This window comes from Streptomyces sp. NPDC001502, assembly GCF_042894785.1.
Classification (GTDB): Bacteria; Actinomycetota; Actinomycetes; order Streptomycetales; family Streptomycetaceae; genus Streptomyces; species Streptomyces kutzneri.
In genome coordinates, this window is the sequence record NZ_JBIAVW010000022.1 from 53617 (window position 1) to 110720 (window position 57104).

Below are 57104 nucleotides of genomic sequence, written 5' to 3' on the forward strand. Positions count from 1 at the left end.
CACCGTACCGATCTACCCCACCTCCTCCGCCCTCCAGGCACGCTGGATCATCCAGGACTCCGGGGCCGTGGCCTGCGCCGTCGAGGACACCGCGCAGGCCCGGCTCCTCAGCGCCGAACGCGGCAACCTGCCCTGGCTGACCCACCTGTGGGAATTCGACACCGGCGCCGTGGCCCGGCTGGTCAAGGCCGGGGAACGCATCCCGGACGCCGTGGTCCACAACCGGCGGGCCGCCCGCACCCCGGACTCCGTCGCCACCCTCATCTACACCTCCGGCACCACCGGGCAGCCCAAGGGATGCGTGATCACCCACGCCAACTTCTTCGCCCAGGTGGACAATGCGGTGGAGCTGCTGCACCCCGTGTTCAAGTCCGTCAGCAAGGACCCCGCCTCCACCCTGCTGTTCCTGCCGCTCAGCCACGTCTTCGGGCGGATGGTCGCCGTCGGCTGCATGCGGGCCCGCGTCAAGCTCGGCCACGCGCCCAGCATCCGTACCGAGGACCTCCTCGCCGACCTCGCCGGCTTCCGGCCCACCTTCCTCCTGGCCATCCCCTACGTACTGGAGAAGGTCTACAACACCGCCCGGGCCACCGCCGAGAAGATGGGCCGGGCCTCCTCCTTCGACCGGGCCGCCCGCATCGCGCAGCGCTTCGCCGAGATCGCCGAGGCCAGGAACCCCGGGCTCGTGCTGCGCCTCGCCCGGTCCGTCTACGACCCGCTCGTCTACCGGCGCGTCCGGGCCGCGCTCGGCGGCCGCGTCCGCTACGTCCTGAGCGGCGGATCACCGCTGGGCCGACGGCTCGCCGCCTTCTACACCGGCGCCGGCATCGAGGTCTTCGAGGGCTACGGGCTGACGGAGACCACCGGCGCGAGCACCGTGACCCCGCCGCTGCGGCCCCGCCTGGGCACGGTCGGCTGGCCGCTGCCGGGCACGGCCGTACGGATCGCGGACGACGGGGAGGTGCTGCTGGGCGGCCGCCACGTCTTCGCCGGCTACTGGAACGCCGCGCACGCGGCCCCGTACGGGAGCTGGCTGGCCACCGGCGACATCGGCGAGCTCGACGCCGACGGGTACCTCACCATCACCGGCCGCAAGAAGGACCTGATCATCACCTCCGGCGGCAAGAACGTGGCCCCGGCGCCGCTGGAGGACTGGCTGCGGGCCCATCCGCTGGTCGGCCAGTGCATGGTGATCGGCGACAACCGGCCCTACATCACCGCGCTGATCACCCTGGAACCCGACGGCCTGCAGCACTGGCGCCAGATGCACAAGAAGCAGAACATGCCGATGCGCGAGCTGGTGCGGGACGAGGAACTGCGGGCGGACCTCCAGCGGGCGGTGGACGAGGCGAACCAGCTGGTCTCACGGGCCGAGTCGATCCGCCGCTTCGCCGTCCTGCCCGGCGATTTCACCGAGGCGCGCGGCCACCTGACCCCGTCCCTGAAGCTCCGGCGGGGCGCGATCGCCCGGGACTACACGGACCGGATCCAGGAGCTGTACCGGGGCCCCCGGCAGGCCTGAGCGGCAAGCTTGAGCGGCGGGCCTGAGCGGCGGGCCTGAGCGGCGGGCCTGAGCGGCGGGCCGCGGCGCCCCCGCCCGCGCCGGGCGGCGGGGACCGGGGAGCCGGTCTATGGTGGGCAGATGGGTCCGGGGGGCCGCCCGAGGAGGGCGCAGTGCACCGTTCCCGAGTCCGTAGGGTCATAGCCGCGGGCGTGGCCGCCGGAGCGATGCTCCTGGCCTCGCTGGGTGCGGTTCCGGCGCCCACACCGGCGCCCACGCCCACCTCTGCGCCCACCGGGGGCGACGATCCCCTGGCGCGGTTCCACGCCCAGCACGTCCGCTGGGGCGACTGCCCCGAGAAGCCCGTCCCCGCCGAGATGCGGTGCGCCGTCGTGGAGGTGCCGCTCGACTACGCGGCCCCGGGCAAGGGCACGGTCAAGGTGGCCCTGGGCCGGATCCCGGCCACCGACCCGGACCGGCGCATCGGCTCGCTCCTGATCAACTTCGGCGGCCCCGGCGCCTCCGGCATGGCCGGCCTCGCCGCCGATCCCAAGCTGTTCGCCGACCTCGGCGAACGCTACGACCTGATCGGCTTCGACCCCCGCGGCGTGGGCCACAGCGACCCGGTCTCCTGCGGCGGCGCCCAGCAGGCCGAAGAAGCCCCGAACGCCGACATGGCCGCGGCACTGGCCACCCTGCGGGCCGAGGTCAAGCGCTGCGAGGCCAACTCCGGCCCCGTCCTCGCACACATGGGAACCGTCGAGGTCGCCCGCGACATGGACGTGATGCGCCGCGTCCTCGGGGACGAGAAGCTCAACTTCCTCGGCTTCTCCTACGGGAGCCGGCTCGGCGCCGTGTACGCCGCGCTGTTCCCGCGTACCACCGGCCGCATGGTCCTGGACGGCGTCGACACCCTCACCGAATCGCTGACCGAGCAGGCGCTCGTATCGGCCCGCGGCCAGCAGCAGGCCCTCGACAACTTCCTGACCTGGTGCGCCCACCAGACCGGCTGCGTCTACGGGACGAACACCCGTACCGCCAAGGAGAAGGTGGCCGCCCTGGTGGAGCGGCTCGACACGGAGCCGCTGGTCGGCCACGACGGCATACCGGTGAGCGGCCTGGTCGCCACCCTCGCGATCGGGCAGGCCCTGTACTCACAGAGCACGTGGCCCGCACTCGCCAAGGCGCTGGCGCAGGCCGAGCGCAAGCACGATCCGGCCGGGCTGCTGGCCCTGATCGGCCTGACGGAGTCGCCGCAGCCGACGGACCCGCCGGAGCCGAGCGACCCGCCGGACCCGGCGCAGGCCGACGGATCCGATCCGGTGCCCGCCGACAACCTTGCCGCCGCCCTCGCCGCCGTGACCTGCGCCGACGACCCGGACCGGTCGATCGACAAGGCCACCCCGGCCGCGCTGGAGAAGGAGATCAACGCACTGGCGGAGGAGTTCCTCCAGGTCTCGAAGGTGTTCGGGGTGGCGCAGCTGCTGTCCGTGCTCACCTGCTACGGACGGCCCCCCGGCACCGACTTCATCCGGAAGATCGACCACCCGGGGGCGCCGCCGATGCTGCTGGTCGGCACCCGCGGCGACCCGGCGACGCCGTACGAGTGGACGGAGGAGACGGCCGAGAGGCTGGGCTCGGCGGTGATCGTGGACCACAAGGGCGACGGGCACACCGGCTACGCGAGCTCGCGCTGCGTGGGGCAGTACGTCGACGACTTCCTCCTGTACGGGCGGCTGCCTTCCGGCACGCGGTCCTGCCCCGCCGGAGAGTGAACCGGCCGGGACGGACCGGACCGAACCGGACCGACCGGACCGGCGGGCCGGCCCCGGTGGCAACCCGGCCCGCCCGCCGTTCAGCAGTTGGCGTGCGTCGGACGCCCCGCGAAGCGGTCCGCCAGCCAGTTCCCGGCCGCCAGGGAGTGCGTGATCACGCCGCTGACGTGCTCACCGACCCACACGGTGTCGAACTCGACGTTCGCGCCCCGCGCGCACCAGTCGGAGCGCAGCCGGCGCCCCACCCCGTACGGGATCAACTCGTCGGCGAGCGCGTGGTACTGGTACACCGGCGCGGCCGGGGCCGTCCCCCCGAGCCGGCTGCGGTTCAGCGCGGCCTGCCAGTCCGCCTGGGCCAGCGGGTCGCGCGTGGTGAGGTCGGAGATCCGCTTGAAGGAGCCGGCGATGGAGTTGATCGCCACGCAGTTCTCCTTCATCCCGGCGACCAGGGCCTTGCCCGCCGGGTTGAGGTAGGAGTCCAGGTCCAGCTCCGGGAAGGCCGCGTCCTGGCCGGCGGCCGCCATGAAGATGAGCCCGGACCCGTAGGAGCCGTTGTTGAACTCGGCCACCTTCAGCAGGTCCCCGGGGACACCGCCGGTCGCCGTCCCCTTGACCTGGAGCTCAGGGGCGTACGAGCCCTGCAGCTCGGCGGCCCAGCTGCCGGCCTGGCCGCCCTGGGAGTAGCCCATGATGCCGACCGGGCCGCCGGCCGGCAGCCCCGCCTCGGGCAGCCGCTGGGCGGCGCGCGCCGCGTCGAGGACGGCGTGCCCGGCGGAAGGACCGACGGTGTAGGTGTGGACGCCCGGGGTGCCGAGCCCCTCGTAGTCGGTGACCACCACGGCCCAGCCGCGCAGGGTGAGCTGCTGGATGAGGTTGGCCTCCATGGCGGTGCCGTGAGGGAGGTTGTTGCTCGGCGCGCACGAGTCGCCCATCCCGACCGTGCCGACGGCGTACGTGATCAGCGGGCGCGGCCCGGTGCGGCCGTCCTGCGGGACGATGACGGTGCCCGAGACGATGTTCGGGGCCCCGTCGGCGGCGGTCGAGCGGTAGTGGATCTTCCAGGCCTTGGTGCCGGTGGGCTGGCCGGGCAGCGGGTGGAAGGCGGAGGGGGCGCTGCTGACCACATCGCCCGGGGCGGCGGCGGCGGAGGTGGTGGCGTCGGCGGCGGCCGCGGCGCTCGCGGTGGCCGTGGGGATCGCGGCGGAGGCGGCCAGGGCGGCCAGGGCGGTCACGGTGGCGAGGGGGGTGCTTCGGAAACGCATGGGCGGCTCTCCCAGGGGGATCGTTCCGTGCGGGGGCAGGTGAGGCGAAGGTAGTGACCGACCGGTAGGAAGGTCGCTGACCGTGCAGCTCAGCTTTCCTGACCCGGCCTCACACGCCCGGTCGCCACGGGCGCCGGATGCGGTCCCGACGCGATCCGGTAGGCCCCCGGCGTCGTACCCGTCCAGCGGCGGAAGGCGCGGTGGAAGGCCGTGTCCTCCGAGAACCCCAGCCGCGCCGCGAGATCCGCGATCGGTTCACCGCTCTCCGCCAGGCCCGCGATGGCCGCGTCCCGCCGCACATGGTCCTTCAGCTGCTGGAAGGACGTCCCCTCCTCCTGGAGCCGGCGCCGCAGCGTCGCCGGGGACACCGCGAGGCCCGCCGCCACCTCACCGAGCGCGGGCAGCCGCGGTGACGTGCGCAGCCGCTGCGTCAGGGTGCGGCGTACCTGCTCCGCGACCGTGGTCCCGTACTCCGGACGCGACAGCAGGTCGAAGGGGGCGCGGCGGAGCATCGCGTCGAGCGCGCCCTCGTCCCGCACGAGCGGAGCGGTCAGCCAGCGCGCGTCGAAGGCCGCGCCCGTACGGTCCTGCCCGAAGCGCACCGGACAGTCGAAGAGCATCTCGTACTCCTCCCTGTGCGCCGGCGGGGGATAGCGGAAGGCGGCGTGGGCGAGCGGGATCCGCCGACCCACCAGCCAGCTGCTCAGCCGGTGCCAGATCGCGAGCACGCACTCGGTGAGGAACCGGTCCTCGTCCCGGGCGAAGTCGTTGCGGACGGTGAACCGGGCCTCCGGGCCCACGACTTCGAGCGCCAGCTCCGGCCCGCCGGGGAAGAGCCCGTAGAAGGCGGCGGCGCGCTCCATGGCCGCGCCCAGATCGTGGCAGCCGAGCGAGGCGTGACACATCATCGCGAAGGTGCCGGGGCGGCTCGGGACCTGGCTCAGGGCGAGGAACTCGTCCTGCGTGGTCCGGTACAGCGCCCGGAAGAGCCGGGCGAACTGGGCGGGCGTGATGCGCGCCCGGTCGTCGCCCAGCAGCAGCGGCGGGATCTGCGCCTCCTGCAGCAGAGGCACGGTGTCGATGCCGCTGCGGCGGGCCCCCGCGAGCAGGGCACGTACGTGGTGCACGGTGACCGTCCGCCTTGCCATGGATCCGACGGTAGCCCGGATGGGCTCCGGATGGACCCCGGATGAGCGCTCGGGTCAGCGGGGGTGACGCTTCCGGTCATGCCGCGGCGGCGGTCCGGCTGCCTAGCGTCGGAGGGGTTGGAGGTCACCAACCCGCGGGAGGGCATGCGATGGACGGTCGGCCGAGCACGCTGGCGGTGTTCACCCAGTGGACCGAGGAGCGGTACGGGCCGGAACCCGCCCTGCGGTTCCGGTCACCGGAGGGCGGATGGCGTACCCGCACGTACGCGGAACTCGGCACGGAGGTACGGGCCGTGGGCTGCGCCCTGCTCGGCCTGGGCGTGGCTGCCGGAGAACGGGTCGCCGTACTGGCGGAGACCCGGCCCCGGTGGACGTACACGCACCTCGGGCTGCTGGCGGCGGGTGCGGTCCTCGTACCCGTGTACCCGACGGCGGGGGAGGAGGAGCTCTCCTGGGTCCTGGCGGACTCGGAGGCGGTGGTCGTGGTCTGCGACGACGGGCGGCAGGCGGCCCGCGTCGAGGAGCTGCGGCCGAAGCTGCCCGCGCTGCGGGCGGTGGTGCTGATGGACGAACTGCCGGCCCTGCCCGGCGCGGCGGCGGAGGCCGAACTGCTGGCCCGGGCCGCGGCCGTGACCCCCGGAGCGGACGCGTCGATCGTCTACACCTCGGGCACGACCGGCCCGCCGAAGGGCTGCCGCCTCACCCACGGGAACCTGGGCGCGATCCAGGACGCCACCCTCCCGCTGATCAAGGGCGGCCCGGGCGACTCGACATACCTGTACCTCCCGCTCGCACACATGCTGGCCCAGCTGATCCAGTACACGACCCTCACCGAGGGCGGAGAGCTGTGCTACTTCGGCGGCCGGATCGAGAACGTACTCGCGGAGCTGGCCGAGGTCGCCCCGACCCATCTGCCGTCCGTACCAAGGCTGTTCGAGAAGCTGCACTCGGTGGTGCTCTCGCTAGCGGAGTCGCAGGAGGGCGGCCGGGAACGCTTCGAGGCGGCGGTACGGGTGGGCGTGCTGGCGGCGGACGGACGGCTGCCGGAGGAACTCCGGACGGAACACGAGGCGGCCGAGAAGTCGCTGTACTCCCCGGTCCGGACCGCCTTCGGCGGCCGGCTCCGGTGGGCCCTCACCGGCGGCGCCCCGATCGCCCCGGCGACGCTGGACTTCCTGCGCGCCTGCGGGATCTCCGTGTACGAGGGGTACGGGATGACGGAGTCGGGCGGCGTCATCTCCGTCAACCATCCGGCGGCGGTGCGCCACGGGACCGTGGGCCGCCCGATCGCGGGCTGCGAGGTGCGGATCGCGGAGGACGGGGAGGTGCTGGCGCGCGGGGCGATGGTGTTCCCGGGCTACCACGCGAACGAGACCGCGACCGCCGAGGCGCTGGACCCCGAGGGCTGGCTCCACACCGGTGACCTGGGCGAACTGGACGAGGACGGCTACCTCCGCATCACCGGCCGCAAGAAGGAGCTGATCATCACCTCGGCCGGGAAGAACATCACCCCGACAGAGGTCGAATTCGCCGTCCAGCGCTCCCGCTACGTCTCCCGCGCGGTCCTGATCGGAGACCGCCGCCCGCACGCGGTCGCCCTGATCACCCTGGACGCGGAGGAGATCGCGGCCTGGGCGGCACGCGAGACCCTCGACCTGGGCCCGACCCCCACCACGCACCCGGCGGTCCACGCCCTCGTCGAGGCGGCGGTCACGGAGGCCAACACCACGGTCTCCCGCCCGTCCCGCATCCGCGCCTTCCACATCCTCCCGGAGGACTTCACCCCCCAGGCGGGCACCCTGACGCCGTCCCTGAAACTCCGCCGGGGCGTGGTGGCGGAACGCTACGCGCGGGAGATCGCGGGGCTGTACGGGGAATGAGACGGGGGCGGGGAAGTGCGGCGGGGCTTCGGTGGGCGGGATCTGCTCGGGCGGAATCAGAGTGGCGTATGGGGGTTTCCCGTCAGTCCCATCGTCCCTCCGTGTCGGGCCGGTCCCTCAAGGGCGCTCCTTCGTCGCGTCGCTTCGCGATGTCGCTGCGCTCCACCCTTGACCGACCGTCCCGCCCCGGAGAAACGAAAGACTGCCGGGAAACCCCCAAAGGAACGGGCCGGGAGTTCAAGGATGAGGACGGGGCGGTCAGAGATGTGCTGCCCTGTCGGGCGTGAGGCACGACCAAGAGGCGGGGCCCATCACAGACCAGGGCCCGTGTCGGGGGAAGCGCGTCCAATCGCTACGCGCTCCCCATCTCTCAGCGTCCACAGACCGTCCTGGGCTGGACATAGGCCGCCCACGACCCGCAGGTGCTTCTCCCGGGAGGCGTCTGACGGCCGACTGGGGTGAAGAAGGCCGGGACAGCGGCTATGTCGTCGTGGGTGCGGGTCAGCGCACGGGGGCGGGCGGAAGGGTTGACGGTTTGCACCAATTACCCCTGTTTGGGCGTGAGGTTGTGGGGTGCTGCCCGCGTTGACCCGGTTCTACGACGGAATAGCCGAGCTGCCGGCCGTCCGCCCCTCTCAGCGGCTCTCATCAACCCCTGCCGGCCGTCGGTCGCGGTCGTGGAGAAGCGCGTAGCGATCTGGGGCGGCCTATGTCCAGCCCCAGACGGCCGTCGGACGCTGAGAGATGAGGAGCGCGTAGCGATTGGACGCGCTTCCCCCGACCCGGCGATCGGTCCGAATGGGCCCCGCCTCGGGAGCATGCCCCTACGCCCGACCAGGTCGCGGATCCCTGATGTCCCCGTCCCTGAAAGTATCGACCGGCCCGTTCCTTTGGGGGTTTCCCGGCAGTCTTCGTATGTCCGGGGCGGGACGGTCGGTCAAGGGTGGCCGAAGGCCATCGCGAAGCAACGCGACGAAGGAGCGCCCTTGAGGGACCGGCCCGAACCGGAGAGACGATGAGACTGACGGGAAACCCCCATACGCCTCCCTGATTCCGATCAAGCGGCTCCCGCACGACCCGAAGCCACCCCGCCACCATCCGACCCCGCCGCACCGCACCACCCCGACCCCGTCCGACCCCGTCCGACCCCGCCCCCCCCGCGTCGCCCCCCGCCCCCGTGGGTATTCGCCACCCAAGGGACCGAGGGGGCGGGGCGTGTGCGTGGTGGTGGGCGGGTGTTGGGGCGGGGGGTTGCCGGGGTCGGGGTGGTGGTGACCCTGGCTTTCGCCGGGTGGCTGACGTGGCTGCTGCCCGGGCCGCAGATGGCCGCCGTGCTCGGGTTCGGGCCCGTCGACGGGGTCGTCTCCATCCAGGAGTGCCACGAGGCGAGCGACGCCGAGGGCTATGCGACGGGTACCGACTGCGCCGGCCGGTACACCCCCCGGCGGTCGGACGGGCCGCCCCGCGACATCGTCCTGGACACGGCCGCCGACGACTACCGGCCCGGTACCCAGGTGGAGGTCAGGACGGCGCGGGGACGGGCGTACGAACTGTCGGGCGGCGCGGTGTTCCGCTTCGGCACCGTCATCGGCCTGCTGCTCCTGCCGTTCCTGGTCCTGGCGGCCTGGCTGTTCGCCTGCGCGCGCCAGGGCAGGGTGGCGGACGGCGAGGGCTACGTCTTCGTGGCCCTGGCGGGCCTGGTCATCGCCATCGTGCCGGCCGCCGTCGCCGGAATCCTGGTCGAGATCGGCATGCTGATCTTCTGACCGCCGTTTCTGCGCCCTTTCGCCGGGGGAGGGGGCGGTCGTCGAACCGTTCTCGTCGCCCGGGGGATCAACGGGGGTGACGGGCCTCGGTCCGGCGCCGTATCAGTTCGAGAAGACAGGGGAGATCTTCTTGTTACCCGTGGTTCTTTCCGCGATGTTGTCCGTGGCGGTGGTGCCGCCCGCGTCCGGCGCCGGTGCCGATGCGATGTACGAACTGCCCCTTCTGCCGGGCCATACCACCAGCTCCGCCGAGGCGATGAACGAGAGCGGGGACGTCGTCGGGTTCTCGCTCGACGCGAACGGCGACGGCTTCCTCGTCCGGTGGGGAGCCGACGGCTCCCTCACCCCTCTGCAGGCCGTCGGCGGCGGTACGGGGGGCCATGCCGTCAAGATCGCCGACGACGGCACGGTGGCCGGTTTCACCGACACGCCGGACGGCGTACGGCACGCCGCCCGCTGGAACGCGGCCGGCGTCCTCACCCGGCTGGAGGAACCGCCGGGCTATGTCCAGGGCGAGGCCCAGGACATCAACAACGCACGCGTCGCCGTGGGGCAGCTCTCGACGGACACCGCCACGATCCCGGTCCGCTGGGGTCCCGACGGCCGGGCGACCGCACTGCGCCTGCCCCCGCAGGCGCACGGGGGCACAGCCACCGCGATCAACGAGCGCGGCGAGATCGCCGGCTACGTGTCCGTGCCCGGCGAGAAGACCCGGGCCGTGCGCTGGGACATCGCGGGCCGTGTCCACGACCTGGGCTCCCTCGGCGGCTCGGACAGCCAGCCGTCCGCGATCAACGAACGCGGCACCGTGGCCGGCCGGGCGACCGATGCGGGCGGGACGTGGAAGGCCGTCCTCGCGCCGCTCGGGAAGAAGGTCAAGGCCCTGCCCTCCCAGGATCCGGGCGCCCGCTCCGTGAGCGTCAACAACGCGGACGTCGTCGTCGCGAACGTCAAGGACCGTTCCCTGCGCTGGAGCGGAACCGGCACCGGCGTCGGCACGACCGAGCTCCAGGTGCTGCGCGGCACGGGCAGCACCTTCGTCCGGGGGATCAACGACGCCGGAACCAGCGTGGGCACCTCCGGCGAGTTCGCCGTGACCTGGGACGCGCAGGGCCGGGTGAGCGCGCTTCCCGTCCCCGCCGGCGTCGACACGGCCGACCCGATCGCGATCGACGCGACCGGTCGCGTGGCCGGGAACGTGGGCTCCTCCCGGGCCTGGCCGGTCCGGTGGCGGGCCGCCGTCTGGCGCTGACGGCCGCCGGCCCGCGCCGCGCCCCGAGCCCCGCCCCCGCCCGGTCGCTAGCTCTTGGCGGCCGGGCGGTAGGTGCACACGTGCACACCGGCCGGGCTGATCGCGGTGGAGACCAGTTCGAGCGTGCGCAGCCCGCCGTCGGCAGGGAAGACCGACTTGCCGCCGCCGAGCAGCACCGGCATGACCATCAGCCGGAGTTCGTCGACCAGGCCCTCGCTCAGCAGGGTGCGTACGAGGGTGGGGCTGCCCATGACCACGAGGTCGCCGCCCTCGGTCTCGTGCAGCTCCCGGATCCGGGCGGCGGCCTCGTCGCCGGGGATGCGCGTGGTGTTGTTCCACGACAGATCGGCCTCGCCCAGGGTCCGGGACACCACGTACTTGGGGATGGAGTTCATCCGGTCGGCGAACGGGTCGCCCGCCCGCCCGGGCCACGCGGCGGCCATCGTCTGCCACGTTCGGCGCCCGAACAGCAGGGCCTGCGCATTCTCCATCGCCTCGGTGAAGGAGCCGCCCACCACCTCCGGGTCGAAGAACGGGTGCGACCAGCCGCCGTGGGCGAAGCCGCCGTCGTCGTCCTCGCCCTGACCGCCCGGGGCCTGTACGACGCCGTCCAGGCTGATGAATTCGGTGATGACGATGCGCATGGGGGTCGTTCCTCCGCCTCGGTCCGGTGTGTACGCAGGGGAGACCGCCGCGCTCTCCGGAACTCATCGCACCCGGCCGGACTTTGCCGAGTGACCTGGGTCACATCATCGGCGGCTCCCGGGGCACCGTACCCGGCCATGGCGGATTCCGTGGCCGCCTTCCGTCTCCGGCCCGGCCGGCGAGAGGTGGTAGAAATGGGCTGTCATGGGGGTGATTCGGGCGAGAGGTTCGGGCGTCTGTCCAATCGGCCATGAGACCCGGGTGAAGCCGAGACGAATGGTGCGTCACATCTCCCGGAGGGACGGCGAGTCGGCGGCGAATACCTGATAGACAGTGGATATTCACGGCTCGACCAGCCGTATACATTTGACGGCTCCTTGGGGGGATCGCCGCACTGTGAAGCCGCTTCACCGCCACCTCGTCAACACCTCGCGCAAGGTCCTGTGCACGGCCGCGCTCGCGGCCAGCCTGACCACCGCCGCGGTCGTGACCAGTCCGTCGACCGCCGACGCGGGAGAGTCCGAGCCCACGCCGGACAGTCCGCAGGCCGCCGACCGCGGTGACGCCCGGCTGGATCTGCCCGACATCGTCGCCGACCCGCCGCCCGCCGGGGTGGGCGCGCCGGAGGCGGCCAGCGGGATACCCGCGACCGCCCTCGACGCCTATCACCGTGCCGAGTTGTCGGTGGGTGCCGCGCTCCCCGGCTGCAAGCTGCCCTGGCAGCTGCTCGCGGGCATCGGCCGGGTGGAGTCCGTCCACGCCTCGGGCTACGGGCTCAAGGCGGACGGCTACACCGAGAAGCCCATCCGCGGCCCCCGCCTCGACGGCAACGGCTTCGCCGAGATCCGCGACACTGACAAGGGCGAGTGGGACGCGGACGCGGTGTACGACCGGGCCGTCGGCCCGATGCAGTTCATCCCGTCCACCTGGCGCACCTGGGGCGCCGACGGCAACGGCGACTCCAAGCGCGACCCGAACAACATCTACGACGCGGCCCTGGGTGCGGGTCTCTACCTGTGCGCCGGCGACCGCGACCTGTCGAACGCGGCCAAGCTCGACCAGGCGATCCTCAGCTACAACAACTCCCGCGAGTACGTGAACACCGTGCTCGGCTACATGCGCCAGTACCAGGCCGGTGGCGTCGGCGAGGTGCCGAACCCGCCGGTCGGGGACTACCCGACGCAGCCGCCGGGCACCCTGCCCACCCCGCGCGTGCCGGTCACGCCGTCGACTCCGGTGACGCCCACGCCGACCCCGACTCCGACTCCGACCCCCACGCCCAAGCCGACCCCCACTCCGACTCCGACTCCGACGCCGGAGCAGCCGAAGCCGGCCACCCCGCGCCTGGCGGAGCTGACGGTCCTCGGCGGTCCCGGCCTCACGGCCGAGGCCGGTGCGGCCTTCGAGGAGGTCCCGAAGGTCAAGGTGCTCCTCAGCGACGGCAAGCCCGCCGTCAACCAGGAGGTCGTCTTCGCGGTCGAGGGGGACACCACCGGCGGGACCCTGTTCGGGACGGCGGACTCCCTGGTGGTCAAGGCGGGCGCCGACGGCATCGCCGCCGCGCCCGGGCTGAAGGCGGGCCTCAAGGCGGGCACCTTCACGCTGCGGGCCTCGGCCTACGACCCGCAGGGCCGGTTCACCGTGAAGTTCGAGGGCAAGGTCACGGTGGCGGTCGCGGACCGGCTGGCCCGTGCGGGTGACGCGAAGCCGCTGGAGGCGGTCGCCGGCAAGAGCTTCACCGGCGTGGAGGTCTTCGCCACCGCCGCCGGGAAGGCCGTCGCGGGTACGGAGACCGTGGCCGACCTGGTCGTGAAGGACGCGGACGGCAAGTGGGTCCCGGCGGACCCGGAGACCGCGAAGGGCCCGTTCTTCAAGGACGAGGCCGGCAAGCCGGTCCTCGGCCGGCTGCTGGCCAAGACGGGCGCCGACGGCAAGATCGTCCTGCCGGAGCTGTTCACCACGGACGTGGCCCCGGGCACCTACTTCGTGCGCCTGACGACCAAGGAGAAGGTGACCCTGGTCCTGGAGCTCAAGATCACGGTTCCGGCCACGACCCCGACTCCGACTCCGGACCCGGCCCCGGTTCCCGCGAAGGAGCCGGCCCGCCCCTGAGGCAGTACGCCAGTGGCCCCCGGCGCCGTTTCCACGGTGCCGGGGGCCACTGCGTCGCTCCCCCCGCCCCGACGGGGGGAGGGGGGAAAGGCAGGAGCCCTGCCGGATCTGCTCGCGCAGAGGGGACAGGGCTCCTTGGGTACTGCTTTTCCAACCCGCGATTTAGGTTGGCCCAGGCGACTAGGCCGGGGTGACGTTCTCCGCCTGCGGGCCCTTCGGACCCTGCGTGACGTCGAAGTTCACCGTCTGGTTCTCCTCAAGGGAGCGGAAGCCAGAGGCGTTGATCGCGGAGTAGTGGACGAAGACATCCGGGCCGCCGCCGTCCTGGGCGATGAAGCCGAAGCCCTTTTCAGCGTTGAACCACTTCACGGTTCCGGTAGCCATGAGCCCTCCTATGGGCCAAAGGGTCGCCCTGCTCCAGAACCTGCTAAGAAGTCTGAAAACTACAAAAGCCTGCGGGTCGCATTCTCCGCAGGCCTCGTACTGCAAGGGAAACCAAACTGCAACTTGCGTCGAGCCTAGCACGCACCCTGCGGCCGAGACCAGAGGGAAAGATCACGTCACCCGGACGTTTGAGACCCGCCGCAAGGCTGACGCAGACCCGGGGGCTAGTCTCGCGATGTGGACGTCTATCGCAGCCGGCCCCGCGTCGGCCACATTCAGTTCCTGAACTGCCTGCCCCTCTACTGGGGGCTGGCCAGAACCGGCACTCTGCTGGACCTGGAGCTGACCAAGGACTCCCCCGAGAAACTCAGTGAGCGCCTCGTCCAGGGGGACCTGGACATCGCCCCGATCACCCTCGTGGAGTTCCTCCGCAACGCCGACCAGCTCGTCGCCTTCCCCGACATCGCCGTCGGCTGCGACGGTCCGGTGATGTCCTGCGTGATCGTCTCGCAGGTCCCCCTGGAGCAGCTCGACGGAGCCCGCGTCGCACTCGGCTCCACCTCCCGTACGTCCGTACGCCTCGCCCAGCTGCTGCTTTCCGAGCAGTACGGCGTACGGCCCGACTACTACACCTGCCCGCCCGACCTGAGCGTGATGATGCAGGAGGCGGACGCGGCCGTACTGATCGGGGACGCCGCGCTGCGGGCCTCCCTGCACGACGCGCCCCGGCTCGGGCTGACCGTGCACGACCTCGGGCACATGTGGAAGGAGTGGACCGGGCTGCCGTTCGTCTTCGCCGTCTGGGCCGCCCGCAAGGACTACCTCGCCCGCGAGCCCGCCGTCGTGCGGGAGGTCCACGAGGCCTTCCTCTCCTCCCGGGACGTCTCCCTGGAAGAGGTCACCAAGGTCGCCGAACAGGCGGCCCGCTGGGAGGCCTTCGACGCGGAGCTGCTGGAGCGGTACTTCACGACGCTCGACTTCCGCTTCGGTCCCGAGCAGCTGGCCGGCGTACGTGAATTCGCACGCCGTACGGGATCGACGACCGGGTATCCCGCGGATGTCTCCGTGGAGCTGCTGAGCACGGTGGTCCAGGAGTGCTGACCGGGTTTACCCGGCGGTAGTCCAAAGGGTGAACGGGCGCATGTGAGGTTTACCGGGAATTCCCGCCCTTTTTGCATTTCTCGCCCTGGGGCGGAAATGCAAAAGGGTGACTGCGCTCCTTCCCCCGCCCCGGCACCGCCTAGGCTGCTGCTCGGCCGGGCGGCACAAGGCGCCCGGGATCACGGGGAATTGGGGGACGCGATGCAGCCGCTCGAAGCCGGTGAGCCGCGGACCATCGGCGCCTACCGGCTGCTCGGCCGGCTCGGCGCGGGTGGCATGGGCCGGGTCTACCTGGGGCGCAGCGCGGGCGGCCGGACCGTTGCCGTCAAGATCGTGCACCCGCATTTCGCCTCCGACGAGGAGTTCCGGGCCCGGTTCCGCCGCGAGGTGGAGGCGGCCCGCCGGGTGGGCGGCGAGTGGACCGCGCCGGTGCTGGACGCGGACCCCGAGGCCCCGGTGCCCTGGGTGGCCACCGGGTACGTGGCCGGGCCCTCCCTGGACCGGGCGCTGGCCGGGCACGGCCCGCTCCCCGAGGCCTCGGTACGGGCCATCGGCGCGGGCCTGGCCCGCGCCCTGGTGGCCGTGCACGGCCTGGGCCTCGTACACCGGGACGTGAAGCCGTCGAACGTGATGCTCACCCTCGACGGGCCGCGGCTGATCGACTTCGGGATCGCACGGGCCACGGACGGCACCGCCTCGCTGACCTCCACCGGGGTCTCCGTCGGCTCGCCCGGCTACATGTCGCCCGAGCAGATCCTCGGCAAGGGGATCACCGGGGCGGCCGACGTGTTCTCGCTCGGCGCGGTCATGGCCTTCGCGGCGACCGGGCGGCCGCCCTTCACCGGGGACAACTCGGCCACCCTCCTCTACAAGGTGGTCCACGAGCCGCCCGAACTGGGCGCGGTCCCGGCCGGGGAACTGCGCGACCTGATCGAGGCCTGCCTGGCCAAGACGGCCGCGGAGCGGCCGGCCCCCGAGGCGGTCGCGGCGGCCCTCGGCGGGGCGCTGGGCGCCCCCGGCTGGCTGCCCGGGCCGCTGGTCGAGGAGGCCAGCCGGGCCGCCGTGGCCCTGCTGGACCTGGACGCGGACACCTCCGGGGGCGGGTCCGACGCGTCGGCGGGCCGGGGCTTCGGGGCGCCGTACTCGCCGTACGCGGACGGCCCGTCGGGGCCGGTGCCGTTCACGGCCGCCTCGTACGCAGGCCCGGCCGGGGCGGGGAGCTTCGGGCCGCCCGGCCCCGCGTACGGGGGGCCGGGCGCCGGCTCGCCGTACGGCTCCGGCTCCGCCGGTACGGGCGGCGGCGGGACGGCCGGCTCGCCGACCGCGACCACGGACTCACCCGGTGGCTCGGGTCCGTACGCGACCCCCGGCCCGGGAACCGGCGGCGGGGGGCTGCCGGGGCAGCGGACCGGCGCGGAGGATCCGGGGCGGCAGGTCACCGTCAGGGCGGCCGGGCGCCGGTTCAGCTGCACCGTGGTCCTGGCCGCGGCTGCCGTGCTGGCGGTGCTGTCCGGCGGGCTGTACTGGCTGGACGTCCTGCCGGGCCAGGGCGGCGGGCAGCGGGACCTGGCCGGCGACACCCGGCCCTCCGGTCCGGCTCCGGCCGCGTCGAGCGTCGCCCCGGGCGCCACCCCCGACGGCACCCCGACCCCGGGCGGGAGCGCCGCCGCGCCCAAGGGGACCCGCCAGGACGTCCCCAAGGAGCTCGTCGGCACCTGGAAGGGCACCGTCACCACCGCCCGCCTCGGCCTTCCGTCGGAGTTCGAGATCACCATCAAGGGCGGCAAGGTCGGTGAGGCCGTCGCCCGGGACAAGTCGGTCCTGGCCGCCCTGGGCACCGACTGCAGCGGCGACTGGAAGCTCTCCTCGGCCACCGACCGCTCGCTGGTCCTGGACACCGCGGGCAACCCCAACCCGGCCCCCGGCATCTGCTCCAACGGCTCGGCCGACGAGCGTTTCACGCTCAACGCGGACGGGACACTCCACTACAAGTCGGGCGACACCCCGGCCGGAAACCCCGAAGGCGATCTCAGGCGCAGCCCCTGAATGGCGTCGCCACACCCTGGCGTAGGCTGGATCGGTCCGGACCTTGACACAGACACACCGCCGAAAGGTGACTCACCGGTGACCGACCAGGCCGTTCTCCAGTCTGTCCTCGACCGCGCCGCCGCGGGGGGCCGGATCACCAAGGAAGAGGCGCTCGACCTCTACCGCCACGCGCCGCTGCACGCGCTGGGCCAGGCGGCCGACGCCGTGCGCCGGCGCCGCTACGCCGGTACCGAGCACATCGCGACGTACATCATCGAGCGGAACATCAACTACACCAACGTGTGCGTCACGGCGTGCAAGTTCTGCGCCTTCTACGCGGCCCCCAAGGACGCGAAGAAGGGCTGGTCCCGCGACCTCGACGACATCCTGCGCCGCTGCGCGGAGACCGTCGAGCTCGGCGGCACCCAGATCATGTTCCAGGGCGGGCACCACCCGGACTACGGCGTCGAGTACTACGAGCACCACTTCTCCGCCATCAAGAAGGACTTCCCGCAGCTGGTCATCCACTCCCTCGGCGCGTCCGAGGTCGAGCACATGGCCCGCATCTCGGGCGTCTCGGCGGAGGAGGCCATCCAGCGCATCCACGCGGCCGGCCTCGACTCCTTCGCGGGCGCCGGCGCCGAACTGCTGCCGGAGCGGCCGCGCACGGCGATCGCGCCGCTCAAGGAGTCCGGCGAGCGCTGGCTGGAGATCATGGAGATCGCCCACAAGCTGGGCGTGGAGTCCACCTCCACCATGCTGATGGGCACCGGCGAGACCAACGCCGAGCGCATCGAGCACATCGCGATGATCCGGGACACGCAGGACCGTACGGGCGGCTTCCGCGCCTTCATCCCGTACACCTACCAGCCCGAGAACAACCGCCTCAAGGGCCGCACCCAGGCGACGATCTTCGAGTACCTGCGCATGATCGCGATCGCGCGGCTGTTCCTCGACAACATCGCCCACATCCAGGGCTCCTGGCTGACCGTCGGCAAGGAGGCGGGCCAGCTCTCGCTGCACTACGGCGCCGACGACCTCGGCTCGATCATGCTGGAGGAGAACGTCGTCTCCTCGGCCGGTGCCAAGCACCGCTCCAACCGCCAGGAGATCATCGACCTGATCCGCAAGGCGGGCCGCACCCCGGCGCAGCGCGCGACGACGTACGAGCACCTGCTCGTGCACGACGACCCGGCGAACGACCCGGTCGACGAGCGCGTGGTCTCGCACATCTCCTCCACCGCCATCGAAGGCGGAACGGCGCACCCCGAGCTGAAGCTCATCTCCACGAACTGACGACGCCCGCCGACCGATGCTGACGCTGCACACCGCCGAACTCCTGGTCCCCGGGCCGGGATCCGCGCCGCTGCCCGGCGGTGCGGTCCTCGTCGACGGCGACCGGATCGCCCGCGTGGGGCCGTACGAGGAGGTCGCCGCGGCCCACCCGCACGCCCGGACCCGCCGCTGGCCCGGGGTGATCACCCCGGGGCTGGTGGTGCGCGGGGCGGACGAGCTGCTGGAGCGCACGTACTACCCGGACGACCCGTACGAGGTCACCGAGCTCGGCGCCGACCCGATCCGGGGGGCGGCCGCGCTGGAGGCGCTGAAGATGACCGAGCCGCGGTGGGGCCACAGCGCCCGGCGCGGTACGCAGCGGCTGCTGGCCCGTGGGGTGGTGGCGGTCTGCGGCCGCTTCACGATCCCGGCGGTGCGCACGGCGGTGTCGCGGTCCGGGCTGACGATCCTGCCGCCCGCCGCCTACGAGGGGCTGCCCGCGCTGGATCCGTTCGCAGGGCGGGGTGCTGCGGCGGAGGCCTTCCACGGGATCCTGGAGGCGGGGGTTCCGGCGCGCTTCGCGGTCTTCGCGGTGGCGGACGAGGCCGAGTTGCTGGAGCAGGGTGCGACCACGTGCGTGGCCACGGTCATCGGCGGGCGGCTGCTGCACCGTCGTCGCTGAGCCCGTTCTCCCCGCCGCGGCGGGCGGTGTCCCCGGCGCGCCGGGTGTCCTCCCGGGCGAGGGCGGCGAGCAGGCAGGCCTGCAGGCGGCTGATGCCGCCCAGCTTGGCCCGTATGTTGACCACGTGGAACTTGACCGTGCTGACGGAGAGTTGGAGCTCGGCGGCGAGTTCCCGGTTGGAGGCGCCGGTGGCCAGGCACAGGAACACCGCCGATTCCTGCTCGGTCAGCTGGGCGTCGGCGGGCCGGTCCCCGTCGGGCGCGGAGCCGCCCGGCACGTCCTCGCACGGCGCCTGCTCCTCCGCGCCCGGCTCCTCGTACGAGGGGAACCACGCCGGGACGCTGAAGCTGACGACGCGCACGTTTTCTCCTTGCCCCCCGGCCGGTCCGTCCTGTGGCCGGCTCTCCCCCCTATAGGACGTGTGGACCGGACAGGTAGGTTCCATCGGAGTCGTACGGCCAGGCGTTGGACTTGCAGCCCTGCAGTCCCTTGATCTGCTGCATCATCGCCGGAGCGGGCTTGCCGGCGCCCGGGCAGCCCTCGTGTCCGCGGCCGAGCTCGTGCCCGACCTCGTGGTTGATGATCAGGGCCCGGTACTCCTCGGGGGTGCCGTTGAACTGCGGCGAACCCTCCTGCCAGCGCTTGAGGTTGACCACGACGGTGTGCCCCGTGCTGCAGTTGGTCTCGCCGATGAGCTCGGGCGTGACCACCTCGCACAGGCGGTCGGTGGTCTTGGGCGTGGCGATCTTGATGGTGAAATCGACCGGCTGGCCCGCCCCGACGAGCTGGAAGCCGTACTTCGGGTCCTGGGTCCAGCCGCGCCGGTCCCCGAGGATCGCCTCGACCGAGCGGGCGGCCGACTCCGGGTCGACCCCGCTGCCCTCCTCGACCTCGATCCGCCAGCGGCGCGCGGCCCCCTTGCCCTGCGCCTTGCCGGCGGTGGCGGAGGCCTTGAAGGCGCCCGGCTGGGTGGGTTTCGCAGCGTCGGGCGACGGCGTCGGCGAGGCCGGGGGAGATGCCGCGGGTGAGGCGGACGGCTGCGGGGAGGGGGACTGCTGGCCGCCCTGCGGGACGGCGTTCGCGGAGCCGTCGCCGGATTCCCCGGCCGTCGGGTCGGGCTTGGCCGCGGCCCGGCCCGCGGCGGCCTTCGCGTCGTCGTCCTGGGGCAGCAGTGTGTACGCGGTCGCCGAGACCACGGCGAGGGCCGCCGAGCCGAGGAGGATCGTGCGCCGCAGCCGCTTGCGCCGCTCGGCCCGGCGCTGGGCGCGCGGGCTGCTGCGGCGGGAGCGACCGCTGGAATGGCCTGCCGGCATCGTGAAGCTTCCTGTTCGCGGCGGCCACTGCCGGACCGGCCACGATTCGGTCACCGATCCAGTGGGTGACCCTCACCGGGCCGCACCGTGTCAGTCAACGTGTCCGCCGGGGCGTGGCGTAACTGTCCTTCGGAACAGTTTCCGACACCTGTCCGGTGGGTAAGGCGGGCGGGGGTGTCGGAGCCCCCGCGGCTCGCGGGGGGCGCGGCCTGAGAGGATGGGTGCGTACCCGCCGATCCGCATCGCACACCGAGGGGCGAACGCCAGTGACAAGGGCTTCCCTGGACAAGCAGCCGCACGAAGTCGCCTCCATGTTCGACGGCATCGCGGCGAAATACGACCTCACCAACGACGTCATCTCGCTGGGCCAGGCCCGGCTGTGGCGCAAGGAGGTCGCCAAGGCGGTCGGCGCGCGACCCGGGCACGTGGTCCTCGACCTGGCCGCCGGAACCGCCACCTCCTCGCTGCCCTTCGCCGCCACCGGGGCGTACGTCGTCCCCTGCGACTTCTCCCTGGGCATGCTCATGGAGGGCAAGAAGAGGCACTCCTGGCTGCCGCTGACCGCCGGTGACGCGACGAAGCTGCCGTTCAAGGACGACGTCTTCGACACCGTGACGATCTCCTTCGGGCTGCGCAACGTCCAGGACACCGACGCCGCCCTGCGCGAGCTGTACCGGGTGACGAAGCCCGGCGGGCAGGTCGTCATCTGCGAGTTCTCGCAGCCCACCTGGGCGCCGTTCCGCACGGTCTACATGGAGTACCTGATGCGGGCGCTGCCGCCGGTGGCCCGCACGGTGGTGTCCGACCCCGACCCGTACGTGTACCTCGCCGAGTCCATCCGCGAATGGCCCGACCAGCCGGCGCTGGCGGCCCTGCTGCAGAAGGCCGGCTGGTCCAAGGTCGCCTGGCGCAACCTCAGCGGCGGCATCGTCGCGCTGCACCGGGGCATCAAGGACTGACCGCCGTGCCAGACGCCCCGCCCATGGACTACGGGCCCCTGCTGGAGCGGATCGCCGCCGACATCGCCCCGCTGATCGGCAGCGGCACTCCGGCCGAGTACATCCCGGCGCTGGCCTGCGTGGACCGGCGGCAGTTCGGGATGGCCATCGCCGACCTCGACGGCAACGTCTTCGGGGTGGGGGACTGGCGGGTCCCCTTCTCCGCGCAGTCGATCACCAAGGTCTTCGCGCTCGCCCTGGCCCTGGCGGAGGGCGGCGACAGCCTGTGGGAGCGGGTCGGCCGGGAGCCCTCCGGCAACCCGTTCAACTCGCTCGTCCAGCTGGAGTACGAAAACGGCATTCCGCGCAATCCGTTCATCAACGCGGGCGCCCTCGTGGTCACCGACCGGCTCCAGACCCTGACGGGCGACGCGAGCAGCGAGCTGCTGGAGTTCCTGCGGCTGGAGAGCCAGAACCCGGACATCGGCTTCGACGCCGAGGTCGCGGCCTCCGAGCAGGAGCACGGCGACCGCAACGCGGCCGTCGCCCACTTCATGGCCTCGTACGGGAACATCGACAACCCGGTCCCCGCGCTGCTGGAGCACTACTTCTGGCAGTGCTCCATCGAGATGAGCTGCGCCGACCTGGCCCGCGCCGGGCGCTTCCTGGCCCGGCACGGGCTCCGCGCGGACGGCACGCGACTGCTGACGCGCAGCGAGGCCAAGCAGATCAACGCGGTGATGCTGACCTGCGGGACGTACGACGCGGCGGGCGAGTTCGCCTACCGCGTCGGGCTGCCCGGCAAGAGCGGGGTGGGCGGCGGCATCGTCGCCGTCGTCCCCGGGCAGTGCACCCTCGCGGTGTGGAGCCCGGGCCTGGACGCCCGGGGCAACTCGGTGGCGGGCGTGGCCGCCCTCGACCGCTTCACGACCTTGACGGGCCTGTCCGTCTTCTGAAGCACGGCTCCCGGTTACTCGTCCCGCAAGGACAGGACGTAGCGACGGGCCGGGTTGCCGGCCGGCGTGGTGAACTCCTCCTCCAGGGCCATGCCCAGACGCTCCGCCACCGCCACCGAACGCGCGTTGCGGGCGTCGATCATCGCCACCACGTGCGGGACACCGGCCGCGCGGACCCGCTCCAGCGTGGCCAGCGCGGCGGCGTACGCGTAGCCCTGGCCCCACGCGGAGCGGCCCAGCCGCCAGCCGATCTCGATCTCCCCGACCGGTCCCCACCCCTTCTCCCGGGGCCACGGCTGGGCGCCGGTGAAGCCGATCACCGCGCCCTCCGCGTCCAGCAGGGTCCACAGGCAGTAGCCCAGCTGGGCGTCGTGCATGCGCTGGCGCGCGGACAGCTCCTCGTACGCGGACAGTTCCGCGGGACCTCCCAGGAACGCCATGACGTCGGGGTCGGCGAAGGCCGCATGCCAGGCGCGCGCGTCCTCGTCGGTGGGAACGCGGAGCTGTACGGCGGGAAGCGGCCGGGTCGGCGAGGTGGTCATCGGAGGCACCCTTCGGTTCGCGATCTCTCTCGCTGCATAGACTGCACATGTCCGGTGCCGCCTGGCACCCTATATCGAGCCTTCGGGAGATCCCGCAGTGACCGAGCTCCTCTCCGAACACTCCGCGGACGTGATCGTCGTCGGGGCCGGGCCCGCCGGCTCGACCACCGCCTACTACCTCGCCAAGGCCGGATTGGACGTCCTGCTCCTGGAGAAGACGGCGTTCCCGCGCGAGAAGGTCTGCGGCGACGGCCTGACCCCGCGCGCCACCAAGCAGCTGGTGGCGATGGGCATCGACATCTCCGAAGAGGCCGGCTGGCTGCGGAACAAGGGCCTGCGGATCATCGGCGGCGGCCAGCGGCTCCAGCTGGACTGGCCGGAACTCGCCTCCTACCCGGACTACGGACTCGTCCGCAAGCGTGACGACTTCGACGAGACCCTGGCCCGCCAGGCGCAGAAGGCCGGCGCCCGGCTGTACGAGCGCTGCACCGTCGGCGAGCCGGTGCGCGACGCGCGCACCGGTCACATCACGGGCGTGCAGGCGAAGCTGGGCGAGGAGAAGACCCCGGTCACCTTCCACGCCCCGCTGGTCGTCGCCGCCGACGGCAACTCCTCCCGGCTGTCCCTGGCGATGGGCCTGCACCGGCGCGAGGACCGCCCGATGGGGGTGGCCGTGCGGACGTACTTCACCTCGCCGCGGCACGACGACGACTACCTGGAGTCCTGGCTGGAGCTGTGGGACCGGCGCGGGGCGCAGGACCGGCTGCTGCCCGGCTACGGCTGGATCTTCGGCATGGGCGACGGCACCTCCAACGTCGGCCTCGGCATCCTCAACTCCTCCTCCGCCTTCAAGGAGCTGGACTGGCGCGAGGTCCTCAAGGCCTGGTGCGCCTCCATGCCGGAGGACTGGGGCTACACCCCCGAGAACATGACGCAGCCGATCCGCGGCGCGGCCCTGCCGATGGCCTTCAACCGGCAGCCGCACTACACCAAGGGCCTGTTGCTGGTCGGTGACGCGGGCGGGCTCGTCAACCCGTTCAACGGCGAGGGCATCGCGTACGCCATGGAGTCGGGCCAGATCGCGGCCGACGTCATCGTGCAGGCCCAGGCCCGGGCCACCCCGGCCCAGCGCGAGCTGGCGCTGCACAACTACCCGAAGGTGCTCAAGGAGACCTACGGCGGCTACTACACCCTGGGCCGCGCCTTCGTGAAGCTGATCGGCAACCCGAAGGTCATGAAGATCGCCGCCCAGCGCGGTCTGACCCACCCGGTGCTGATGCGGTTCACCCTGAAGATGCTCGCCAACCTGACCGACCCGACGGGCGGCGACGCGATGGACCGCATCATCAACGGCCTCTCGAAGGTGGCCCCGAAGGCCTGAGCCGACCGCTCAGCCGTCCGTGCCCGTGCCCGTGCCCGCTTCGGTGGGTGCGGGCACGTCCGCGCCCGGGGCCCGGCCCGGGTCCGGGCGGCCGTGGACGGTACGCACGCACCTGGCCAGCAGGACCAGCCCGCACACCAGCAGTGCCCCCGAGGCCGTCCAGCCGAGGCCCAGCACGAGCGGGTGGCCGGGCTTCTGCCAGGGGCGGGCGGTGGTCAGCAGCCAGCCGCCCACCGCGAGCAGGCCGAGCCCGAGCGCGGCCGGGACCGCACCGGGGTCGCCGGCGCCGTGGGATGCGTACGTCTTCGGGTTCACGGGACCACCACCTCCAGGGGCGGGTCGGGGCGGCCCTGACGGCCGGGCGCGCTCCCGCTATCTTCGCAGGGCCTCGGCCGGTTCCACACGGGCCGCCCGCCAGGCGGGATAGAGCCCGGCAAGCAGCCCGGTGACCAGGCCGGCGAGCGGGGCCGCGGCGACGGTGGCCGGATGGATCACCGGGGTCCAGTCCCGGGCGAGGGCGACGGCGACCACGGTCAGCTCGCCCAGCGAGGTCCCGACCAGGCCGCCGAGAGCCCCCAGGGCCGCGGACTCGGTGAGGAACTGGGCCGAGATGTGCCGCCCCCGGGCGCCGAGCGCCCGGCGCAGCCCGATCTCCCCGGTCCGCTCCAGCACGGCGACCAGGGTGGTGTTGGCGATCCCGACCGCGCCGATGACCAGGCAGATCCCGGCGAGCAGCAGGAAGAGCGCGCTCAGGTCGGCGGTGACACCGGAGCGCAGCATCCGAGGATCGGGCGGTGGGACGGCCTTGAGGTACTCGGGGTGGTCGGGCCGCAGCGCGAGCGGGGCGAGGCCGGCGACCTGGCGGGCGGCGCCGAGTTCGGTGGAGATCAGCATGGTCGCGCCGCCGGGCGAGGGCGGCCCCCAGAGCTGCTCGGCGGTGGTGCGCGGGACGAGCACCGACATCAGGTGTTCGGGCCGGCGCCGGAGGTCCGCGACGATGCCCGCCACGGTGAAGGGCTCCTGGCCGATGTAGAGGGCGGGCCGGGTGGCCAGGGTGGTGATGCCGAGGCGGGCGGCGAGCCCGCTGCCGATGACGACGACGCGCTCGTGGCCGCGCTCGGCGAAGTCGTCGTAGAGCCGGCCCTGCTGGAGGGTCGGTACGAGGGCGGCGACGGCGCCGGGGGAGGCGGCGACGACGGCCGCGCCGGTGGTCGGGTCGCCGGCGCCGGACGGCAGGGGGCCGACGGCGGTGCGCGAGTCGAGCCGCACCGTCCACATCACCCCGGCGTGCTCGATGCCCGCGACGGCGCGCAGCCGCTGCTCGGCGTCGGCGGGGAAGCCGGTGCCGGCGAACTCGTTCTGCCGGGCGGCGACGTCCTCGATGCTGACCTCGGTGGCGGTCAGGACGTTGAACCGGGCGTCGATCTGCGAGGAGATGGTGGCGGTGAGGCCGAGCACGGCCACGAAGCTGCCCACGCCGAGGACGGTGCCGAGGGAGGTGAGCACGGCCCGCCCGGGGCGCCGCAGCATTCCGGCGACGGCCTCGGCCAGGGCGTCGCGCACGGACAGCCGGGTGGGGGCGACGGCGCTCAAGGATCCAGCCGCCCGTCGCGGATGGTGACGGTCCGGGTGCCGCGCCGGGCCACCTCGGGGTCGTGCGTGATGACGAGGACGGTCATCCCGGCTCCGTGCAGTTCGTCCAGCAGCCCGAGGACGGACGCGGCGTTCACGGAGTCGAGATTGCCGGTCGGCTCGTCGCACAGCAGGAGCGAGGGGCGCCCGACCAGGGCGCGGGCGATCGCCACCCGCTGGCGCTCGCCGCCCGACAGCCGGCCGGGCACGGCGCCGGCCCGGTGCCCGAGACCGACCTGGCCGAGGGCCTCGCGGGCCCGTACGAGGCGCTGGGCGCGCGGGATCTGGGTGTAGAGCATGGCGAGGGTGACGTTCTCCAGGGCGGACCGGTGGGGGAGGAGGTGGAAGGACTGGAAGACGAAACCGATCCGGCGGCCGCGCAGGGCGGTGCGCTCCCGGTCGGGGAGCGCGGCGGTGTCGATCCCGTCGAGCAGGTACCGGCCGCTGGTGGGGGAGTCGAGGAGCCCGGCGACGTTGAGGAAGGTGGACTTCCCGGAGCCGGAGGGGCCGACGACGGTGATGAACTCGCCGCGCCGGACGGTCAGGTCGCAGGGGTGCAGGGCCGCGACGGGCGGCGGCCCGGGGTAGATGAGGCCGACCCCGCGGAGTTCGATCACGGGGCTTTCGCCTTCGCCGCCTTCGCCGCCCGTGCCGCCGGAGGATTGCCGGGACTGGCGCGACTGCCGGGGCAGGAGCCTCACTTGGTCTTCCCCCGGGTCTCGCGGGGCGCGACCCCGATCACCACCTTGGTCCCGGCCGCGAGGGCGCCGGCCTGGGCCGGGGTGACGGCCACGAAGCCGTCGCCGGTGGTGCCGGTCCGCACCTCGATGCGCCGCTGGGTGCCTTCGGCGGACACGGCGGTGACGACCGTACGTCCGTCCGTGCCCGCCGAGACGGCGGTGACCGGGACGACGAGCGCCTCGCCGTCGGTGGCGGCGGACTCGATGGTCAGCCGGACGTCCTGCCCGGCGAAGCCCGCGGGCAGCGGCTGGTCGGCGCTGACCACCATCCGGTAGCCGAGGTCGGCGCCCCCGCCGCCCGTGCCGCCGCTCCCGCCGCCCTTGGGGTTCTGGCCGGGGTCCTGCTGCGGTTGCGCTCCGGCGGGCTGCGCGGCGGACCGCTCGGTGGCGACGACCGCCACCTTGCCGCGGACATCGGTGCCGGAGAGCTCGGAGGAGATCACCACGGTCATCCCGGCACGCAGCAGCTGCCTCTTGTCGTCCTTGAGGTAGGCCTCGACGACGAGCTCCCCGCCGGAGAGCGTGAGCACCGGCCCGGCCACGGGGGAGCCCGCGCGGGCCCCGACGGAGCTGACGCGGGCCGGGAAGGAACCCAGGAAGACGGTCTCGGCGGTGGGCAGCATCGGCCCGTCGGCGGCCTCGGCGGCGGCGAGCGCCGCCCGGGCCTCGCCGAGGGACTGCCGCGCCCGCGCGAGCTCCCGGCCGGAGCCGGCAATGGCACCGGGGCCGGGGCCGGAGCCGACGCCGGGGCTCGCTGTCGCGCCGGGGCCCGGCGTGGCCCCGCCCTTGCCGGAGCCGCCCTCCGCGGGCGCGCCCGCCGGGCCGGTGGGGCTGCTCGCGTCCTCCACGGCCCACGTCGCGGACCGCACGGCCTCCCGCGCCGACTTCAGGGCCGCACCCCCGTCGGCGACCGCGGGCAGCGGCTCGTACCCGATGGCCCGGTAGCGGGCGGCGAGCGCGGCCTTCGTGCCGGCCCCGAAGACGCCCTTCGCGTCGCCGCCGGTGCCGTGCCCGAGCTCGCGCAGCGCCTGCTGCAGCTGCGCGACGTCGTCGCCGGTGGCCCCGGGCTTGAGGTCGCGGTACATCGGCTGCGCGCCGTGCAGGGTGAACACCGGCCGCCCGGACACCTCGGCGATCAGCTGCCCCGCCGTGACCGGGTCCCCGGCCTTCAGCGGCAGTTTGGTCACCAGGGCCGCGCCCGCCCCCTCGCCGGAGCGCACCCCCTGCGGGGACACGGCGACGCTCTGGTCGGCGACCACCGTCCCGCGCATGACCACGGTCTGCGCGAGCACCCGCCACTCGACGTCCGCGGTCAGGGCCCCCTGCGCGGGCGGGCCGGTCTCCGCGGCCACCTGCGCGGGGGACTTCACCAGCGTGGTCGCCAGCAGCCCGCCGACCGCCATCAGCGCGGCCCCGCCGACGACCGCGAGCACCACGCGCCGCCCGCGCGCGAGTCCGCCGCGGTCGTCCCCGGGGGCCGCCGGGGCCTCGGTGCGCTCCACGACCTGCTCCGCTTCGCTCATCTCTCCGGCCGGCACTTCTTCAACGCGTCGAGGTGGTCGCGCTTGAGCGAGCTCCACTGTTCGGGAGTGCCCTTGCGATCGTCGATCTGGGCGGTGACCGGGTCCGGGTCCGGGTACCAGGAGATGCCCTCGGCCCGCAGGCACGCGGACTCCTTCTGCGCGGCGGCGATCCGGGCGGGATCGGCCGGCTGGGGCTTCGGCGGGGGCGGCAGCATCGGTGCGCAGGTCTTGTGCGCCTCGTCGTTCCAGGGCTTCGACTTGTCCTCGCGCGGAGCGCCGTAGTCCGTATAAACGATCGCCACGCCCTGCTTCTTCAGGCAGTCGTAGTAGGCGATTTCCTCCGCGGTGGGAGGCGGGCTGTCGCTTGCCACAGGTTCTTTGTCGCCGCCACCGCATGCCGTCAGTGAAATGCACAGAAGAAGGAGCGGGGTCACATATCTCGCGTGCACGACGGGCTTCCCTTGCGGCGGTTGGAGTGGATTATGCGCATCCGTTTGACGGGTGGGGGGAGGGCGCGCGCCAGATAGTAGATACGTGGGACCGTTCGCCACAAGTTACCTATCAGACAACAGAAATGACTGTCCATCAGCTGAGAAGAAGCTTGAATCGGCACGAGGTTCGATGTTGAATCCCCGCCGGGCGGAAACGCTTGAACCCGGTCCGCCCCGAACACCCCGATTTTCACCCGACGAGTGAGGTAAGCGTGATGGACAACGCAATGCGCAAGCTGACGGCCGGCTGTGTCGCCGCCGTTTCGGCCGGTGCCATTCTGCTGGGGACCGCGGGTCCGGCGGGCGCCTGGGGGCGCGACGGAAATCTGGAGAACCAGGAGTTCGGACTTTTCTACTGGCAGAACCAGTCCGGTTGTGTCTTCGACCTGGTGACGAATGACGTGAACTTCAGCGACGACAAGTACCAGGGCTCCTGCTCGGCCAGCGGGAACTGGATCAACGACACCACCGAGTCCTACCGGAACCGGGACGTCTACGCCTGGAAGGTCGGCACCGACAAGGACCTGGGCGGCAACGTCGGAGAGATCCCGTCGAACTACGCGGGCAACGCCTCGGCCAACTTCAAGAACAAGATCAGCTCGGCCAAGTACACCCTCCACCCGTAATCCGGATCCGGCAGAAGGAGTTCCACGCGATGAACACCTCCCGGCGCCGCCGGTCAGCCGCCCCGGCCGCCATCCCGGCCGCCGTCCTGCTGGCGGCCGCCCTCCTGGCCGGCTGCGCCGGGACCGGCGGCTCCGGGGGCGGTGAACCGGAGCTCGGTCCCGTCGAGGTGAACCCCGCGACGGCCACGCTGTCCCTGCCGATGGACGCGTACACGGACACCGGGGCCGAACGGATCCGGATGGGCCAGGTCCAGCAGGCCCTGGTCTCCCGGTGCATGGCCCGCTACGGGTTCACCTACGAGGGCGTGCGCTCGGCCGAGGCCGCCGGAGCCGGGGCCGAGGACCGGCACGAGTACCTCTTCGGCCTCGCCGATCCGGCGTACGCGGCGGCCCACGGGTACGACAAGTCCGCGGGGGAGGGGAGCCCGGCGAAGCCCGCTCCGCCGCCGCTGAGCGACAGCGCGTACGTCGTGATGAACGGCGAGCAGCCCGGGGCGCAGGGCGGCAAGGCTCCCGACGCGAACACCGAGGAGGAGGCCGCGCTGGTGGACAGCGGCCTGACGGCGGCCGGGCAGAAGGTGCCGGCCGGCGGCTGCGGGCGCGAGGGCTACCGCAAGCTGTACGCCCCGACCAAGGACAGCGTGGACCTGCTGTTCACGTTCGGGCTGGCCTCGGAGGCGCACGACCGCTCCGGGCAGGACTCCCGGGTCCTCGACGCCCTCAAGAAGTGGTCGTCATGCATGGACAAGTCGGGATACGCCGGGATCGAATCGCCGTACGACGTCGTGGAGAAGCTCGGCCTGCAGGACGACAAGGGCGGTCCGAAGGCCGTGACGGCGGCCAAGGCCGACGTCGCGTGCAAGCGCGAGGTGAACCTCGTCGGCATCTGGGGCGCGGTCGAGAAGGCGTACCAGGAGCGGCTCGTCGAGGAGCACGCCGAGACGCTCGCGCTCTACAAGAAGCAGCGGGAGGCCCGCTTCAAGCTGGCGGCCTCGCTGGCCTGAGAAGGGCCCCGGGGGCCCGGGGACAGCCCCGGCGGTCCTGGAAACGCCAAGAACGGCCCCAGGGCCGGTACTCCACCCCCGAGCGGGGGAGTACCGGCCCACAGGGCGTGTCTCGGCCGGGCCAGGCGCGTCGGTCTGAGCGGTGCTCAGAGGACGCGGACGGCGCCCGTCGGCTTGTCGTAGCTGAGGTTGCGCTCGACGATGCCCGTGCTGGGGTTCTGCGCGCCGACGAACTTGCCGCCGCCGACGTAGATGGCGACGTGGTACGCGCTGCCCTTGGAGCCCCAGTACAGGATGTCGCCCGGCTGCAGGGCGCTCAGCGACACCGAGGTGCCGGCCGAGGACTGCGCCTGGGACATGCGCGGCAGGCTGATGCCGGCCTGGCGGTACGCGGCCTGGACGAGACCGGAGCAGTCGAAGGAGGACGGGCCGGTGCCGCCCATCACGTACGCCTTGCCGACCTGCGCGCGGGCGAAGTTGACGATGGCCGCGGCGGAGCCGGTGGCCGGGGCGGAGACGGTGCCGGTGCCCTGCGGGGCGGCGGTGCTCTTGAGCGTCGTGCGCTCGGAGCCGGAACCGGAGCCGGAGCTGCGGCTGGAACGCTCGGCCTCGGCCTTGCGGACGGCTTCTTCCTTCGCCGTCTTCTCGGCCTTCTCGGCGTCGGCCTTCTTCTGGGCCTCTTCCTTGGCCTGCTTCGCCTCGGCGGCGGCGCCGGTACGGGCGCTCTCCTCCTGGGCGGTCAGTTCGCCCTCGACGGCGGCGAGACGGGTGTTCTCGGCGGCCACGGTGACGGCGGAGGAGACGTCGGCGCCCAGGTCCAGGTTGAGGACCGGCATTTCGAGCGTCGTCTCGGCCACGGGCTCGGCGGACGGGGACGCGCTCGCGGTGCCGGCCATGGCCAGGGTGCTGAGGACGCCACCGGCAACTCCGGCGCGGACCGCGAGCTTCGAGGCGCTTCGGCGGGGCTTCCGGTGGCTGGGTATGTGAGCGGTGTGGGACATGAGGACAACCGCTATCAGGGTGCCCGGGTTCCCTTCAAGAAACGTGGCTTGCGCCACAGTTGCGCGAGAAAGGCGCGAACCGGGCGCGCTCGGCTTCTTATTGACGCCGTAACGGGCGAATCGGACAGGCTCCCACAAGGCTGTGATCATGGGGTTTCGGAATTAAGTCCCGAATTGATCCGTGACCTACCATCACTCCGCACAGATGGCCAAGCCCTCTTTCGGAAGGCTTGATTCAGAGTGGCGCAGGTCACAGCAACGTCACGCCATGCGGACGCTGTGCCCCTCCCGTGACCTTCCTGTGAACGTGCCGAGAGGTTCGTGAACGGATGCGCGCGCTCGTGCGGCCCCCGGTGCCGCCGGCGGTGCGGGCATCGATGTGCCCCTCGGGCGGTCCCGCGCCCCTCGCGGTCGCTCCCGCCCGCCCTCCATCCACCCCCGCGTCTGCCCCGCGTCCACCTCCGTACGCATGGGCTCCCCCGCCCGGGGGATGCCGATTCCCTTATCAGCTCGACACCCCTCTTGCTAATTTGCTTGCACCGGGCATCGTTTGATAGGGCAAGCCGCCTTCTACCTGCGGTAACGGGCTTGGATGTCACCTTTGGTGATCATGTGGATGCTTCGCGTATATAGATCACCACTCATCGGACTTCATGATCGTTCGCCAGGTGGTGGAGATCACAAACTCGGTGTTGCAACCCGTGTCGCAGATCACAGACGAGCAGGCATAAGATGCGCACCAGTCCGGCTTGTGAACTGCCTCACATGCAAGCGCTTGATCGAAAGCGTGATCTTCGCGAGGCGGGGCACGCGGCGGCGGTCCAACGGTCAAGGACGACTGGAAGGAGCGAGGAGCGTGAATGCGTACGCGCCCATCCTCGTGCTCGGCGCCCTCGGCGCAGGGTTTGCGATCTTCTCCGTGGTCATGGCCACGCTGATCGGCCCAAAACGGTACAACCGGGCAAAGCTTGAAGCCTACGAGTGCGGCATCGAGCCGACGCCGATGCCGGCCGGCGGTGGCCGCTTCCCCATCAAGTACTACCTGACGGCGATGCTCTTCATCGTCTTCGACATCGAGGTTGTCTTCCTCTACCCCTGGGCCGTCACCTTCGACTCCCTGGGGATCTTCGGGCTCGTCGAGATGCTGCTCTTCGTGCTCACCGTCTTCGTCGCCTACGCCTACGTGTGGCGCCGCGGCGGCCTGGAATGGGACTGAGGGGCTGAATTTTCCATGGGACTGGAAGAGAAGCTGCCGAGCGGCTTTCTGCTGACCACCGTCGAACAGGCCGCGGGATGGGTGCGCAAGTCGTCCGTCTTCCCGGCGACCTTCGGACTGGCCTGCTGCGCCATCGAGATGATGACCACCGGAGCGGGCCGGTACGACCTGGCCCGCTTCGGCATGGAGGTCTTCCGCGGCTCCCCGCGCCAGGCCGATCTGATGATCGTGGCCGGGCGGGTCAGCCAGAAGATGGCGCCGGTGCTGCGGCAGGTGTACGACCAGATGCCCGCTCCCAAATGGGTCATCTCCATGGGGGTTTGTGCATCTTCGGGCGGAATGTTCAACAACTACGCGATCGTCCAGGGCGTCGACCACATCGTCCCGGTGGACATCTATCTGCCCGGCTGCCCGCCGCGCCCCGAGATGCTGATGGACGCGATCCTCAAGCTCCACCAGAAGATCCAGGGCTCCAAGCTCGGCGTGAACCGGGAAGAAGCGGCCCGTGAGGCGGAGGAGGCGGCCCTCAAGGCCCTCCCCACCATCGAGATGAAGGGGCTGCTCCGGTGAGCGAGACCCAAGAGCCGGAGAACGGCAGCAACGTCCCCGCGCCGCGCGCCCAGGGCCCCGAGGTCATCGGCGTCCGCAAGGGCATGTTCGGTGCCGCGGGCGGCGGCGACACCAGCGGCTACGGCGGCCTCGTGCGGACCGTGGCCATGCCGGGCGCGACGAGCCGACCGTACGGCTCCTACTTCGACGAGGTGGCCGACGAGCTCGAAGGCGCCCTGGAGGAGCAGGACCTGGTCCCCGCGAACGCCATCGAGAAGACGGTCGTCGACCGGGGCGAGCTCACCTTCCACATCGCCCGCGAACACCTCGTGCGGGTCGCGCGCACCCTGCGTGACGACCCGGCCCTGCGCTTCGAGCTCTGCACCGGCGTCTCCGGCGTGCACTTCCCCGGGGACAAGGGCCGCGAGCTGCACGCCGTCTACCACCTGCGCTCGCTCACGCACGGCCGGATCCTGCGGCTGGAGGTGTCCGTCCCGGACAGCGACCCGCACGTCCCCTCGCTCGTCGCCGTCTACCCGACCAACGACTGGCACGAGCGCGAGACGTACGACTTCTTCGGCCTGATCTTCGACGGGCACCCGGCCCTCACCCGGATCATGATGCCGGACGACTGGCAGGGCTTCCCGCAGCGCAAGGACTACCCGCTCGGCGGCATCCCCGTCGAGTACAAGGGCGCCCAGATCCCGGCTCCCGACCAGCGGAGGTCGTACAGCTGATGTCCACGTCAAACCATGCCTCCGCTCGCGAGACGACCGAGGGCACCGTCTACACCGTCACCGGCGGCGACTGGGACGAGATCGTCCAGTCCGCGGCCAAGGCCGACGACGAGCGGATCGTCGTCAACATGGGTCCGCAGCACCCGTCCACCCACGGAGTGCTGCGCCTGATCCTGGAGATCGACGGCGAAACGGTCACCGAGGCCCGCTGCGGCATCGGCTACCTGCACACCGGCATCGAGAAGAACCTCGAATTCCGGAACTGGACGCAGGGCACCACTTTCGTGACGCGCATGGACTACCTGACGCCGTTCTTCAACGAGACGGCGTACTGCCTCGGCGTCGAGAAGCTGCTCGGCATCACCGACCAGGTCCCGGACCGCGCCACCGTCATCCGCGTCCTGCTGATGGAGCTCAACCGGCTCTCCTCCCACCTGGTGTGCATCGCCACCGGCGGCATGGAGCTGGGCGCGACCACGATCATGATCTACGGCTTCCGCGACCGCGAGCTGATCCTCGACATCTTCGAGCTGATCACCGGACTGCGCATGAACCACGCGTTCGTCCGCCCCGGCGGCCTCGCCCAGGACCTGCCCCCGGGCGCCGTCGACCAGCTCCGCGAGTTCATCAAGACCATGAAGAAGAACCTGCCGGAGTACGACAAGCTCGCCACCGGCAACCCCATCTTCAAGGCCCGCATGCAGGACGTCGGCTACCTCGACCTCACCGGCTGCATGGCGCTCGGCGCCACCGGCCCGATCCTGCGCTCCGCCGGCCTGCCGCACGACCTGCGCAAGTCGGACCCGTACTGCGGCTACGAGAACTACGAGTTCGACGTGCCGACCACCGAGAGCTGCGACTCCTACGGGCGGTTCCTGATCCGCCTGGAGGAGATGCGCCAGTCGCTGCGGATCGTCGAGCAGTGCCTGGAGCGACTGGAGCCGGGACCGGTGATGGTCGCCGACAAGAAGATCGCCTGGCCGGCGCAGCTCGCGATGGGCCCGGACGGTCTCGGCAACTCCCTCGACCACATCAGGAACATCATGGGCACCTCCATGGAGGCCCTCATCCACCACTTCAAGCTGGTGACGGAGGGCTTCCGGGTACCGGCCGGCCAGGCGTACGCGGCCGTCGAGTCGCCCAAGGGCGAGCTCGGCGTGCACGTCGTCTCCGACGGCGGGACCCGCCCCTACCGGGTCCACTTCCGCGACCCGTCCTTCACCAACCTGCAGGCCATGGCCGCGATGTGCGAGGGCGGCCAGGTCGCCGACGTCATCGTCGCCGTCGCCTCCATCGACCCCGTGATGGGAGGCGTCGACCGATGACCGCCAGTCCTTCGAACCAAGGGGTCTCGCTGGGCATGCCCCAGCTGCCGGCCCCCGACTTTCCGGCGGAGGTACGCGAGCGCCTCGAAGCCGACGCCAGGGAAGTCATCGCCCGCTACCCCGACAGCCGCTCCGCGCTGCTGCCGCTGCTGCACCTGACCCAGTCCGAGGAGGGCTACGTCTCGCGCACCGGCATCCGCTTCTGCGCCGAGGTACTGGGCCTGACCACCGCAGAGGTCACCGCCGTGTCGACCTTCTACACGATGTACCGGCGGGGGCCCTCCGGCGACTACCAGGTCGGCGTCTGCACGAACACCCTGTGCGCGGTGATGGGCGGCGACGCCATCTTCGAGGAGCTCAAGGAGCACCTCGGGGTCGGCAACAACGAGACCACCCCCGACGGCAAGGTCACCCTCGAACACATCGAGTGCAACGCGGCCTGCGACTACGCCCCCGTGGTGATGGTCAACTGGGAGTTCTTCGACAACCAGACCCCCCAGTCCGCCAAGGCCATGGTCGACGACCTGCTGGCCGGCCGCGAGGTCTCGCCGACCCGGGGCGCGCCGCTGTGCACGTACAAGGAGACCGCCCGGATCCTGGCCGGCTTCCCGGACGAGCGCGAGGGCGCGGTCGAGGCGACCGGCGGCGCCGGCCCCGCCTCCCTGATCGGGCTGCGCATCGCGCGCGGCGAGTCCGCGCACACCCCGATCGTCCACCCGCGCGGCGAGTCCACCACCGAGGGAGGGGAGTGATGTCGGTGTCTTCCGAACTGAGCAACGGGGGCAATGGGGGCACCTCCCACCCGGAGACCGGCGGAGGGACCAGCCCGGAGAAGCTCCTCGCCCCCGTGCTGTCCTCCTTCTGGGACGAGCCACGGTCGTGGACGCTGGAGACCTACCGGCGCCACGACGGGTACGAGGGCCTGCGCAAGGCGCTCGCGATGACCCCGGACGACCTCATCGCCTACGTGAAGGACTCGGGTCTGCGCGGACGCGGCGGCGCGGGCTTCCCCACCGGAATGAAGTGGCAGTTCATCCCGCAGGGCGACGGAAAGCCGCACTACCTCGTCGTGAACGCGGACGAGTCGGAGCCGGGAACCTGCAAGGACATCCCCCTCCTCTTCGCCAACCCGCACTCCCTCATCGAGGGAATGATCATCGCCTGCTACGCGATCCGCTCGGAGCACGCCTTCATCTACCTGCGCGGGGAGACGGTGCCCGTACTGCGGCGCCTGCACGAGGCCGTACGCGAGGCGTACGCGGCCGGATACCTCGGCAAGGACATCGACGGCACCGGGCGCAACCTCGACATCACGGTGCACGCGGGCGCGGGCGCGTACATCTGCGGCGAGGAGACGGCGCTGCTCGACTCCCTCGAAGGCCGGCGCGGCCAGCCCCGGCTGCGTCCCCCCTTCCCCGCGGTCGAGGGGCTCTACGCGTGCCCCACCGTCGTCAACAACGTGGAGTCGATCGCCTCCGTTCCCGCGATCCTCAACAAGGGCAAGGACTGGTTCAAGTCGATGGGGACCGAGAAGTCCCCCGGCTTCACGCTGTACTCGCTCTCCGGGCACGTCGTCGGCCCCGGCCAGTACGAGGCCCCGCTCGGCATCACCCTGCGCCAGCTCCTCGACATGAGCGGCGGCATGCGCCCCGGGCACCGGCTGAAGTTCTGGACCCCGGGCGGCTCCTCCACCCCGATGTTCACCGACGAGCACCTCGACGTCCCGCTCGACTACGAGGGCGTGGGCGCCGCCGGCTCGATGCTCGGCACCAAGGCACTGCAGTGCTTCGACGAGACGACCTGCGTGGTGCGGGCCGTGACCCGGTGGACCGAGTTCTACGCCCACGAGTCCTGCGGCAAGTGCACACCGTGCCGCGAAGGCACGTACTGGCTGGTCCAGCTGCTCCGCGACATCGAGGCCGGCCGGGGCGTCATGTCCGACCTCGACAAGCTGAACGACATCGCCGACAACATCAACGGCAAGTCCTTCTGCGCGCTCGGCGACGGCGCGGCCAGCCCGATCTTCTCCTCGCTCAAGTACTTCCGCGAGGAGTACGAGCAGCACATCACGGGCAAGGGCTGCCCCTTCGACCCCAGGAAGTCGACCCTCTGGGCCGACACGGAGGTGAACGCATGACCGTCACCACTCCAGCGGCCTCCGGGGGCGGAGCGGCGGTTCCACCGGAGAACACCGTCTCGCTGACCATCGACGGGGTCGAACTGTCCGTGCCCAAGGGCACCCTCGTCATCCGGGCCGCCGAGCAGCTCGGCATCGAGATCCCCCGGTTCTGCGACCACCCCCTCCTCTCCCCGGCCGGCGCCTGCCGCCAGTGCATCGTCGAGGTCGAGGGCCAGCGCAAGCCGATGGCCTCCTGCACCATCACCTGCACCGACGGCATGGTCGTCAAGACCCAGCTGACCTCCGAGGTCGCCGACAAGTCCCAGCGCGGGGTGATGGAGCTGCTGCTCATCAACCATCCGCTGGACTGCCCGGTCTGCGACAAGGGCGGCGAGTGCCCGCTGCAGAACCAGGCGATGTCCCACGGCAACGCCGAATCGCGGTTCGAGGGCAAGAAGCGCACCTACGAGAAGCCGGTCCCGATCTCCACCCAGGTGCTGCTGGACCGCGAGCGGTGCGTGCTGTGCGCGCGCTGCACCCGCTTCTCCAACGAGATCGCCGGCGACCCGATGATCGAGCTGCTGGAACGCGGCGCGCTCCAGCAGGTCGGCACCGGCGAGGGCGACCCCTTCGAGTCGTACTTCTCCGGCAACACCATCCAGATCTGTCCGGTCGGCGCCCTCACCTCGGCCGCCTACCGGTTCCGCTCCCGCCCCTTCGACCTCGTCTCCTCCCCGAGCGTGTGCGAGCACTGCGCGGGCGGCTGCGCGACCCGCACCGACCACCGCCGCGGCAAGGTGCTGCGCCGCCTCGCCGCCGAGGACCCCGAGGTCAACGAGGAGTGGATCTGCGACAAGGGCCGCTTCGGGTTCCGCTACGCGCAGCGCCCGGACCGGCTGACCACCCCGCTGGTGCGCAGCGCCGCCGGGGTGCTGGAGCCGGCGAGCTGGCCCGAGGCCCTGGAAGCCGCGGCGAACGGACTGGCCGCCGCGCGCGGCCGGGCCGGGGTGCTGACCGGCGGCCGGCTCACCGTCGAGGACGCCTACGCGTACGCCAAGTTCGCACGGGTGGTGCTCGACACCAACGACATCGACTTCCGGGCCCGCGTGCACAGCGCCGAGGAGGCCGAGTTCCTGGCCTCGGAGGTCGCCGGGTACGGGGTCGACCTCGGCGGGCAGTGGCTCTCGTACACCGCCCTGGAGGCGGCCCCGGCCGTGCTGCTCGTCGGCATCGAGGCGGAGGAGGAGGCCCCCGGCGTCTTCCTGCGGCTGCGCAAGGCCCACCGCAAGCGGGGGCAGCGGACCTTCTCCGTCGCCCCCTTCGCCACCCGCGGCCTGGACAAGGCCGGCGGCACCCTGCTGGCCGCCGCCCCCGGCACCGAGCCCGAGTGGCTCGACGCGCTGGCCTCCCGGACGGGCCTGGAGACCGGCGGCGCCGAAGCCGCCGGGGCACTGCGGCTGCCCGGCGCGGTCATCCTCGTCGGGGAGCGCCTCGCCGGGGTACCGGGCGCGCTGACCGCCGCCGTACGGGCCGCCGGGGTCACCGGGGCCACCCTGGTGTGGATCCCGCGCCGGGCCGGTGAGCGGGCCGCCATCGAGGCGGGCGCGCTGCCGTCCCTGCTGCCGGGCGGCCGCCCCGCCACCGACCCGCGGGCCCGTGACGAGGTCGCCACCGCCTGGGGCCTGGACGAACTCCCGCACCGCTACGGCCGCGACACCGGCCAGATCGTCGAGGCCGCGGCGACCGGGGAGCTCTCGGCCCTGCTGATCGCGGGCGTGGAGGTCGCCGACCTGCCGGACCCGGCCCGCGCGCGGACCGCCCTCCAGGAGGCCTTCGTGGTCTCCCTGGAACTGCGGCCCAGCGAGGTCACCGACCACGCGGACGTGGTCCTCCCGGTCGCCGCGGTGGCCGAGAAGGCGGGCGCGTTCATCAACTGGGAGGGCCGGGTCAGGCCGTTCGAGGCCGCGCTCAAGCCCGACCAGATGACCCGCCGGCTCGCCCCGGCCGACGCCCGCGTGCTGCACATGCTGGCCGACGCCGCCGACCGGCCGATCGCACTGCCCGACGTACACGCCGTACGGCGGGAGATCGACGGGCTCGGCCCGTGGGCCGGGGAGCGGGCCGCCGAGCAGAGCGCGGACACGGCGGTGCTGCCCCGCCCGGGCGCCGGCGAGGCGGTCCTCGCGGGCCACCGGCTCCTCCTGGACCTCGGCCGGCTGCAGGAGGGCGACGACGCCCTGGCCGGCACCCGGCACGAGGCGAGCGCCCGGCTCTCGGCCGCCACGGCCGCCGAGACCGGCGTCAAGAACGGCGACGTCCTCGCGGTCACCGGCCCGGCCGGCTCCGTGGAACTCCCGCTCCGGATCACCGAGATGCCCGACCGCGTGGTCTGGCTCCCGCTGAACTCCACCGGCTCCGGCGTCCTCGCCGACGCCGGCGCCCGCCCGGGCACCCTCGTACGCATCGGCCCGGCGACCCCGGCCGGCGCAGGCGACACCACTGCGGAGGTGGGCGCGTGAACACCGTTCAACTCGCTGCCGAGGACCTGTCCCTGTTCGGCCGGGACGTCTGGTGGCTCGTGGTCGTCAAGGCGGTGTTCTGCTTCGCCTTCCTGATGGTGACGGTGCTGTTCTCCATCGTGTGGGAGCGCAAGGTCGTCGCCTGGATGCAGCTGCGCATCGGCCCGAACCGGCACGGCCCCTGGGGCATGCTCCAGTCGCTCGCCGACGGCGTGAAGCTGATGCTCAAGGAAGACCTGATCGTCAAGCGGGCCGACAAGGTCATCTACGTCCTGGCCCCGATCATCGCGGCGATCCCGGCCTTCATGGCCATCGCGGTGATCCCCTTCGGGCCGCCCGGCGACGAGGTCTCCATCTTCGGCCAGCGCACCACGATGCAGCTGACCGACCTGCCCATCGCGATGCTCTACATCCTCGCGGTGGCCTCGGTCGGCATCTACGGCATCGTGCTGGCGGGCTGGTCCTCCGGCTCGACCTACCCGCTCCTCGGCGGCCTGCGCTCCTGCGCGCAGATGATCTCCTACGAGATCGCGATGGGCGCGGCCTTCGCCTCGGTCTTCCTCTACTCCGGGTCGATGTCGACCTCGGCGATCGTCGAGGCCCAGGCCGACCGCTGGTTCATCGTCCTGCTGCCGGTGTCCTTCATCATCTACGTCGTCACGATGGTCGGCGAGACGAACCGCGCCCCCTTCGACATGCCCGAGTCCGAGGGCGACCTGGTCGGCGGCTTCAACACCGAGTACTCGTCCATCAAGTTCGCGCTGTTCATGCTGGCCGAGTACGTCAACATGGTCACCGTCTCGGCGGTCTCGGTCACCCTCTTCCTGGGCGGCTGGCGGGCCCCGTACCCGATCAGCTCCTTCTGGGAGGGTGCGAACCACGGCTGGTGGCCGATGCTCTGGTTCGTCATCAAGGTGCAGCTGCTGCTGTTCTTCTTCATCTGGCTGCGCGGCACGCTGCCCCGCGTGCGCTACGACCAGCTGATGAAGCTCGGCTGGAAGGTCCTGATCCCCGTCTCGGTGGTCTGGCTGATGCTGGTGGCCACCGTCCGGGCGCTGCGCAACGAGGCGTACGACTTCAGCGAGATCGTCCTCTACGTCGGCGGCGCCGTCGTGGCGATCCTGCTGCTCTCCTTCGTCGCGGACGTCTTCCGCGACAAGCGGGAGAAGAAGACGGCGGCCGCCGAGGCGGTGCACGACGCCGAGCCCTTCGACCCGCTGGCGGGCGGATTCCCCGTACCGCCGAAGCCCGGCCAGCACCTGGCACCCGTACCGCGCAGGCGGTCCCGCACCGAGCGGGAGCTGATTGTCAGTGGCGGGACGAATACTGACAGTGACCGAGAGGAGGCTTGAGAGATGTCCGACGAGAAGTGGCAGAACCCGGTGGCGGGCTTCGGCGTGACCTTCAAGGCCATGTTCAAGAAGCGCCTCACCGAGCAGTACCCGGAGCAGCAGAAGACGACCGCACCGCGCTTCCACGGACGGCATCAGCTCAACCGGCACCCCGACGGTCTGGAGAAGTGCATCGGGTGCGAGCTGTGTGCCTGGGCCTGTCCCGCCGACGCGATCTATGTGGAGGGCGCGGACAACACCGAGGAGGAGCGCTACTCCCCGGGCGAGCGGTACGGCGCCGTCTACCAGATCAACTACGCGCGCTGCATCCTGTGCGGGCTGTGCGTGGAGGCGTGCCCGACGAGGGCGCTGACCATGACGAACGAGTTCGAACTGGCCGACTCCAGCCGCGAATCGCTCATCTACACCAAGGAGCAGCTGCTGGCCGGCCTGACCGAGGGCATGGTCGAGGCACCGCATTCGATCTTCCCCGGCACGGACGACACGGACTACTACCGAGGTCTGGTGACCGGGGCCGCCCCGGGCACCGTCCGGCAGGTCGCCGTCTCCAAGGGCGAAGTCGCTCCGGAGAACGGGCAGTCCGCGGAGGTGGACGCATGAGCGCCATCGCCGCCTCCGCCACCTCCATGACCTCCACGGGCGAGGCGATCCAGTTCTGGATCCTCGGCACGGTCGCCGTCATCGGCGCGCTGGCCACGATCCTGATGAAGAAGGCGGTGCACAGCGCACTCAGCCTGGCCGGGACGATGATCATCCTGGCCGTCTTCTACCTCGCCAACGGGGCGTACTTCCTGGGCGTCGTCCAGGTCATCGTCTACACCGGCGCGATCATGATGCTGTTCCTCTTCGTGGTCATGCTCGTCGGCGTCACCGCCGCCGACTCCCTGAAGGAGACCATCAAGGGACAGCGCTGGCTGGCCGCCCTGTGCGGGCTCGGCTTCGGCACCCTGCTGATCGGCGGCATCGCCAACGCCGGGCTCACCCACTTCAACGGGCTCGGCCGCGTCAACTCCGGCGGGCACGTCGAGGGCCTGGCGCAGCTGATCTTCACCAAGTACGTCTTCGCCTTCGAGATCACCGGCGCGCTGCTGATCACCGCGTCCGTCGGCGCGATGGTGCTCACCCACCGCGAGCGCACCGAACGGGCCGCGACCCAGCGCGAACTCGCCGAGCAGCGGGTCCGCGAGGGCGTCCAGCTCCCGCCGCTGCCCGCGCCCGGCGTCTACGCCCGGCACAACGCGGTGGACGTCGCCGGCCTGCTGCCGGACGGCACCCCCTCCGAGCTGACCGTCAACCGGACGCTGCGCGCCCGGGGCCAGATCCGGGACGTCTCCAGCCAGGCCATCGACGACCTCAAGGCACTGGAGCAGGCCTCCTCGGAGCGCCTCGGCCGTGAGGAGGCCTCGAAGTGAATCCGGTCAACTACCTGTACCTGGCGGCCCTGCTGTTCACGATCGGTGCCACCGGGGTCCTGATCCGCAAGAACGCGATCGTGCTGTTCATGTGCGTCGAGCTGATGCTCAACGCCTGCAACCTCGCGTTCGTCGCGTTCTCCCGGATGCACGGCAACCTCGACGGCCAGATCATCGCGTTCTTCACGATGGTCGTCGCCGCCGCGGAGGTCGTGGTCGGCCTGGCGATCATCGTCTCGCTGTTCCGTACCCGCCACTCGGCCTCGGTCGACGACGCCAGCCTGATGAAGCTGTAAGGGGTCGCTGTGGAGAACCTGATTGCGCTGCTGATCGCGGCGCCCCTGCTCGGAGCGGTGGTGCTGCTCTGCGGCGGCCGGCGCCTCGACAAGGTCGGTCACTGGATCGGCACCCTGCTCGCGGCCGTCTCCTTCGGGATCGGCGTCGTACTGTTCGCCGACATGCTGGGGCGCACGGCCGAGGACCGGACCCTGACGCAGAACCTGTACACCTGGATCCCCGTCGAGGGCTTCCAGGCGGACATGGCCTTCCAGCTGGACCAGCTGTCGATGACCTTCGTCCTGCTGATCTCCGGGGTGGGCACGCTCATCCACGTGTACTCGATCGGGTACATGGAGCACGACGAGCGCCGCCGCCGCTTCTTCGGCTATCTGAACCTGTTCGTCGCGGCGATGCTGCTCCTGGTCCTCGCCGACAACTACCTGCTGCTGTACTTCGGCTGGGAGGGCGTGGGCCTCGCCTCGTACCTCCTGATCGGCTTCTGGCAGCACAAGCCCAGCGCGGCCACCGCCGCGAAGAAGGCCTTCCTGGTCAACCGCGTCGGCGACATCGGCCTGTCGATCGCGATCATGCTGATGTTCACCACCTTCGGCACCTTCGCCTTCACGCCCCTGTTCGGCGCGGTGGGCGAGACGTCCGAGGGCACGCTGACGGCGATCGGCCTGATGCTGCTGCTGGCCGCCTGCGGCAAGTCGGCGCAGGTCCCGCTGCAGTCCTGGCTCGGGGACGCGATGGAGGGCCCGACCCCGGTCTCGGCCCTGATCCACGCGGCCACCATGGTGACGGCGGGCGTGTACCTGATCGTCCGCTCGGCCGCGATCTTCAACGGAGCGCCGGACGCCCAGCTGGTGGTCACCGTCGTGGGCGCGGTCACGCTCCTCTTCGGTGCGATCGTCGGTTGCGCGAAGGACGACATCAAGAAGGCCCTGGCGGGCTCGACCATGTCGCAGATCGGCTACATGATCCTCGCCGCGGGCCTCGGCCCGATCGGCTACGTCTTCGCGATCATGCACCTGGTGACGCACGGCTTCTTCAAGGCGGGCCTCTTCCTCGGCGCGGGTTCCGTCATGCACGGGATGAACGACGAGGTCGACATGCGCAGGTACGGGGGCCTGCGGAAGTACATGCCGGTCACCTTCGTCACCTTCGGCCTCGGATACCTGGCCATCATCGGCTTCCCGGGCCTGTCCGGCTTCTTCTCCAAGGACATGATCATCGAGGCGGCCTTCGCGAAGGGCGGCACCGAGGGCTGGATCCTCGGCGGGGTCACCCTGCTGGGCGCCGGCATCACCGCCTTCTACATGACCCGCGTCATGCTCCTCACCTTCTTCGGCGAGAAGCGCTGGCAGCCGGACGCAGAGGGCCACCCGCCGCACCCGCACGAGTCCCCGAGGTCCATGACCATCCCGATGGTCATCCTGGCCTTCGGGTCGGTCTTCGCCGGAGCCTTCTTCGAGATCGGCGAGCGCTTCCTGAAGTGGCTGGAGCCCGTCACGGGCTACTCGCACGGCAACCCGCCGGTCAGCGCCATGACCGTCACCGCGGCCACCATGGTGATGCTCCTCGTCGGAGTCGGCATCGCCTGGGCGATGTACGGCAGGCGGCCCGTCCCGGTCGTCGCCCCGCGCGGCTCGTTCCTCACCCGGGCGGCCCGCAAGGACCTCTACCAGGACGACTTCAACCACGTCGTGCTGGTGCGCGGCGGGGAGCACCTGACCCGCTCGCTCGTGTACCTCGACCACAGCGTGGTCGACGGGGTGGTCAACGGGACGGCCGCCTCGGTCGGCGGGCTCTCGGGCCGCCTGCGCAAGCTGCAGAACGGCTACGCCCGCAGCTACGCGGTCTCGATGTTCGGGGGCACGGTGGTTCTGATCGCCGCGACCCTGCTGATGAGGGCGGTGTGAAATGAGTTTCCCGCTTCTGACGGTGACGGCCGCGGTCCCCGCGGTCGGCGCGATCCTGACGGCGGCCGTACCGGCCGCCCGCAGGACCGCCGCCAAGTGGCTCGCGCTGCTCTTCTCGCTGGCGACACTGGCCCTGGCCGTGCTCGTCGCGGTCCGCTTCGACCCGAGCGGTGACCGCTACCAGCTCACCGAATCCCGGCCCTGGATCGCCGACTTCGGCGTCCGCTACGAGCTGGGCGTGGACGGGATCGGGGTGGTGCTCATCGGGCTCACCGCGCTGCTGATCCCCTTCGTGATCGCGGCCGGCTGGCACGACGCCGACCCCCTGGAGACCAAGAGCTCCCGGTGGCGGCCGACCCAGGGCTTCTTCGCCCTGATCCTGCTGGTCGAGGCGATGGTGATCATCTCCTTCGAGGCCACCGACGTCTTCCTCTTCTACATCTTCTTCGAAGCCATGCTCATCCCGATGTACTTCCTCATCGGCGGCTTCGGGGACCGGGCCCACGGCGGCTCCGAGGAGAACGCGGCCACGCAGCGCTCGTACGCGGCGGTCAAGTTCCTCCTCTACAACCTGGTCGGCGGCCTGATCATGCTGGCGGCCGTCATCGGCCTCTACGTGGTCGCCGGGAACTTCTCCCTCCAGGAGATCACCGCCGCCCGGGCCGCGGGCACGCTCGACATGTCGACCAACACCGAGCGGCTGCTGTTCCTCGGGTTCTTCTTCGCCTTCGCGATCAAGGCCCCGCTGTGGCCGCTGCACACCTGGCTGCCGAACGCGATGGGCGAGTCCACCGCTCCGGTCGCCGTACTGATCACCGCGGTCGTCGACAAGGTCGGCACCTTCGCGATGCTCCGCTTCTGCCTCGGGCTCTTCCCCGACGCCAGCAAGTGGGCCACGCCGGTGATCCTGGTGCTGGCCCTGATCAGCATCGTCTACGGCGCGCTGGTCGCGGTCGGCCAGCGGGACATCAAGCGGCTGGTCGCGTACGCCTCGATCTCGCACTTCGGCTTCATCATCCTGGGCATCTTCGCGATGACCTCCCAGGGTCAGTCCGGCGCCACCCTCTACATGGTCAACCACGGCCTGTCGACGGCGGCGCTGATGCTGGTGGCCGGCTTCCTGATCTCGCGGCGCGGCTCGCGGCTCATCGCCGACTACGGCGGCGTCCAGAAGGTGGCCCCGGTCCTCGCCGGCACCTTCCTGATCGGCGGCCTCGCCACCCTCTCGCTGCCGGGCCTCGCACCCTTCGTCAGTGAATTCCTGGTCCTGGTCGGCACGTTCGCCCGGTACCCGGTCGTCGGCATCATCGCCACCACCGGCATCGTGCTCGCCGCCCTCTACACGCTGGTCCTCTACCAGCGCACGATGACCGGCCCCGTGAAGGAGGAGGTCCGCACCATGCCGGACCTGCGCCTGCGGGAGGTGCTGGTGGTCGCCCCGCTGATCGCCCTGCTGATCGGGCTGGGCGTCTACCCGAAGGTCCTCACCGACATCGTCAACCCGGCGGTGGAGCACACCATGTCGGACGTGAAGCAGACGGACCCCGCGCCCGAGGTCGACGTCGAAGCCAAGAACGGGGAGGCGGCGAAGTGAGCACCCTGACTTCCGCCCACAGCCTGTGGACACTGGCGGCCGAGGCACCGGCCGACCGGATCCCGGCGCCGACCATCGAGTACGCACAGCTCGCGCCCACGCTGATCGTGGTGGGTGCGGCGGTGCTCGGGATCCTGGTCGAGGCCTTCGTGCCCCGCAAGTCCCGCTACTACGTCCAGGTGTTCCTCACCGTCGCCGCGCTGGCCTCGGCCTTCGCCGCGGTCGTCGGCCTCGCGGCCGGCGGGTACGGCTCCGGCAAGGCCCACATCGCCGCGATGGGCGCCATCGCCGTGGACGGCCCGGCGCTCTTCCTGCAGGGCACCATCCTGCTGGCCTCGGTCGTGGCGGTCTTCACCTTCGCCGAGCGGCGCCTGGACCCCGCGGCGCACGGCAACCGGGTGGACTCCTTCGCCGCCCAGGCGGCGTCCGTACCGGGCAGCGACAGCGAGAAGGCCGCCGTCAAGGCGGGCTTCACCACCACCGAGGTGTTCCCGCTGGCCCTGTTCGCGATCGCCGGCATGCTGATCTTCCCGGCGGCCAACGACCTGCTGACGCTGTTCATCGCCCTTGAGGTGTTCTCCCTCCCGCTGTACCTGCTCTGCGCCGTCGCCCGCCGCCAGCGGCTGATGTCGCAGGAGGCCGCGGTGAAGTACTTCCTCCTGGGGGCCTTCTCCTCCGCCTTCCTCCTCTTCGGCATCGCGCTGCTCTACGGGTACGCGGGCTCGGTCTCGTACGCGGCGATCGCCGACGTGGTCGACGGCACGGTCGCGAAGATCGACCCGGCGCTGGCCTCCACCATGGGCAACGACGCGCTGCTGCTGATCGGCGGCGCGCTGATCCTGATGGGCCTGCTCTTCAAGGTCGGCGCGGTCCCCTTCCACATGTGGACCCCGGACGTCTACCAGGGCGCCCCGACCCCGGTCACCGGCTTCATGGCGGCGGCGACCAAGGTGGCCGCCTTCGGCGCCCTCCTGCGCCTGCTCTACGTGGTCCTGCCGGGGCTGCGCTGGGACTGGCGTCCGGTGATGTGGGCGGTGGCCATCGTCACGATGCTCGCGGGCGCGGTGATCGCCGTGACCCAGACGGACGTCAAGCGGCTGCTCGCCTACTCCTCGATCGCGCACGCGGGCTTCATCCTGGCCGGTGTGATCGCGACCTCGGCGCAGGGCGTCCAGTCCGTCCTCTTCTACCTGGGCGCCTACTCCTTCGTGACGATCGGCGCCTTCGCGGTGGTCACGCTGGTGCGCGACGCGGGCGGCGAGGCCACGCACCTGTCCAAGTGGGCGGGGCTGGGCCGGCGTTCGCCGCTGACGGCGGCCGTCTTCGCGGTGTTCCTGCTCGCCTTCGCGGGCATCCCGCTCACCTCCGGCTTCACGGGCAAGTTCGCCGTGTTCAGGGCGGCGGCGGAGAGCGGCGCCGGGGTGCTGGTCGTGATCGGTGTCATCTCGTCCGCGATCGCCGCGTTCTTCTACATCCGGGTGATCGTCCTGATGTTCTTCAGCGAGCCGAAGGCCGACGGCCCGACGGTGGCGGTCCCCTCGCCGCTGACGATGACCACCATCGCGGTGGGCGTCGCCGTCACCCTGGTCCTGGGCCTCGCCCCGCAGTACTTCCTGGACCTGGCGGGTCAGGCGAGCACCTTCGTCCGCTGACCGGTTCGCGCAACGGCCAAGGGCCCGGCCCTTCGGGGGAGCCGGGCCCTTGGCCGTGTGCGGGTCTATTCCGGTAACCCCTTCGGTTTGATCGTGGTGAGGTCCAGGTCCAGGTCGATGGGGAAGGGGACCGTGACCTTCAGCCGGTCGTGGAAGATGCCCGTCGCGACGTAGACACGCGTGGCCGGTTCGAGTTCGAACACGTAGACGACTGCCCGGTCGTTCTTGTTCTCGACCCGCCAGTAGTGGGGGATTCCTGCCCGGGCGTACTTGGTCGGCTTGGTCTCGCGGTCCCGGGCGATCGAATCAGGAGAGACGACCTCGACGGCCAGCCGGACGGACGCGGCGGGGATCCGTGTCTGCTGCAGGGGGCCCCGGGCCAGTTCCTCTTCGACGACGAGGACGTCCGGCTCGGGCCGGTTCAGTCGGTCGATGTCGATGGTGAACTCTCTCATCACTTCGAGTCCGTCCGGAACCAGTGATTCGAGTTGCCATTCGAAGAATCGCAGGGCTCGCATGTGGAAACGGGTTTGCGGACTCGCGAAGATCAGGCTCCCGTCGATCAGCTCCGTGTGCGGAGGCAGGTTGGGAAGCCGGTCAAGGTCGTCCGCCGTCCACCCGCCCGCGGGCGGGACGCGCCAGCGCGGGGCGGGCTCCTGCTCGGAGGTCTCGGGATCGACGCTCATCGGTGGTGCTCCCATGCGACGGAGTCTCGCGAGTCCGACCAGCGTATCGCCCGGGGTTCCCGGAGAAGCCGTCCTTTTGGGTGAGTCATATGCCCGCGTCACTTGACCGCGCGGGCCGCGCGGACTAGTGGCCGTGTGGGTGGGCGGCGGCCGGCTTGCCCGGGGCGGGGGCCTTCTTCGGGCAGGTCAGCGCCGGGTTCCAGTTGTGGAAGCGGCCCGCCGGGTTCTCCTTGTACGCCCACATGTGCAGGTCGTAGTGCTTGGGCATGCCCGCCCAGTGGCCCGGCATGGGCCCGTCGAAGGGCAGCCCGAACATGCTCGGCCGGTCGTCGCTGGTCTTCAGGTCCTGGTCCCGGTCGGTGGACATCCACTCCACCGTCTCCAGCTTGCGACGGCCGCCCCGGTCCTTGTCCTTGCTGTAGAGGAGCGCGGTCGGCCTGGCCGGGTCCTTCGAACCCCAGTTGGCCTGCTTCACGTAGTGGTAGCCCATGGCGCCCACCCCGAACGGGTTGGTCATGCATTCCTCGCCGTGCGGGACGTACCCGTCCTTGAGGGCCTCCCGCTCGTCCGCGTACTTGGCCGTCACCGCGATCGCCGTGGCGATGTCCCGCATGGCCTTCGCGTTGCTCGGGTCGGGCGCGGGCCCCTCCACCCCGTGCGCCGGGACCACGGCGGCCAGGCCCAGCGACACGGCGGCGGTGATCACGAGGGTGGCCTTGCGGACATGGGGGGACATGAGGACTCCTGCCTTCGACGGGCTTTCGTCCACCATCCCGGCGCCCCGTGGGCCCTGCACGCCGCGGACCCCCAAACGGGGGTCCGACACCACCGCCTGACAGCGTGTGAGGGTCAGGCGGCGCGGGCCGCGTACGCGCGGACGTCCGCGTCCGGATCCGACACCGCCGTGGCGAGGGCCGCCCGGGCCTCCGCGGTGTCCCGGTGGGCCAGCAGGGCGAGGACCGCCGCCTTGCGGACGTCTGCGTTGACGTCGGCCAGGGTCTTGGCCAGAGCCGGTACCGCCGTTTCCGGGGCGGCCGCCGACAGCCCGGCCGCCGCCCCCGCCCGGACCTGCCAGGCCGGGTCGGCCAGAGCCGCCACCGCGGTACGGGCGTACCCGTCAGGGCAGCCGACCGAGGCCAGCGCGCCCAGCGCCGCACCCCGCACCAGCGGGTCGGCGTCCGCCAGCAGCGGGTCCAGCGGGGCCGGGACCGGGGCGTGCACCGAGGCCAGGCCCTTGGCCACCGCCACCCGGACCTCGCGGGCCGGGTCCGCGGCGGCCGCGGCCAGCTGCGGGACGGCGTCCACCGAGACCAGCGCGCGGACCGCGTGGATGCGGACCTCCGGGTCGGCGTCGGCCAGCGAGGCGGCGTACAGCTCCGCGTCGCCGAGCCGCAGCGCCCGCAAGGCTTCGAGCGAGGCGGAGCGCACCGCGGGGTCGGGCACGGCGAGGGTGGCGCGCAGGCCCGTACCCAGCTCCGGCCCGCCCGGCAGGACCTCCACGAGCTCCCGCAGCGCGCCCGCGGCGGCCGCCCGTACGACGGCGGCCGGGTCGGCGAGGCGCGCGGCCAGCGCGGGCCCGGCGCCGGCCGGTACGGTCTCGCCGAGCGCCGCGACGGCGGCGGCCCGCACGGCCGGATCGGGGTCGGCCAGGTAGGGCGTGAGGGCGGCCAGGTCGGGGGACTCCTCGGCCAGGGCGAGCAGTTCCAGGATCCGGGGCGAGGCGCCCGGGGCGGCGCCGGGCACCGGCGCGGCCTGGGGGACCGGCGCGGCCTGTGCGCGGGCCGCCGGGGCCGCCTCCCGCGGGCCCGCCGTGGCCACCGGGACCAGATCGACCTCGCCCAGGTGCCGTGAGGGGCCGCCGGCCGGGGCGAACCCGTCGACTGGCACCAGGTACGGCTCCACCGGCCGGGCGGTGAACTCCATCGCCCCCGAGGCCGACTTGCGCAGGTCCAGGTGGTGCAGCCAGCCCGTGTCGTCGCGCTTCGGGTGGTCGAGCCGCTCGTGGTAGAGGCCCCAGCGGGACTCGGTACGGGCCAGCGAGGAGCGGGCCGCCATCTCCGCGCAGTCCCGGATGAAGGACACCTCCGCGCACCGCATCAGCTCGTGCGCAGTGGTCGCGCCCATCTCCGCGATCTCACCGGTCATCCGGTCGAAGGCCGCCACGGCGAGCGAGAGCTTCGCGCCCGTCTTCGGCGGGGCCACGTAGTCGTTCACGAACCGCCGCAGCTTGTACTCCACCTGCGGCTGCGGCGGCCCGTCCGGGTTGCGCAGGGGGCGGTAGACCAGCTCGTGGGCCGCCGCCAGCTGATCGGCCGGCAGCGTGCCCTCGTACGCCGTGTACCGGGCCGCGTCCCCGCCCGCCAGATCGCCGAAGACGAACGCCCCGATCATGTAGTTGTGCGGTACGGACGCCAGGTCCCCGGCCGCGTACAGCCGCGGCACCGTGGTGCGGGCGTGGTCGTCCACCCGGACGCCGGACGCCGAGTGGCCGCCGCACAGCCCGATCTCCGAGATGTGCATCTCGATGTCGTGGGTGCGGTAGTCGTGGCCGCGGCCCGCGTGGAAGGTGCCGCGCGTCGGCCGCTCGGTGGTGTGCAGGATGGACTCCAGGGAGGCCACCGACTCCTCCGGGAGGTGGCTGAGCTTGAGGTACACCGGGCCCCGGTCCGAGGCGAGTTCGGCGGCGAACTCGGCCATCATCTGCCCCGACCAGTAGTCGGAGTCGACGAAGCGCTCGCCGTGCCGGTTGACCTGGTAGCCGCCGAAGGGGTTCGCGACGTACGCGCACGCCGGGCCGTTGTAGTCCTTGATCAGCGGGTTGATCTGGAAGCACTCGATCCCGGTCAGCGCGGCGCCCGCGTGGTAGGCCATGGCGTAGCCGTCGCCCGCGTTGGTCGGGTTCTCGTACGTCCCGTACAGGTAACCGGAGGCCGGAAGTCCGAGCCGTCCGCAGGGGCCGGTCGCCAGGATCACCGCCCCGGCGCGCACGGTCACGAAGGCGCCGGTGCGGGTGTTGAAAGCGGCCGCGCCGATCGCCCGGCCGTCCTCGGGCGAGGTCAGGACCCGTACCGGCATCACCCGGTTCTCGATCCGGATCCGCTCGCGCATCTCGCGGCGCCGCAGCTGCCGGTAGAGGACCTTCTTGACGTCCTTGCCCTCGGGCATGGGCAGTACGTACGAGCCCGAGCGGTGCACCTGGCGCACCGCGTACTCGCCGTGCTCGTCCTTCTCGAACTTCACCCCGTACGACTCAAGGCGCTGCACCATCGCGAACCCGCGGGTGGCGGTCTGGCGGACCGTGGACTGGTCGACGATGCCGTCGTTGGCGCGGGTGATCTCGGCGACGTAGTCGTCGGGCTCGGCGCGGCCGGGGACGACGGCGTTGTTGACCCCGTCCATGCCCATGGCGAGCGCCCCGGAGTGGCGGACGTGCGCCTTCTCCAGGAGCAGGACCCGCGCGCCCCGCTCGGCGGCGGTCAGCGCCGCCATCGTGCCGGCGGTGCCGCCGCCGATGACGAGGACGTCGCAGGAGAGTTCCTCGGCGTCGCCGATGGCGGGGATGTCCATGGTGCGGCCTTTCACAGTGAGTTGATGATCTGCTGCCGGAGCCCGGCGTACGAGGCCCCGCGGTCGCGCGGCCGCGGTACGGGCACCACCTGCGCGGCGCCGAGCAGTGCGACGCGGTCGCCGAGGAACAGCGCCTCGTCCACGTCGTGGGTGACGAAGACGACGGTCGCGCCGGTGCCCGCGAGGACGTCCACGAGGAGGTCCTGCATCTCGGCGCGGGTCTGGGCGTCGAGCGCCCCGAAGGGCTCGTCCATGAGGACGGCGCGCGGGCGCGCGGCGAGGGCGCGGGCCAGCTGCACGCGCTGGCGCTGCCCGCCCGAGAGCTGGTGCGGGAACTTGTGCGCGTGCCCGTCCAGGCCGACCCGCTCCAGCCACTCCCCGGCGATCCGCCGCCGGGCCCGCCGGGCGGCACGGGACAGATCGAACACGGGGGAGCGGCCATGCCGGCCGGGCACCCCGCCCGGCCCGTCCGGGTCGCCCTTCTCCTCGGACGGGCCCCGCGAGCGCCCGATGGCGAGCGGGAGTTCGACGTTGGCCCGGACCGTGCGCCAGGGGAGCAGGGCGTCGTCCTGGAAGACCAGCGCCCGGTCGGCGTCCGGGCCGGTGACGGGGATGCCGTCCTGCTCCACGGCGCCGGCGAGCGGGGGCAGCAGCCCGGCCAGGGTGCGCAGCAGCGTGGACTTCCCGCACCCGGACGGGCCGACGACGCTCAGGACCTCGCCCTCCTCGACGGTCAGGTCGACCTCGTCGAGCACCACGTTCCCGCGGTGCCCGAGCCGTACGCCGCGCAGCGCGAGCCGGGCCCCTCGGGGCGCGGCGGCGACCGGGGCGGTCGCGACATCGGTCAGGCTCATGGCGAGGTCACCTCTCGTGTACGGGGCTTCGCCGGCTCCGCCCGGGCGGAGCCGGGGCGTGGGGCGTCGGGACGCGTGGCGTCGGGACGCGGGGCGTCGGGGTCCACGCCGGGGCGGGCCCGTGACGCCCCGGGCCGCGGGAAGAGCCGGAGCCCCCTCGCGCCCGCCGTGCCCTCCGGCCGCGGCGCCTGGGCCCGGCCGGCGTCCGCACCGGAGCGCGCCGGCAGCCACCGCGTCAGGCGGCGGCCCGCACGCTCCACCGCCGTGGAGGTCAGCCAGCCCAGTGCGCCGATGGTGACCATGCCGACGAAGACGCCGGGGTAGTCGATCACCGTGTAGTCCTGCCAGGTCCGGTAGCCGACCCCGTACTCGCCGGAGATCATCTCGGCCGAGATCACACAGATCCAGGCCACCCCGATCCCGACCGACAGGCCCCCGAAGATGCCCGGCAGGGCGCCCGGCAGCACCACGGAGAAGAGGATCCGCGCCCGCCCGCCGCCCATGGTCAGGACCGCCTCCTCCCACACCGGACTCAGCGCGCCCACCGCGTGCCGCGTCGAGACCAGCACCGGGAAGAAGGCGGCCGTGCAGGTGATGAAGACGATCCCCTGCTCGTTGGAGGGAAACAGCAGGATCGCCACCGGGACCAGCGCGATCGCCGGTATAGGACGCAGCACCTCCAGCAACGGGCCCAGCACATCGGCCGCGATCCGCGACCGGGCGATCGCCGTGCCCACCGCCACGCCCAGGACCGCGGCGAGCGCGAAGCCCGTCACGATCCGGCGCAGGCTGGACGCCAGGTCCTGCCAGAAGGGCCCGGTCCCGGCCCGTTCGGCGAACGCCCCGGCGACCTCGCCCACCGTCGGGAACTGCTCGAAGCGCAGCCACACGTTCACGTCCAGCGAGGTCAGCCCCTGCCACACGAGCAGGGCCGCGCCGAGCGAGGCCGCCCGCAGCAGCCAGCGGCCGCCCGTCATGACGCCAGGGCCCCGGCCTCGGCGAAGCTCACGATGCGCGCCCCGGATCCCTGGTGCGCCGCCACGTACGCCTTCGCGCCCGCCGGCGTGACGAAGGCGCGCAGCTCCGGCCCCTCGGAGACCCACACCGCCTTGTCCGCGAACCAGAGCGTGCCCGTCACCGCGTCCGGTACGTACGCCGCCCGGACGTCCGCGCCGCGCGCCGCCTTCAGCAGCTCGCGCGGGGAGTCGAAGGACTGGGTCCGGGCCTGGCCCTTCAGCCACAGCTCGGGGCGGGCGGCCACCGCCTTGGGGTACTCCGCCGTCCCGGCCGCCACCCGGGCCAGCGGCGCCGGGTCCACGAAGGCGTCCACGTCCACGTCACCGACCAGCTTGGCGTCCTTCAGCACCGGCACGTCCTGCTTCAGCGCGTCGATCAGCTCCGGGCGCAGGGCCGGGTCGAAGGTCGCGATGCCGTTCGCCCCGTTGTAGAGGTACACCACCTCCGCCGGCAGCCCGGTCTCCTTCGCCACCGACTCGGCGGCCGCGACCGGTTCCGCGCGCAGGTGGTCGGTGGCCCGGCGCTGGGCCCGCAGGAAGTCGTCCAGTACGCCGGCCCGCTCCTTCGCGAACTTCTCCCGCACGGTGACCCCGTGGAAGGTCGGCAGGTTCAGCTCGGCGCCGTCGTACAGGGCCTTGGCCCGGCCTTCGTACGCCAGCTGCCCCGGCCACGCCACGAACTGCGAGAGCGCGTCGACGCTGCCCGCCTGGAGCGCCGAAGCGCCCACGCTGGGCTGCTGGTTGAGCTTCTCGATGCCGCTCGCCGGGTCGATCCCGGCGCGCTGCAGCGCCCGTACCAGCGTTCCGTCGGCCGCCGAGCCGACGCTCGTCGACACCTTCCTGCCGCGCAGGTCGGCCAGGGACTCCAGCTTCGACTCCGGTGCGGCGACCACGGTGTTGAGGCCGCCGCGCAGGTTGTAGCCGGTCACGGAGACGAGGTGGGTGGGCTGCTTCAGCTCCTTGCCGCGCACCGCGTTGATGAGGAGCGGGAAGTCGCCCATCGAGCCGATGTCGATCTTCCCGGCGGTCATCTGGGCGGTGATGGGGGCGCCGGTGGCGTAGTCCTGCCAGTCCACCTTGTAGGTGATGCCGTCCTTCCTGCCGCGCGCGGCGAGCTCCTCCTCGAAGTAGCCGAGGGAGCGCAGCAGGGTGCCGGCGGTGACGGTGTTGATGGTCTTGGACTGGTAGCCGACGGTCACGGTGACCGTCTTGGAGTCGGCCGCCCCGGCGGAGCCCGAGCAGGCCGTGGCCAGCGGGGCGAGGAGCAGGGCGAGCGCGGCGGGCGCGAGTGTCTTCGTACGCGTCGTACGCATGGGGAGGGGACCTTTCACCGGAGCAGGTAGGGCATGTTGACGGTGACCGCGCCGGTGGGACAGCGGGCGGCGCACGGGCCGCAGTACCAGCACTCGTCGACGTGCATGTAGGCCTTGCCGTTGTCCTCGCGGATCGCGAGCGAGTCGAGCGGACACATGTCGACGCAGAGCGTGCAGCCGTCGATGCACAGGGACTCGTCGATGGTCACGGGCACGTCGCCGCGCTGGGGGACCACAGGCATGGCTGTCTCCAGGAAGGTGGGTACGTTCGGTGTCGGAGGGCTCAGAGGGAGCGGCGCAGCAGGCCGCTCATGGTGATCCGGTCGCCGCGGAAGCGGATGAACTCCAGGTCCACGGGCCGGCCGTCGCCCAGGTGGGTGAGGCGCTCCAGCATCAGGACGGCGGCCCCGCGCGGGGCCTGCAGGACGGCGGCGGAGTGCGCGTCGGCGTTGACGGCCTCAAGGGTGATCTCGGCGTGCCCGAGCGGCTGCCCGGTCAGCTGCTCCAGGAGCCGGAAGACGTCGGTGTTCTCCAGGTCGCAGCCCAGCAGTCCGGCGCCGATGTCCATCGGGACGTAGGTGAGGTCGAGGGAGAGCGGCAGCCCGTTCAGGCGCCGCAGCCGTTCGATGTAGAGCACGTCGGCGTGCTCGGGCAGACCGAGCCGCCCGGCGACCGGGGCGGGGGCACGGACGGGGCCGACGGTGCGGACCTCGTTGGTCACCCGGCCGTGCTCGTTCAGGGTCTCGGCCAGGCCTTGCAGGCGGTCCAGGCCGTGCGGGTACTTCTCGCAGACCACGACGGTGCCCACGCCCGGGCGGCGCTCCACGAGCCGCTCGCCGCGCAGCAGGTCGAGGGCCTGGCGGACGGTGTTGCGGCCGGCGCCGTAGGAGTCGGCGAGTTCGCCCTCCAGGGGGAGGACCCCGCCGGGGTAGCCGCCCGCCAGGATCTGGTGGCGCAGCAGGTCGGCGAGCTGGCGAGCCTGGTCCGCGCGCAGGCGCCGCCGGCGCGCGGCGGCGACCGGGACGGTGTGCGTGGCGGTTCGTTCGGCTGGCATGGCAGGGAACGTACCGGCGGCCCGGCGCCGGTGGTGTTGCCGCAGTGTTGCGCCACCTGATGGCGCTTCCGCAGGGCTCTGAGCTGCGGTTTCGGCGGGGCGGCGGAAAGATCCGCCACCCCGCCGACCGAGGGATGGACTAGCGCGATCCCACGATGCGGCCGGTGACCTCGCCGAGGCCGACGCGCGTGCCGTCCGGGCCGGGGGCCCAGGCGGTGAGGGTGACGGTGTCCCCGTCCTCCAGGAAGGTGCGCTTGCCGTCGGTGAGCTCGATGGCGTCGCGGCCGTTCCAGGTGAGCTCCAGCAGCGAGCCGCGCTGGCCGACCTCGGGACCGCTGACGGTGCCGGAGCCGAAGATGTCGCCGGTGCGCAGGGAGGCGCCGTTGACGGTCATGTGGGCGAGCTGCTGGGCGGCCGTCCAGTACATGGTGGCGAAGGGCGGCTGCGCCACCTCCTGCCCGTTGATGGAGACGCTGATGCGCAGGTCGAAGCCGCCGGGGCGGTCGAGGTCGGCGTCGTCCAGGTAGGGCTGGAGCGGGAAGTCCCGGGCGGGCGGGGCGACCCGGGCCGCGTCGAGGGCCTCCAGCGGGGTGACCCAGGCGGAGACGGAGGTGGCGAAGGACTTGCCGAGGAAGGGGCCGAGCGGCACGTACTCCCAGGCCTGGATGTCGCGCGCCGACCAGTCGTTGAGCAGGAACAGCCCGAAGACGTGCTGCTCGAAGTCGCCCAGCGCCACCGGCCGGCCCAGCTCGGAGGGGGTGCCGACGACGAAGCCGACCTCGGCCTCGATGTCGAGCTTGACGGAGGGGCCGAAGACGGGCGCCGGGTCGGTGGGCGCCTTGCGCTGGCCGGAGGGGCGTACGACATCGGTGCCGGAGACCACGATGGTGCCGGAGCGGCCGTGGTAACCGATGGGGAGGTGCTTCCAGTTGGGCGTCAGTGCGTCGCCGTCCGGGCGGAACATCTTGCCGACGTTGGTG

The 57104-nt window shown here is 71.9% G+C and carries 51 protein-coding genes (2 of these 51 only partly in view); 29 read left to right on the forward strand and 22 right to left on the reverse strand.

The features are described from left to right. Both ACFY0D_RS31265 and ACFY0D_RS31270 read left to right on the forward strand, forming a co-directional pair. Positions 1–1522: the 3' portion of an AMP-dependent synthetase/ligase gene (locus ACFY0D_RS31265; RefSeq protein ID WP_390801402.1), read on the forward strand. It extends 350 nt beyond the left edge of the window; the window shows 1522 of its 1872 coding nt (coding positions 351–1872); its start codon lies off the left edge, out of view; the stop codon is at positions 1520–1522. A gap of 152 nt (positions 1523–1674) precedes the next feature. Then, positions 1675–3276 (forward strand): alpha/beta hydrolase, encoded by a 1602-nt coding sequence (locus ACFY0D_RS31270; RefSeq protein WP_390801336.1) that lies wholly within the window; start codon positions 1675–1677, stop codon positions 3274–3276. Positions 3277–3356: 80 nt separating this feature from the next. Here ACFY0D_RS31270 and ACFY0D_RS31275 read toward each other — a convergent pair whose 3' ends face one another. Then, complete coding sequence (locus ACFY0D_RS31275; protein ID WP_390801337.1) at positions 3357–4538, reverse strand: lipase family protein; 1182 nt, start codon at positions 4536–4538, stop codon at positions 3357–3359. 89 nt (positions 4539–4627) lie between these two features. Further along, positions 4628–5686, reverse strand: a complete 1059-nt coding sequence (locus tag ACFY0D_RS31280; protein ID WP_390801338.1) for an AraC family transcriptional regulator — start codon at positions 5684–5686, stop codon at positions 4628–4630. 149 nt (positions 5687–5835) lie between these two features. Between ACFY0D_RS31280 and ACFY0D_RS31285 the strand changes: the two genes are divergently transcribed. The 3 genes from ACFY0D_RS31285 to ACFY0D_RS31295 all read left to right on the forward strand — a co-directional run bounded on the left by ACFY0D_RS31285 (position 5836) and on the right by ACFY0D_RS31295 (position 10584). Then, entirely contained in the window at positions 5836–7566 is a 1731-nt protein-coding gene (locus ACFY0D_RS31285; RefSeq protein WP_390801339.1) for an AMP-dependent synthetase/ligase, read from the forward strand. A gap of 1271 nt (positions 7567–8837) precedes the next feature. Continuing rightward, the gene (locus tag ACFY0D_RS31290; protein ID WP_390801340.1) at positions 8838–9332 is read left to right on the forward strand and encodes a hypothetical protein; all 495 of its coding nucleotides are present in this window, start codon (positions 8838–8840) and stop codon (positions 9330–9332) included. Between the two features lie 139 nt (positions 9333–9471). Then, positions 9472–10584, forward strand: coding sequence for a hypothetical protein (locus ACFY0D_RS31295; protein WP_390801341.1), 1113 nt, complete (start codon positions 9472–9474; stop codon positions 10582–10584). Positions 10585–10631: 47 nt separating this feature from the next. Here the strand turns inward: ACFY0D_RS31295 and ACFY0D_RS31300 are convergent, their stop codons facing one another. Further along, positions 10632–11228 carry a dihydrofolate reductase family protein gene (locus ACFY0D_RS31300; protein WP_390801342.1) on the reverse strand — a complete coding sequence of 199 codons (597 nt, stop codon included), beginning with the start codon at positions 11226–11228 and terminating at the stop codon, positions 10632–10634. Positions 11229–11625: 397 nt separating this feature from the next. On the opposite strand from ACFY0D_RS31300, the gene ACFY0D_RS31305 reads away from it, so the two are divergent. Then, the gene (locus tag ACFY0D_RS31305; RefSeq protein ID WP_390801343.1) at positions 11626–13341 is read left to right on the forward strand and encodes a lytic transglycosylase domain-containing protein; all 1716 of its coding nucleotides are present in this window, start codon (positions 11626–11628) and stop codon (positions 13339–13341) included. 180 nt (positions 13342–13521) lie between these two features. On the opposite strand, the gene ACFY0D_RS31310 is transcribed toward ACFY0D_RS31305, so the two are convergent. Next, positions 13522–13725 carry a cold-shock protein gene (locus ACFY0D_RS31310; protein ID WP_030012116.1) on the reverse strand — a complete coding sequence of 68 codons (204 nt, stop codon included), beginning with the start codon at positions 13723–13725 and terminating at the stop codon, positions 13522–13524. 237 nt (positions 13726–13962) lie between these two features. Here ACFY0D_RS31310 and ACFY0D_RS31315 point away from each other — a divergent pair, with 237 nt between their 5' ends. The 4 genes from ACFY0D_RS31315 (at position 13963) to ACFY0D_RS31330 (ending at position 18811) form a co-directional block, all read left to right on the forward strand. Then, positions 13963–14826, forward strand: a complete 864-nt coding sequence (locus ACFY0D_RS31315; RefSeq protein ID WP_301368034.1) for a menaquinone biosynthetic enzyme MqnA/MqnD family protein — start codon at positions 13963–13965, stop codon at positions 14824–14826. A gap of 201 nt (positions 14827–15027) precedes the next feature. After that, the gene (locus ACFY0D_RS31320) at positions 15028–16872 is read left to right on the forward strand and encodes a serine/threonine-protein kinase (protein ID WP_390801344.1); all 1845 of its coding nucleotides are present in this window, start codon (positions 15028–15030) and stop codon (positions 16870–16872) included. 78 nt (positions 16873–16950) lie between these two features. Next, on the forward strand, positions 16951–18150 hold the full coding sequence (mqnC, locus tag ACFY0D_RS31325; RefSeq protein ID WP_033224154.1) for a cyclic dehypoxanthinyl futalosine synthase: 1200 nt from the start codon (positions 16951–16953) through the stop codon (positions 18148–18150). Between the two features lie 16 nt (positions 18151–18166). Continuing rightward, positions 18167–18811, forward strand: a complete 645-nt coding sequence (locus tag ACFY0D_RS31330) for a hypothetical protein (protein ID WP_390801345.1) — start codon at positions 18167–18169, stop codon at positions 18809–18811. On the opposite strand, the gene ACFY0D_RS31335 is transcribed toward ACFY0D_RS31330, so the two are convergent. Beyond that, complete coding sequence (locus ACFY0D_RS31335) at positions 18777–19172, reverse strand: response regulator transcription factor (RefSeq protein ID WP_390801346.1); 396 nt, start codon at positions 19170–19172, stop codon at positions 18777–18779. The two genes, ACFY0D_RS31330 and ACFY0D_RS31335, sit on opposite strands and share 35 nt — an antisense overlap. Positions 19173–19221: 49 nt before the next feature. Next, positions 19222–20124, reverse strand: a complete 903-nt coding sequence (locus ACFY0D_RS31340; RefSeq protein WP_390801347.1) for a DUF3152 domain-containing protein — start codon at positions 20122–20124, stop codon at positions 19222–19224. Between the two features lie 266 nt (positions 20125–20390). Here ACFY0D_RS31340 and ACFY0D_RS31345 point away from each other — a divergent pair, with 266 nt between their 5' ends. Next, the gene (locus ACFY0D_RS31345; RefSeq protein WP_301368029.1) at positions 20391–21083 is read left to right on the forward strand and encodes a demethylmenaquinone methyltransferase; all 693 of its coding nucleotides are present in this window, start codon (positions 20391–20393) and stop codon (positions 21081–21083) included. Between the two features lie 23 nt (positions 21084–21106). Then, entirely contained in the window at positions 21107–22018 is a 912-nt protein-coding gene (locus ACFY0D_RS31350; protein ID WP_390801403.1) for a glutaminase, read from the forward strand. Positions 22019–22032: 14 nt separating this feature from the next. Here ACFY0D_RS31350 and ACFY0D_RS31355 read toward each other — a convergent pair whose 3' ends face one another. Continuing rightward, positions 22033–22560 (reverse strand): GNAT family N-acetyltransferase, encoded by a 528-nt coding sequence (locus ACFY0D_RS31355; RefSeq protein ID WP_390801348.1) that lies wholly within the window; start codon positions 22558–22560, stop codon positions 22033–22035. A 97-nt stretch (positions 22561–22657) separates the two neighbouring features. On the opposite strand from ACFY0D_RS31355, the gene ACFY0D_RS31360 reads away from it, so the two are divergent. Further along, positions 22658–23941, forward strand: coding sequence for a geranylgeranyl reductase family protein (locus ACFY0D_RS31360; protein ID WP_327263888.1), 1284 nt, complete (start codon positions 22658–22660; stop codon positions 23939–23941). 9 nt (positions 23942–23950) lie between these two features. On the opposite strand, the gene ACFY0D_RS31365 is transcribed toward ACFY0D_RS31360, so the two are convergent. The 5 genes from ACFY0D_RS31365 to ACFY0D_RS31385 form a co-directional block, all read right to left on the reverse strand. Then, positions 23951–24256: a hypothetical protein gene (locus ACFY0D_RS31365; RefSeq protein ID WP_390801349.1), complete on the reverse strand. Its 306-nt coding sequence runs from the start codon at positions 24254–24256 to the stop codon at positions 23951–23953. A 57-nt stretch (positions 24257–24313) separates the two neighbouring features. Beyond that, positions 24314–25534 (reverse strand): ABC transporter permease, encoded by a 1221-nt coding sequence (locus ACFY0D_RS31370; protein WP_390801350.1) that lies wholly within the window; start codon positions 25532–25534, stop codon positions 24314–24316. Further along, complete coding sequence (locus tag ACFY0D_RS31375) at positions 25531–26190, reverse strand: ABC transporter ATP-binding protein (protein ID WP_390801351.1); 660 nt, start codon at positions 26188–26190, stop codon at positions 25531–25533. Before ACFY0D_RS31375 ends, ACFY0D_RS31370 begins: the two co-directional genes overlap by 4 nt. 80 nt (positions 26191–26270) lie before the next feature. Then, a complete protein-coding gene (locus ACFY0D_RS31380; RefSeq protein WP_390801352.1) occupies positions 26271–27836 on the reverse strand; it encodes a peptidoglycan-binding protein in 1566 nt (521 codons plus the stop codon). Beyond that, on the reverse strand, positions 27833–28207 hold the full coding sequence (locus ACFY0D_RS31385; RefSeq protein WP_390801353.1) for a hypothetical protein: 375 nt from the start codon (positions 28205–28207) through the stop codon (positions 27833–27835). Before ACFY0D_RS31385 ends, ACFY0D_RS31380 begins: the two co-directional genes overlap by 4 nt. Positions 28208–28542: 335 nt before the next feature. On the opposite strand from ACFY0D_RS31385, the gene ACFY0D_RS31390 reads away from it, so the two are divergent. Together ACFY0D_RS31390 and ACFY0D_RS31395 are read left to right on the forward strand one after the other, a co-directional pair. Next, positions 28543–28953, forward strand: a complete 411-nt coding sequence (locus tag ACFY0D_RS31390; protein ID WP_390801354.1) for a hypothetical protein — start codon at positions 28543–28545, stop codon at positions 28951–28953. Positions 28954–28982: 29 nt separating this feature from the next. Further along, entirely contained in the window at positions 28983–29957 is a 975-nt protein-coding gene (locus ACFY0D_RS31395) for a hypothetical protein (protein WP_390801355.1), read from the forward strand. Positions 29958–30103: 146 nt separating this feature from the next. Here the strand turns inward: ACFY0D_RS31395 and ACFY0D_RS31400 are convergent, their stop codons facing one another. Continuing rightward, the gene (locus tag ACFY0D_RS31400; RefSeq protein WP_390801356.1) at positions 30104–30958 is read right to left on the reverse strand and encodes a C40 family peptidase; all 855 of its coding nucleotides are present in this window, start codon (positions 30956–30958) and stop codon (positions 30104–30106) included. Positions 30959–31814: 856 nt separating this feature from the next. On the opposite strand from ACFY0D_RS31400, the gene ACFY0D_RS31405 reads away from it, so the two are divergent. The 14 genes from ACFY0D_RS31405 to nuoN are packed head-to-tail and all read left to right on the forward strand — an operon-like array spanning position 31815 to position 47634. Next, positions 31815–32174 carry an NADH-quinone oxidoreductase subunit A gene (locus tag ACFY0D_RS31405; RefSeq protein WP_030010013.1) on the forward strand — a complete coding sequence of 120 codons (360 nt, stop codon included), beginning with the start codon at positions 31815–31817 and terminating at the stop codon, positions 32172–32174. A gap of 15 nt (positions 32175–32189) precedes the next feature. Next, positions 32190–32744 (forward strand): NADH-quinone oxidoreductase subunit B family protein, encoded by a 555-nt coding sequence (locus ACFY0D_RS31410; RefSeq protein ID WP_007265818.1) that lies wholly within the window; start codon positions 32190–32192, stop codon positions 32742–32744. Beyond that, positions 32741–33460, forward strand: coding sequence for an NADH-quinone oxidoreductase subunit C (locus tag ACFY0D_RS31415; RefSeq protein ID WP_390801357.1), 720 nt, complete (start codon positions 32741–32743; stop codon positions 33458–33460). The genes ACFY0D_RS31410 and ACFY0D_RS31415 overlap by 4 nt, the downstream gene beginning before the upstream one ends. Next, positions 33460–34785 (forward strand): NADH-quinone oxidoreductase subunit D, encoded by a 1326-nt coding sequence (locus ACFY0D_RS31420; protein ID WP_390801358.1) that lies wholly within the window; start codon positions 33460–33462, stop codon positions 34783–34785. The genes ACFY0D_RS31415 and ACFY0D_RS31420 overlap by 1 nt, the downstream gene beginning before the upstream one ends. Then, entirely contained in the window at positions 34782–35537 is a 756-nt protein-coding gene (gene nuoE, locus ACFY0D_RS31425; RefSeq protein WP_390801359.1) for an NADH-quinone oxidoreductase subunit NuoE, read from the forward strand. The genes ACFY0D_RS31420 and nuoE overlap by 4 nt, the downstream gene beginning before the upstream one ends. Beyond that, positions 35537–36922: an NADH-quinone oxidoreductase subunit NuoF gene (nuoF, locus tag ACFY0D_RS31430; protein WP_390801360.1), complete on the forward strand. Its 1386-nt coding sequence runs from the start codon at positions 35537–35539 to the stop codon at positions 36920–36922. Before nuoE ends, nuoF begins: the two co-directional genes overlap by 1 nt. Continuing rightward, positions 36919–39423, forward strand: a complete 2505-nt coding sequence (locus ACFY0D_RS31435; RefSeq protein WP_390801361.1) for an NADH-quinone oxidoreductase subunit G — start codon at positions 36919–36921, stop codon at positions 39421–39423. Before nuoF ends, ACFY0D_RS31435 begins: the two co-directional genes overlap by 4 nt. Further along, a complete protein-coding gene (nuoH, locus tag ACFY0D_RS31440) occupies positions 39420–40775 on the forward strand; it encodes an NADH-quinone oxidoreductase subunit NuoH (RefSeq protein WP_390801362.1) in 1356 nt (451 codons plus the stop codon). The genes ACFY0D_RS31435 and nuoH overlap by 4 nt, the downstream gene beginning before the upstream one ends. A 3-nt stretch (positions 40776–40778) precedes the next feature. Further along, the gene (gene nuoI, locus ACFY0D_RS31445; RefSeq protein WP_390801363.1) at positions 40779–41375 is read left to right on the forward strand and encodes an NADH-quinone oxidoreductase subunit NuoI; all 597 of its coding nucleotides are present in this window, start codon (positions 40779–40781) and stop codon (positions 41373–41375) included. Next, positions 41372–42187, forward strand: a complete 816-nt coding sequence (locus ACFY0D_RS31450) for an NADH-quinone oxidoreductase subunit J (protein ID WP_390801364.1) — start codon at positions 41372–41374, stop codon at positions 42185–42187. The genes nuoI and ACFY0D_RS31450 overlap by 4 nt, the downstream gene beginning before the upstream one ends. Beyond that, on the forward strand, positions 42184–42483 hold the full coding sequence (gene nuoK / locus ACFY0D_RS31455; RefSeq protein WP_030653455.1) for an NADH-quinone oxidoreductase subunit NuoK: 300 nt from the start codon (positions 42184–42186) through the stop codon (positions 42481–42483). The genes ACFY0D_RS31450 and nuoK overlap by 4 nt, the downstream gene beginning before the upstream one ends. A gap of 9 nt (positions 42484–42492) precedes the next feature. After that, on the forward strand, positions 42493–44388 hold the full coding sequence (gene nuoL, locus ACFY0D_RS31460) for an NADH-quinone oxidoreductase subunit L (RefSeq protein ID WP_390801365.1): 1896 nt from the start codon (positions 42493–42495) through the stop codon (positions 44386–44388). Between the two features lies 1 nt (position 44389). Then, complete coding sequence (locus tag ACFY0D_RS31465; protein ID WP_390801366.1) at positions 44390–45982, forward strand: NADH-quinone oxidoreductase subunit M; 1593 nt, start codon at positions 44390–44392, stop codon at positions 45980–45982. A gap of 5 nt (positions 45983–45987) precedes the next feature. Continuing rightward, a complete protein-coding gene (nuoN, locus tag ACFY0D_RS31470; RefSeq protein ID WP_390801404.1) occupies positions 45988–47634 on the forward strand; it encodes an NADH-quinone oxidoreductase subunit NuoN in 1647 nt (548 codons plus the stop codon). Positions 47635–47699: 65 nt separating this feature from the next. On the opposite strand, the gene ACFY0D_RS31475 is transcribed toward nuoN, so the two are convergent. From ACFY0D_RS31475 to fahA, 9 genes are all read right to left on the reverse strand, one after another. After that, positions 47700–48320 carry a Uma2 family endonuclease gene (locus ACFY0D_RS31475; protein ID WP_390801405.1) on the reverse strand — a complete coding sequence of 207 codons (621 nt, stop codon included), beginning with the start codon at positions 48318–48320 and terminating at the stop codon, positions 47700–47702. A gap of 124 nt (positions 48321–48444) precedes the next feature. Then, entirely contained in the window at positions 48445–49056 is a 612-nt protein-coding gene (locus tag ACFY0D_RS31480) for a hypothetical protein (RefSeq protein WP_390801367.1), read from the reverse strand. A gap of 113 nt (positions 49057–49169) precedes the next feature. Then, positions 49170–51887: a fumarate reductase/succinate dehydrogenase flavoprotein subunit gene (locus ACFY0D_RS31485; protein WP_390801368.1), complete on the reverse strand. Its 2718-nt coding sequence runs from the start codon at positions 51885–51887 to the stop codon at positions 49170–49172. Between the two features lie 11 nt (positions 51888–51898). Beyond that, positions 51899–52741: an ABC transporter ATP-binding protein gene (locus ACFY0D_RS31490; protein WP_390801369.1), complete on the reverse strand. Its 843-nt coding sequence runs from the start codon at positions 52739–52741 to the stop codon at positions 51899–51901. Next, complete coding sequence (locus tag ACFY0D_RS31495) at positions 52738–53718, reverse strand: ABC transporter permease (RefSeq protein WP_390801370.1); 981 nt, start codon at positions 53716–53718, stop codon at positions 52738–52740. Before ACFY0D_RS31495 ends, ACFY0D_RS31490 begins: the two co-directional genes overlap by 4 nt. After that, positions 53715–55070 carry an ABC transporter substrate-binding protein gene (locus tag ACFY0D_RS31500; protein WP_390801371.1) on the reverse strand — a complete coding sequence of 452 codons (1356 nt, stop codon included), beginning with the start codon at positions 55068–55070 and terminating at the stop codon, positions 53715–53717. Before ACFY0D_RS31500 ends, ACFY0D_RS31495 begins: the two co-directional genes overlap by 4 nt. Before the next feature lie 14 nt (positions 55071–55084). Then, positions 55085–55312 carry a ferredoxin family protein gene (locus ACFY0D_RS31505; protein WP_030011381.1) on the reverse strand — a complete coding sequence of 76 codons (228 nt, stop codon included), beginning with the start codon at positions 55310–55312 and terminating at the stop codon, positions 55085–55087. A 41-nt stretch (positions 55313–55353) separates the two neighbouring features. Further along, entirely contained in the window at positions 55354–56124 is a 771-nt protein-coding gene (locus tag ACFY0D_RS31510; RefSeq protein ID WP_373042861.1) for a GntR family transcriptional regulator, read from the reverse strand. 139 nt (positions 56125–56263) lie between these two features. Continuing rightward, positions 56264–57104, reverse strand: the 3' portion of a protein-coding gene (fahA, locus tag ACFY0D_RS31515; RefSeq protein WP_390801372.1) for a fumarylacetoacetase. The gene runs 383 nt beyond the window's last position; 841 of the gene's 1224 nt are visible here — the last part of the coding sequence; its start codon lies off the right edge, out of view — the gene reads right to left on this strand; it ends in the stop codon at positions 56264–56266.

Bases quoted from the DNA above. Each gene is read 5' to 3' on its own strand.
- ACFY0D_RS31310 (WP_030012116.1), bottom strand. From the start codon at position 13,725: ATGGCTACCGGAACCGTGAAGTGGTTCAACGCTGAAAAGGGCTTCGGC.
- ACFY0D_RS31320 (WP_390801344.1), top strand. From the start codon at position 15,028: ATGCAGCCGCTCGAAGCCGGTGAGCCGCGGACCATCGGCGCCTACCGG.
- ACFY0D_RS31280 (WP_390801338.1), bottom strand. From the start codon at position 5,686: ATGGCAAGGCGGACGGTCACCGTGCACCACGTACGTGCCCTGCTCGCG.
- ACFY0D_RS31435 (WP_390801361.1), top strand. From the start codon at position 36,919: ATGACCGTCACCACTCCAGCGGCCTCCGGGGGCGGAGCGGCGGTTCCA.
- ACFY0D_RS31495 (WP_390801370.1), bottom strand. From the start codon at position 53,718: ATGACGGGCGGCCGCTGGCTGCTGCGGGCGGCCTCGCTCGGCGCGGCC.
- ACFY0D_RS31350 (WP_390801403.1), top strand. From the start codon at position 21,107: ATGGACTACGGGCCCCTGCTGGAGCGGATCGCCGCCGACATCGCCCCG.
- ACFY0D_RS31450 (WP_390801364.1), top strand. From the start codon at position 41,372: ATGAGCGCCATCGCCGCCTCCGCCACCTCCATGACCTCCACGGGCGAG.
- ACFY0D_RS31275 (WP_390801337.1), bottom strand. From the start codon at position 4,538: ATGCGTTTCCGAAGCACCCCCCTCGCCACCGTGACCGCCCTGGCCGCC.
- ACFY0D_RS31475 (WP_390801405.1), bottom strand. From the start codon at position 48,320: ATGAGCGTCGATCCCGAGACCTCCGAGCAGGAGCCCGCCCCGCGCTGG.
- ACFY0D_RS31500 (WP_390801371.1), bottom strand. From the start codon at position 55,070: ATGCGTACGACGCGTACGAAGACACTCGCGCCCGCCGCGCTCGCCCTG.
- ACFY0D_RS31400 (WP_390801356.1), bottom strand. From the start codon at position 30,958: ATGTCCCACACCGCTCACATACCCAGCCACCGGAAGCCCCGCCGAAGC.
- ACFY0D_RS31410 (WP_007265818.1), top strand. From the start codon at position 32,190: ATGGGACTGGAAGAGAAGCTGCCGAGCGGCTTTCTGCTGACCACCGTC.
- ACFY0D_RS31285 (WP_390801339.1), top strand. From the start codon at position 5,836: ATGGACGGTCGGCCGAGCACGCTGGCGGTGTTCACCCAGTGGACCGAG.
- ACFY0D_RS31380 (WP_390801352.1), bottom strand. From the start codon at position 27,836: ATGAGCGAAGCGGAGCAGGTCGTGGAGCGCACCGAGGCCCCGGCGGCC.
- ACFY0D_RS31300 (WP_390801342.1), bottom strand. From the start codon at position 11,228: ATGCGCATCGTCATCACCGAATTCATCAGCCTGGACGGCGTCGTACAG.
- nuoI (WP_390801363.1), top strand. From the start codon at position 40,779: ATGTCCGACGAGAAGTGGCAGAACCCGGTGGCGGGCTTCGGCGTGACC.
- ACFY0D_RS31485 (WP_390801368.1), bottom strand. From the start codon at position 51,887: ATGGACATCCCCGCCATCGGCGACGCCGAGGAACTCTCCTGCGACGTC.
- ACFY0D_RS31390 (WP_390801354.1), top strand. From the start codon at position 28,543: ATGGACAACGCAATGCGCAAGCTGACGGCCGGCTGTGTCGCCGCCGTT.
- ACFY0D_RS31510 (WP_373042861.1), bottom strand. From the start codon at position 56,124: ATGCCAGCCGAACGAACCGCCACGCACACCGTCCCGGTCGCCGCCGCG.
- ACFY0D_RS31330 (WP_390801345.1), top strand. From the start codon at position 18,167: ATGCTGACGCTGCACACCGCCGAACTCCTGGTCCCCGGGCCGGGATCC.
- ACFY0D_RS31490 (WP_390801369.1), bottom strand. From the start codon at position 52,741: ATGAGCCTGACCGATGTCGCGACCGCCCCGGTCGCCGCCGCGCCCCGA.
- ACFY0D_RS31480 (WP_390801367.1), bottom strand. From the start codon at position 49,056: ATGTCCCCCCATGTCCGCAAGGCCACCCTCGTGATCACCGCCGCCGTG.
- ACFY0D_RS31465 (WP_390801366.1), top strand. From the start codon at position 44,390: ATGAGTTTCCCGCTTCTGACGGTGACGGCCGCGGTCCCCGCGGTCGGC.
- ACFY0D_RS31505 (WP_030011381.1), bottom strand. From the start codon at position 55,312: ATGCCTGTGGTCCCCCAGCGCGGCGACGTGCCCGTGACCATCGACGAG.
- ACFY0D_RS31420 (WP_390801358.1), top strand. From the start codon at position 33,460: ATGTCCACGTCAAACCATGCCTCCGCTCGCGAGACGACCGAGGGCACC.
- ACFY0D_RS31355 (WP_390801348.1), bottom strand. From the start codon at position 22,560: ATGACCACCTCGCCGACCCGGCCGCTTCCCGCCGTACAGCTCCGCGTT.
- ACFY0D_RS31395 (WP_390801355.1), top strand. From the start codon at position 28,983: ATGAACACCTCCCGGCGCCGCCGGTCAGCCGCCCCGGCCGCCATCCCG.
- nuoE (WP_390801359.1), top strand. From the start codon at position 34,782: ATGACCGCCAGTCCTTCGAACCAAGGGGTCTCGCTGGGCATGCCCCAG.
- ACFY0D_RS31340 (WP_390801347.1), bottom strand. From the start codon at position 20,124: ATGCCGGCAGGCCATTCCAGCGGTCGCTCCCGCCGCAGCAGCCCGCGC.
- nuoF (WP_390801360.1), top strand. From the start codon at position 35,537: ATGTCGGTGTCTTCCGAACTGAGCAACGGGGGCAATGGGGGCACCTCC.